Here is a 57,671-nt window from a genome sequence, read left to right as displayed (position 1 = left end):
GAAGCTCCGCCCGCACCTGCCTTTGGAATCGCCAGCCGCGCTGCCTGCTCAATATAATCGCCGCAGTGTTCATCCAGTGCTGCCAGAGCCCGGTAACTATAATAAGAACGCATCATTGCCGCCGAATTTGGATTGATGATCGCTGCGGTCAGACCGCTCTGCATCGCCATCGTAAAGAAATTGGAGTTGACAATCTCACGCTGCGGTAATCCGAAGGAAATATTGGAAACGCCGAGAATCGTATTGCAGCCAAGTTCCTGGCGGACACGGCGCACCGTCTCCAGCGTCACCAGCGCGCCGGTCGGCTCGGAGCTGATCGTCATACAGAGCGCATCGATCACGATGTCTTTTTTCTGGATGCCATACTTTTCCGCCTCCGCACAGATTTTCCGCGCGATCGCCATACGTCCGTCCGCCGTCGCCGGAATGCCTTCCTCGTCGATCGTCAGCGCAACCACCGTGCCGCCGTAATGTTTTACCAGCGGAAATACAGCGTCCATGACCTCCTGTTTGCCATTGACAGAGTTAATCAGTGCCTTTCCATTATAAATACGCAGCGCCTGTTCCATCGCCTCTGTGTCAGTCGTATCAATCTGCAGCGGAAGCTCGGTCACCGCCTGCAATTCCTGTACGACCTCGCGCATCATCGCCACTTCATCGATCTCCGGCAGTCCCACGTTGACGTCAAGCACCGCAGCGCCATTTTCCTGCTGGGTGATCGCCTCGCGCAGGATATATTCCAGGTTGTGATCGCGCAGCGCCTGTTTGAATTTTGATTTTCCGGTCGGATTGATGCGCTCGCCAATAATGACCGGATCGGTTCCCATCTCAACTACCGACGCGTAGGAAGTGATGAGAGTGTCGTTTTTCGGCTCGATCGGCTTTCTCGTTCTGCCCTTACACATCTCTGCCAGCAGACGGATATGCTCCGGGGTCGTACCACAGCAGCCCCCGACTGCCGAAACGCCCATCTCCAGCATTCCTTTCATTTCCTCGACAAATTCTGGCGGATCAATATCATATACGGTCTTTCCTCCCTCGCTTCGCGGAAGTCCCGCATTTGGATTGACAACCACCGGGATCGACGCATACCGAAGCAGTTCTTCCACAATCGGCTTCATCTGAACCGGACCTAATCCACAATTGATTCCGAGCGCATCCACGCCCAGACCTTCCAAAAGTGCCACAACGGACTTCGGTGTTCCGCCGGTTAAAAGTTTGCCTTTTCCATCGAAAATTGTGGTTGCAAAGATTGGAAGATCGGAATTTTCCTTTGCCGCCAGAACCGCTGCCTTGAGTTCATACGTGTCGCTCATCGTCTCGATCAGAATCAGATCCGCGCCGCCTCGCACGCCTGCCTTTACCACCTCGGTATAGATGGAGACCGCCTCCTCAAAGTCCAGATCACCCATTGGCTTTAAAAGGCGTCCGGTCGGTCCCAGATCCAGCGCTACATAACCACGGCCGCAGTGTTCTACCGCTGTCCGGGCATTTTTCATCGCCGCATCCACGATCTCATCCAGATTAAACTCGGCTGCCTCATTGTATTTCAGGCGGTTCGCGCCGAATGTATTCGATAAAATAATATTCGCGCCCGCGTTCAGATAATCCTCATGGATCTTTACCAGAACCTCCGGATGCTTGATATTCCAGGTTTCCGGCAGTTCGCCCGGTTTCAGCCCGGCTCCCTGCAGAAGACTTCCCATTCCTCCGTCAAATACCAGTATTTTATCGTTCCAATCTTCCTGTATACCCATGTCAGCTTCCTCTCTGTTTTTTGTTTCTTACTTATTTATCTCTCCGGTACAGGCAGTTTTTGTTTGAACAGACCTCACAGCCCTCTTTCACACAGCCCGCCGCTATCTTCGATACTCCGATGACCGCCGTCACCGACTTGGACGGCATCATCAAAAAACTTTCCGTCAATGTAATCCCCACCGTCTTTTCCGCTTCCAGTACCTGGCAGAAATCCGGCTGGCACGAAAGCGGCAGATCTCCATAACCTGGCGAAAAGCGGGGACGCAGATAGAGTCCTTCTTCTGCTGCCTCCGCTTTTAATTTGTCATTGATTTCATTGCAGTAACTCTCAATCCGTGCCGCCGCGCACGCCTGCAGGACAACCGCCCGGCTCATCGAAAGACGGCTGTATCGGCGCAGAAGCAGATCCACACCAGCACCCAGCGTCGCCGCAAAAAGGATGACCTCCTGGCAGTCCTTTAAATTGCGGCTGAGCGCCCGGCTTTTTACTTTAAAACACGTAAAATCAAGTTCTGAATCTGGCAGCAGCGTCAGCGGATAGCGTCTGTAAAAGCTCCGGCAGTTGACGGACCGCTCTAATTCTCCCAGACAGTCCTCCACCAGATCTTTCGTCTGCGGATCCGGCTCCTGCTGCCCTTTAATTCCTAAATACCGATATATTTCTCTCCGATTGACTTCCGCCATTACAGAATCTCCGACAGGTTGTTCTTAATCTGCGCCGCTACATCCGGTTTATTCATTGAATATACATGGATTCCATTTACATGGTTTGCAATCAGATCGATGATCTGCTCAGTTGCATAGGCGATACCTGCCTGCTTCATCGCTGCCGGGTTATCACCAAAACGATCTACGATCGCCTTGAAGCGTGCCGGAAGGTAGGTGCCGGACATGCTGCAGATGCGCTTAATCTGACTTATGTTTGTCACCGGCATGATGCCTGCGACAACCGGAACCGTGATTCCTTTTTCTCGGATACGGTACAGGTAATTATAAAGGATATTATTATCAAAGAACATCTGGGTCGTCACAAAATCACAGCCCGCTTCCACTTTTTCTTTCAGATGCCCGATATCCACCGTCTTGTTGACCGATTCCACATGTCCCTCCGGATAGCAGGCTGCGCCGATGCACAGATCCGGGCAGGTCTCACGGATCTCGCGGATCAGCTGGGATGCATACTGATAATCTTTTTCTACCTTGCCGTCTTTCGGAATATCGCCGCGAAGTGCCAGGACATTCTCAATTCCGTGTGCCTGAATCTCGCGCAGGACACTGTGCACCTTCTCACGGGTCGAGGAGACGCAGGTCAGATGTGACAGCGCCGGCACCTGGCAGGTGCTCTGGATATCCGATGCGATCTGGACCGTATACTGGCTTGTGCCGCCGCCTGCTCCGTAGGTCACGCTCATAAATGATGGATTTAACTTTGCAATCTCAAGCGCCGCTTTCTCAACGGAAGCGAAGTTGCTCTCCTCCTTCGGCGGGAACACTTCAAACGAAAGCGTCGGCTGTCCTTTGGCTAAAATATCCTTAATCTTCATCGTATTTATCTCCTGTTCTCATCATTTCGTCCGGTTCTGCCCCGGACCTCTATTGCCTATGTATTCTATATGATTTTTGCTCAGTATACCATACTTCCCCAATGAACGCCAGACTTCCGACAGCTATCTTCTGGATTGATTTTCTATATCTTGCCATAGGCAAAATCTATAGGAACCAAATAAAATACATAAACATACGATACAGATAATTAATTCCAGACAAAGCAAACAAAATCAGCAAAATCACCAGCACAAGGCTCATTTTCCCCTTCTTTTTCTGATTTTTTCCTTGCTGCACCGCGCTTCGTCTCTGCGTTGTCTGATACGACATACTGTTCTGGTTCTGTGTCCGGACGGATGCCTGTCTGCCTGCGCCTGCTGCTTTCTGCGTCTGGGAATATGCCTTCGCCCGGTCCGCAAGCGTGCGGATGGCATCTGTTCCTGCCCTTGCACTCGTTTCCCACGAGGCAGATCCCGCATTGTGATACTCACAGTCCGTCTCATGCGCCGGGTGACGCTCATTCAGATAATAAGTTGCATTGACATAGTTAGGATTCCGGATCCACTGTTTACAAAAAGAACAATAATGACCATACTTGATCGGATGGTCGCAAATCGGACAAATTCGTCTCTGCATGAAATACCTCCCCTCGAATCGAACATACTTTTTCGAAAACACCTCGTCAATTATTTTTTATTGTATCATAACTTTTTTACTTTTTTCTATATTTTCTCTTGTATTTTCTCCATTTCGTGTTAAAATACAAACGTCCATTACACCTGTCAAGACAGGTGTAAGCCATTTATTTGACCGGAATGGCTGAAACGATTCATTCCGTTCACAATTATTTTACTCTGGGAGGTTCTATCAATATGGAACGTGTGAAAGCTTTTCTGAAACGGAAGCAGGTTGTCATCTCCGTTCAGACGTATCTCATCGATGCGCTGGGCGCGATGGCATTTGGTCTGTTTGCTTCTCTTCTGATCGGTACCATCTTCGGCACACTGGGGGAGAAAACAGGCGTTGTAATTTTTACCACGATCGCAGGCTACGCCAAGAGCGCGACCGGTGCAGCGCTCGGCGTCTCGATTGCCTACGCCTTAAAGGCACCGACGCTCGTCCTTTTCTCCGCCGCTACCGTCGGCATCGCAGGCAATGAACTTGGCGGTCCGGTCGGCGCGCTCGTTGCCACCATCATCGCAGCCGAGCTTGGAAAAATCGTCTCCAAAGAGACACCGGTTGATATTCTCGTCACCCCGGGTGTCACCATCATCTCCGGCATCCTGGCCGCACAGTTTGTCGGTCCGGGTGTCTCCGCATTCATGACCGCCTTCGGAAATCTGGTGAAGACAGCGACCGTCATGCAGCCGCTTTTCATGGGTATTCTGGTTTCTGCCCTGATCGGCATCGCCCTGACGCTTCCGATCAGCAGTGCGGCAATCTGCATCATGTTAAGCCTCGACGGTCTGGCAGGCGGTGCCGCCACCGCAGGCTGCTGTGCGCAGATGGTCGGATTTGCCGTTTTAAGCTTCTGTGAAAATAAATGGGGTGGTCTTCTGGCACAGGGACTCGGAACCTCGATGCTCCAGATGGGAAATATCGTCCGGAACCCGAAAATCTGGATTCCACCGACACTCGCCTCGATGGTCACCGGTCCGCTCTCCACGATGGTCTTCCATCTGGAAAATATTCCAGCCGGTTCCGGCATGGGAACCTGCGGTCTCGTCGGACCGATCGGCATCTACACCGCCATGCAGGGAAGTGGAAATTCGATGATGTGGCCGGGCATCCTGCTCATCTGCTTCGTGCTTCCGGCTGTTTTGACCCTGTTCTTCGGCGCACTTTGCCGGAAAGCTGGATGGATCAAGGAAGGCGATTTGAAACTGGATCTATAATTATAGCTCCATAAAACAGGCATTGAAATGCTCTTCATCCACCACTGTGTGGATAGCAAGCATTCCAATGCCTGTTTTTTGATCCAGTTATCTTTTCCCTATTCCTTATCGTTCTTCTTTCCCCAGCAGCTCCCGCATACTTGCGAGCAGCTTCGCCTCTTTGTCTTCCTTATATTCTCCGAGCAGGACCTCTTCAAACTCCTTCTCCACCTTCATCCGGCGGAAATACGAGCTCATTTCATCCGCCATACCGGAGAGCCGGTTTAACAGGCGGGAGAAATCGCGCAGCATCACGTCGTCCTTGTGGTACGGATAAACAATGTCGTGGTCAACCTCACTCCATCCCTCCTCGAACAGCGTTCTCGCCTGAATCTCGACGTAGTAACCGCGGTATTTGATGATGTAGTGAAGGGAACGGTAGATACCGCCTGACTTGATTTCGATCACATTTTCATCGTAGATCCGGCTGTCCCCGTTTCGGCGGTATACCTTCGGACGCTCTGCAATGTAGCAGTGTGTCTCATCGTTGTCAAAATCGCGCTCACGGTCTTTTACATACTGCTCCGGGGCATTTTCAAACGCCGATGTGATGTATTCATGGAAATGACGCCAATCCTCACGGTACAGGAAGAATACACGGATACCGATAAGGTCCGTCACGTATTTCCAGTAATTATCAACTCCCAGCTGGGCAAATTTCTCCGGCTGCTCTTTTTTCTTGCGGATGATCTTCTCCAGCAGATGCCCCGGTGCCTTGGTACGGTAACGGTAGGAATGGATCCCCGCTTTTTCAATATCATACAGATACTTATCTACAAAATCCTTGCCAATCTCCCGCAGCTTTCCCTCGATCGTCGCATAATGATCCGCGATCGCAGTCAATTCCTCCCAGGAAACGCCCGCCGCGTCAAAGTCTTCCTGTTCGATCCGATATTTTCTTAAAAATAAATCTCTCTCCATTATCTCCTCTTTATCGGAAGCCCACTGAGCGCAGGAACCGGGCAAATGCCTCCCTGCCTTCCGGCGTACACTTATATACGCCCGCGTCTTCCAGTACCTGCTCAAAGACAAGACCTACCTCTTTTTGCAGGATTTCGTTTATATTTTCACTTGTTATATGCTCATACTTCGGCAGGAACTCATCCACCCAGTCCGCATGCTTTTCAAGCTCTGGATTGGAACGGATATCGCCTCCGGAAAGGATCACCTCCGCCAGATCGGCAAGCTCCTGTTTCAATCTGGACGGGAGCACCGCCAGACCCATGACCTCGATCAGACCGATATTTTCTTTCTTGATGTGATGCAGCTTCGCGTGCGGATGGTAAACACCAAGCGGATACTCATCCGTCGTGATGTTATTGCGGAGCACCAGATCCAGCTCGTAGAAATCGCCATTCTTTCTGGCAATCGGCGTGATCGTGTTGTGCGGTTCTCCGTCCGTCTCAGCATAAATAAAAGCATCCTCATCCGTATAGCTGCGCCATGCACGCAGCACTTTTTCACCAAGATCAATCAGGCGGTCCGGATTCTTGGAACGGGTCCGCAGAACTGACATCGGCCATTTAACGATTCCGGCTTCCACATCCTCGAAGCCTTCCATCTCAAATTTCTGTTCAATCGGCGCTTTTGCCATCGCAAACGTGTAATGTCCGCCCTGGAAATGGTCGTGACTTAAAATCGAACCGCCGACGATCGGCAGATCCGCATTGGACCCCAGGAAATAGTGCGGGAACAATTTCACAAAATCAAACAATTTGACAAACGTTGCCCGTTCGATCTTCATCGGCGTGTGCACACCGTTGAACACGATGCAGTGCTCATTGTAATACACATACGGCGAATACTGAAAGCCCCACTGGCTGTCATTGACCGTGATCGGAATAATGCGGTGGTTATTGCGCGCCGGATGGTTGACACGTCCGGCATAGCCTTCATTTTCCTTGCATAAGAGGCATTTCGGATAACCGCTCTGCTTTGCCAGTTTGGCTGCCGCGATTGCCTTCGGATCTTTCTCCGGCTTGGATAAATTAACCGTGATGTCCAGCTCCCCGTATTTTGTATCCGTTTTCCATTTCATATCCTTGGAAACACGGTAACGGCGGATGTAATTGGAATCCTGGCTCAATTTGTAATAATAATTGGTTGCCGCCTCCGGCGATTCCTCATACAATTTCCAGAAATGTCCAATCACCTCGCTCGGGCGCGGCATCAGGCAGTTCATCAGCTTCGTGTCAAACAGATCGCGGTACACCACGCCGTCCTCCTTCAAAACGCCCGTCTCATGTGCATAATCAAGCAGGGCATCCAACGTCTCTTCCAGTGAAATCTCCCTGCATGCGCCCTGCGGTTCTTCATATTCATCCAGTCTCAGAACCTCGAGAATCTGGTTCGTCGCGTAAATGCGATCCGACTCCTGAAGAAGCCCCGTATTGACTCCGTACTGTACTAAATTTCTGATTGCTTCATATACTGCCATACCCTATCCTCCTGACTGAAAAACAACCTTGCTGTTTCATTCTTATCCTTTTTATAACTTTAGCTGCCCGTATACCATTGCGCCACCTTATCTCATGGCATTTTCGGTTCCAAAAATGCCTGCATATGAACAGTCACTGTACATCCTCTTACTCTTGTGGCTTCCATTTACATAAATTTTGTCAAATCCAGACATTTTAAGCGGTTTACCAGGATTCCTCCGAGAAGCCCAATCAGCGCCCCCGCTGCCGTTCCGGCTGCCAGAAGCACCGGAAGATAGTAGAACAGACTCGCATTTTCCACCACCAGCGCCGCCACGATAAGCTGCCCGATGTTGTGTCCCGCACCACCCAGGATGCTGACACCGGTCACGCCGAACCAGTCCAACCGGCGGAACACCACCATCAGAAGAAGGCTGACCGCAGCACCTGCCAGACTATACAGCATCATCGACAGGTTTCCAAACGTAAATCCTACCAGCACGATACGCACCAATGCAATCGCCGCTGCCGCACCGGCTCCCAGCAGATACAGGCTCACGATCGACGCCAGATTCGCCAATCCCAGCTTGACCCCCGGAACGCCCAGATTGATCGGTATCAGGGTCTCGACATAGCTCAGCAGAAATGCCAGCGCTGTCATCATTCCATATAAAGCGATTTTTCCGGCTCTGGATGTGCCTGCTCGTCCTTTTTTCTGCATTTCTTCCTCCTCTGTATACCTCTATGAATATATTAGTAAAAATTTTTAGTTTTGTAAAGCGCGTAACTGTTCACAGATAGGAATTTTCTGAACTAAAAATTCCGTACGATACAGTTCTGGCGTTACTGTTCACGCATACGTGCCCAGTAACGTTCTGGCTACCGATGCGTTTAGTTTCTGGGCCGTAATCTTGACTTTCCTATCAACCTTTGTTAGAGTAGTTGCAGACATTTTTGCAAACATAGTTTCAAACCGAATTTTCGATATTTTTAAGAATGGAGCTCTTTATGAAAAAAAAGGATTTATCCGCGCTTCTGACACTTCTTGCCGTCGTATTTTTGGGCTGCGGCGCGGCGCTTCTTTTCAGCAAATCCCGCCGGGAGCCGATCAGCCGTTCCGCGTTTCTGCTGAATACATTTGTCAACATCACACTCTATGATTCGCAGGATGAAGCGATCCTTGACCACTGTGTGGACATGTGCCAGGAGTACGAAAACCGTTTCAGCAAGACGATCGAGGGCAGCGAGCTTTACAAGTTAAACCACCGCAGCGCCGACGAGACGACTTTTACCGTCTCCGACGATATGGCGGCGATGATTTCTGAAGGACTGCATTACAGTGAGGTTTCCCATGGTGCCTACGACCTGACGATCGAACCGCTCAGTTCTCTCTGGAATTTTACCAGCGACGAGCACGTGATCCCGGCGGAGGATGACATAACAGCGGCGGCAGAACGCGTCAACTGGAAAAATGTGAAACTTGACGGAAATACTTTAACCTTCCTCTCCCCGGACACGACGATTGACCTCGGCTCCATCGCCAAGGGCTACATTGCCGACCGCATGAAAGACTATCTGACCGAATCCGGCGTCGAAAGCGCCATCATCAACCTGGGCGGCAACGTACTCTGTGTCGGTGAGCGCACAAACCACCAGCCGTTCCGCATCGGGCTGCAGAAACCGTTTGCCGACTATGCAACGGTCTTTGCCGATCTGAATATTGATGACATGTCCGTTGTCTCCTCCGGCGTCTATGAGCGCCATTTTGAAAAAAACGGTGTCAATTACCATCACCTGTTAAACCCGAAAACAGGCTATCCGTACCAGAACGGACTGGTTTCCGTGACGATCGTCTCCCCGCGTTCGGTGGACGGCGATGTACTCAGCACGACCTGTTTCTCGATGGGACTGGATAAGGGTCTGGAACTCATCAATTCGATGGATGGCATTTATGCTTATTTTATCACGGATGATTATGAACTGATTTACTCGGATGGAGCGGAGGCATTTATTGATGAAATCAAAGAAAAATAGAAATGATTTTGTTTTGATTCTGGTTCTTCTAGCCGTCATACTCATCGGTTTTCTGGTTGTGCGCTTGCAGCGCCAGAAGGATGCTTTTACCGTTGATGTCAGTGTCAATGGAACAACCGTCGCCACCTACCGGCTGGATGAGGAGATAGACACCTGGATCGACGGGTATCAGGGGGGACAAAATCATCTGGTGATTCAAGATGGATGTGCCCGGATCGAAGAGGCAGACTGCCCGGACAAGCTCTGTGTGAAGCAGGGAACCGTTTCAGAGAGTGGGGAATCGCTGGTTTGCCTGCCGAATAGGGTGGTTGTGGCGGTTAAATAGATATGGTTTGCCAACACGGACGGAAACGCCCAGCGGGTACGCATAATTGCGCCGCTGGGCGTTTTCTGTTTATTTTATTCCACAAATTTGATCGATTTTAAGCAGCTCTTCCTCGCTCAACGGTGCCCCATCCAACATTTTCAGATTATCTAATATCTGCTCCGGTTTGGACGCACCAATGAGAACGCTGGTTACCACAGGATCCTTCATGACCCATTTGAGCGCCATCTGGGAGAGTTTTTCGCCTCTCTGTCCGGCCATCTCGTTGAGGGCGCGGATCTGGCTGATTTTTTCTTCGGTGAGCTGGTCTTTTTTGAGAAATCTGCCGTCGGTCATGACGCGGCTGTCGGCTGGGATGCCGTACAGATAACGGTCGGTTAAGGTTCCCTGTGCAAGTGGGCTGAATGCAATCAGACCTTTCTTTTCTTTGACAGCGGCTTCTTTTAAGCCGTTGTTTTCGATCGTGCGGTCAAAGATGCTGTAGCGGTTCTGATTGATGACGAACAGGCATTTCAGATCGCGCAGGATCGCAGCGGCTTCCTGCATTTTTTGTCCATTGTAGTTGGAAAGTCCTGCATAGAGAGCTTTCCCGCTCTTAACTGCCTGATCGAGTGCTCCCATCGTCTCCTCAAGCGGCGTCTCCGGGTCCATCCGGTGATGATAGAAAATGTCTACATACGGAAGTCCCAGGCGTGTAAGGCTCTGATCGAGGCTTGCGAGCAGGTATTTGCGGCTGCCCCAGTTTCCATAAGGGCCGTTCCACATCTCGTATCCGGCTTTCGTGCTGATGATCAGCTCGTCTCGATATGGCATGAAATTTTCCTTTACAATCCGTCCCAGATTTTCCTCAGCACTTCCCGGCTCCGGTCCATAATTGTTGGCAAGGTCAAAGTGCGTGACGCCATTGTCAAAAGCGGTAAAACACAGCTTCCGCATTGTCTCATAGACGCCGGTGCTGCCAAAATTATGCCAGAATCCCAGCGAAACTGCCGGAAGCCTGAGTCCGCTGATGCCGCAGCGGTTGTAGGTCATTCCATCATATCTTGCGTCTGCTGCCTGATACATATACTCTTTCCTTTCCTACTCCCGTCCAGCCTCTGCCTGAACCTCGCGGATAGCTGCGTCGATCTGTGCCTCTACGGATACCGGCTTCTGGACCGGTGCTTCCGGCTGCTTCTTTACTTTCTGTACGGTCAGCGGCATATTAACGCCTAGCGGATTGAGAACGATGCCCTTTGCCTCCTCCGGGAGTACCTGAGCCAGCTTGAGCGCATCTACGACAACCGGGCGGAATTTCTTCTCACGGTTGAAACGCTGGAACTCGATCACATCCGTAAAGATCGGCTGGAAAATATCTCCGCTCTTTAATTTAACCAGCGGAATGCCATTTCCTTCCTCTGGAAGCGGCACGATATAGCGGCCCTTCGTGAAGTGCGCGCCGATCTCCTCCTGTAAATCGTTTAATTCCGGCGTAATCTCCTGATTTGGCTGACGGCGCAGATCCTGCATATAGTAAAGCATCGTCAGGTGAAGCTCCGGGTTCTCCACCCAGACTTTTCCATTCTTGCTCTCCTCCGGGTCTTTGCGTCTTACAAACTCGGTCAGCTGAATCATCTTCTGCTCCTCGCCCACGTGTACCTGGATAGCATTGACACCCATCGTGTAAAGGCTGGTATAGAAAAGCAGAAGGCTCTTTCTGTCCACCTTCGCGATTCCTACCGGAATCTGCTGCTCTGCCAGCTTCTGTGCGCCTGCCTTTGCGCCCTCTTCGTCCGTAAACAGCAGGATGGCATCATCCATTGTTTCCGGATCACAGTATACATACGGCTCTTTCGTACATCCAGAAAGAATGGCATATAAGGAATCTGCCTCTCTTAACTTCTGTGCGAAGATATCCGGCTCCTGTTCATTCGTATTTGTCTGCTTTGTCTCGTTTTCCATCCGTCTAATCTCCTTTTTATTGAATCGTCATCAATGCCTCAAAATCAGCCCGTGCAAATCGGTGGTAAATCGTGTGCCCCATCTCCTCACGGATACAGTAATCATATGCATCAATGCTGCTGTCTGTAAAATAAATGACATAATCAAAATCCATGCCATCCGGCATCTGCCGGCACTCATACGCGCCGAATTTTTCAAACACAGCGGTAATCTCTTCCTTTGTGCAGGCGTGCTTTTCCCGAAACAACTGGATCAGCTCTTTTAAAAACGGCGGTTCCGGAACCTGCTCATGGACATACTCCACAAAATCCGGCGGGATCGTAAAGACGATCCGATCGGCGTGGATCCGAATCTGGGTATCTCCCATTTTCTCCTTCTTCGCCTCCAGCTCATGCCGTATCTTCTTCGCCAGCTCCCGGATATCCGTCTCCTGCATCTCCAGCATCGCATTCAGGGAAGAAAGCGGATAATAAAGGCGCATCGTCTCCCTGGCATAACCAAGTTTTAGCTGCGCCTCTTTGATCTGATCCGTCATATTTTGAATTAAAGCTTCCAGTTTCATGTCATACTCCTGCCTCGGAAACGAAACCTACGTCCCCGGCATCTTTATTGGGTCGATTGAATCATTGATAAGTACCTTTTTCACAATCTCTCTCATTATAACAATTTACCGAAAATGCGTCAATATGCGGATATTTGCTTTTTCGGTTTCTGTTCACGCATAGTTACTGGGCACGTATACGTGAACAGTGACACGCATATGTGCCCAGTAACAGACCTCTACAAATAGCAGGTCGTAAAATGCGCCTCGCCCTCGTCATCCAGATCCATGAGCATGTAGCTCGGGCGTCTGCCCTCCTGGCGCGGAAACGAAAGACTGCCCGGATTCAACACAGTCAGATCCCCGCGCCGCTCCAGATACGGCTTGTGGGTATGTCCAAACATCGCAATCTGCACGCCGCGATCCTGTGCCTCATCGATCAGGCGCTCCGTCCCAACCGATACGCTATAAAAATGACCGTGGGTCAGAAATGCGCGGTATTTTCCAATCGAAATCTCCTTCTCGCGGTCCAGATGGGAGAAAAAATCATTATTTCCCAGCACCATATAGACCTCGCAGTCCGGGTTCTGCTCCTTACACCACGACGTAATCATGTCCTCACTTCCCTCGGCGTCACCCAGATGAATGAACATGTCAAACGGTGCTTCATTCTGGATGACTTCCAGCAGATTACCATCCCGGCGGTGGGTGTCGCTTGTAATTAATATTTTTTTCATCACTCGCCAAGCGCCTCCTTCAGCGCATCCTTCATCCGCTCCAGCGCCTTGCCCCGGTGGCTGATACGGTTTTTCTCCTCCATCGTGAGCTCTGCTGACGTTTTGCCGTACTCCGGCAGCCAGAGAATCGGATCATATCCAAATCCGCCGTTTCCAGCCGCTTCCTTTGCAATCTCGCCCTCCATCGCCGCTTCTGTGTGAAGCACTCTGCCATCCGGCAGCACTGCCGCGATATTGCACATAAAACGGGCGCTCCGCTCTTTTCCTTTTGCATCCTTCATGCGCTCAATCAGAATCCGGTTCTTTTCCTCATACGGTGTGTCCCCTAAATACCGCGCTGAATAAACGCCCGGCTCGCCGTTTAAATAATCTATCACCAGTCCAGAATCATCTGCCAGCACAATGCCGCCCGTCTTCTCCCAGACTGCCTTCGCCTTGATCTCTGCATTCTCGCGGAAGGTGGTTCCATTTTCCTCGATCTCGCCTTCAAATCCAGCCTCGCGCATCGTAACAATCTCACGGTTTAAATCCTTTAAAATCTCACGGATCTCTTTCAGCTTTCCCGCATTTCCCGTCGCAAATATAATTTTCTCGCTCACTTTTCCTCGCTCCTTTATCCTCAAACAGCATGGCTTTTCATATCCCGACATTCCGAATCACCGTTCTTCAAAAACAGCTTCCGCCATACCTTCACATCCGTACCAGCAATCAATTCCAGGAATCCACATTCCTCGTATACGCTTTCAAACACACATTGCAGTTTTGCTCCGTCTCCACGCGCTCCCAGGAGGAACCGCGGTAACTGATATAGCCTTCACCGTCGCTTAAATCGACCGTCAGTCCCTTATCCGGCGAACTGTACTCGATCGCCACCGGATGAATCGCTCCCGGCGTCGTGATCTCGACAATCACGGCAAACCGTTCGCCTGCCTCCAGCGTCACCGTCTTATCCAGCAAAACCGTATAATATCCGGCGTTCGCAACCTCCCCGGAAGCCACCTTTCTGCGCCGCCCGAACTGGGAGCTGCCCTCGGCGTCCGTCACGGTATATACCTGATACGATGTATTTTCCCCGGTTGCATAGAAGCCGACTGCCTCCAGCTCTTCTTTCTCCTCTGCCGTATAAATATTGGCAAAAAATGCCGATTCTTTTCCGTAACCGAGCTGCCCGACCCAGCCGCACAGATCTGTCTGGTAAATGTGGTCGTAATTATCTGCCGACTCGATTCCGGAATAGAGAATGTTGTGGATCCCAATATTTGTATCATAGTAGGACACGTAAAAATACCCATCGTCCCCAAATTCGCCGCCCCAGCTGTTGGCGCAGATAAACGCGCCATCCCCCTCCGGCGGCTGGTTAAAATTGTCTCTCGAATAGTGGTCATCCCAGCCGATGATCACAACATCATGATTTGGCTTCTCATCGCCATTATACCAGTACGCCCCTGTCTCTTTCCGGTAATAATGCGTGTCGTCGCGGTCACTGACCATCGCCGTATACAGGGAGCTCTGAACGCCTCCGTACAGATAAACCGCCCGTTTAACCGCCTCATAATCCTTCTCCGGCAACACCCGTATCTCCTGCACATGACAAGCAGGGCTTAAACCGTCAGGCGAATAGCCGTCGCCATATGGATCCTCTTCTTCCAGCACCGGCCCCTGCCACGCCAGCAGATACGCCATCGACATCGTATACTCGCCCCCGGCATTCTGTGAAAAATGGAAGCTGTTCCGGAGGGACATATGATCCTCCGAAAAGCTGACATTCCACTCCGGCCGGACACGACTTTCCAGCGCCATCACCGATGCAAACGCCCAGCACGTTCCGAGACTCCCCTGGTTTTTAACCGCCGGTGCCCGGCCTGCCTTCCGGTAATCATAGGATTCCGGCAAAAACGTGGCTGGATCCTCTGACCCGGTCAGTTCCATTTTCCGGTTCTCTGCATCCCAATTTTCTTCATAGGAAAATACCTCCGTCACCGCCTCAAGCGGCACATACAGGATTCCATTTTCCCACTCTGGGGGTGCTGCAATCATCTGGCTCTCCTCCCCAAGCAAAAGTTCCGGGCTTCCGACCGTCATCTCCGCATGAGTATTGCCGCGCTCCATCACAAGCCGGTTTCCATCGTAGAGAAGCGCCGCACAGGAAAGCGCGTCCGGCAGCATCCCATACGGTATCATAAACTGCCCGTCCTGCGACATTCTCAAGCTTCCAAGCTGCGGATCGACCATTGTTCCATCGACTTCCAGCGTGATCGGGCTGTCATTAATCTCCTCGGCCATCTGCTCATACCACTCCGGCTGCCACTCGGCGCTCTCCTCCGTCTTTTCCACCTGCTTCGGAATATGAATCAGACGGTTCTCGCGTACCAGAAATCCCAGCAGAAGCACCAGAAGCGCCCCATAGAAAACATTACGCTTCAACCTGATCCCCCGTTTTTCTTCTCGGCGGCTTCGGACCCATAAACTGATAATAATACGTCTTCATCATACCATTGTAGATTTTCCGGTTCTTGTCCGCTTTCCTGCCAATATAGCGCTCTGCGTCCTCATACGCGGTAATCAGGTACATCGACCAGGAATCCAGCGCCTTAAACCGTTCACCGATCGTCTTATAGAGCGCTGGAAGGTTCTTTTTCTCCTCGATACGCTCGCCGTAAGGCGGGTTTGTGATAATAAAGCCATATTTCTTCGGATGGCTCAGCTGCGCCACCGGGCGCTCCTGGAAATGAATCATGTGATCCACTCCGGCTCTCTCCGCATTTTCCCGTGCCGCCTTGATTACCTCGCCGTCAATATCGTAGCCCTGAATGTCTACCTTTACGGTATCATCCACCATCTCGGTCGCTTCATCGATCGCGTCGTACCAGCATTTCTTCGGAATCAGGTTTGTCCAGCTCTCCGACAGGAAGGAACGGTTCATGCCCGGTGCCATATTTGCCGCGATCATCGCCGCCTCGATTGGGAAAGTACCGCTTCCGCAGAACGGATCGACCAGAATCCGGTCCGCTTTCCACGGAGTCAGAAGAATCAGAGCCGCTGCCAGTGTTTCCGTGATCGGCGCCTTACTCGCCATCTGACGGTAACCGCGCTTGTGCAGCGACTCGCCGCTCGTATCGATACCGACTGTCACCTGATCCTTATAGAAAAAGACGCGCAGCGGATATTCATTGCCCGTCTCCGGCATCCGGTCCAGATCGTAATATTCCTGCATATGACGGGCAATCGCCTTTTTCATAATTCTCTGGATATCTGACGGGCTGAACAGCTTACTCGAAATAGACGACGCCTTTTTAACCCAGCATTTACCGTCCTTCGGAAGATATTTCTCCCACGGAATCGCACGGGTCGCCTCAAACAGCTCGTCAAAGGTCACTGCCTTGAAGCTTCCCACTTTTAAAAGGACGCGCTCCGCCGTCCGCAGAAAAATATTCGCACGGCAGATCGCCTCCGCATCGCCGATAAAGGTTACGCGGCCATTTTCCACCTCGGTAACCTCATAGCCCAGATCCACTACCTCTTTTTTTAACACTGCTTCCAGTCCAAAATGACAGGGAGCAATCAATTCATATCGTTCCAATCTTTTTTCCTCTTATCTCTCTGTGGATTCATTGCCAAATCATTTCATGCAAAGAACCCTTTTATTTTCATTACAGTCTTCACCATTTTTATTCTAGTTGACTGGTCTGCATCTGTCAATGAAAAGCCGCGGCAAAAGTGCCTATCTCAGGCTGCACTGATACTTTCCCTGATAAAAGCGGTAACCGCCGCCCAGATTATAAACCTCATATCCCATCCGGTCATACCAGCCGCACACCAGAAGGCTTTCACTCCCCCGCGCACAGTAAAACAGAAGCGGACGTTCACCTGTAAGTGTCTGCCGGTTATCCTGAAGCCATAAAAATGGAATATTTTCCGCCTCGCAGAGGTGAGACTCATTATATTCTTCCGGCGTCCGAAGGTCAATCAGCCGTCCCGTGTACCCTTGCTCCAGCCACGCGTCCAGATACCGCACCGGTATGGTCTGATACATCCGTCATCCCTCCTCATTTTATACAAAAACGGTTTCTGACAGAACCCGATTTCTTTTTTAACTCTATGTAATATTAATATATGCTTTGTCCGGCGGACAGGTGTCGGAGGAGATGCGGCAGCCTCTTCCATTGGCTAGAAAACGAACAAATGCCGGGAAACGGTGGATATTCCGCATTCCCGGCATTCACTATTTTTTCTCTTATCTGCCTGTCTCATCAGTCACAATCGCTGTAATCATCCTCTGTCTTGTCCTGATACTGGTTTTTAGAGCTATTCCTGGAACGGTTCTGGCTCTGGTTCTGCATGCGGTTCTGGCTCTGGTTGGAACCATAATTAGAGCTGTTCTTGGATGCATTTTTGGTGCTGTTTTTCTCAGCACTGTTATCATAGTTGCTGTAACTGTTTTTGCTTGACATAAGTCATTCCTCCTAAATTCCTGCCCTGTCAGGTTTTCTACGTGTCGGTTCCGGCTTCCTGTGAACAGCCGCTTAACCGTCACTTTCTTGTTACAGGTCTTAGTATGGAATTTTACTGCGAAAGTATGCAGGGTAATTCTTACTTTTTATGCCAGTAATATTTTTTTGTTTCATCGGACGCAATTTCCTATGAAATCAAAAAACATCTACATCCAACCCTTTTTTCATGAAAAGGTTCAATGCAGATGTTTCGTAAATTCATTCTTAACCCAGCACGTTCACAATCTTAACCGGTGTGCGGTAGTTCCATGGGGAAGTCTTGATGCCGGTTCTTTCAGTTGAAGCATGTACCACTTTGCCGTCGCCGATATACATCGCTACATGGTTGATACCTCTTCCGCTTCCGTAGAAAATCAGGTCGCCCGGCTGCATCTGGTCAGCGCTGATTGCTGTACCCTGCTTGGACTGGGAAGTTGAAGAACGGTTCAGGCTCACACCGGCACCGTGCTGCATCACATATTTCGTAAAACCAGAACAGTCAACCCCTGTGTGCGGGTCGCTGCCGCCAAATTTATAACGTCCACCTACAAACTGCAGTGCATAATTGACTAACTGCTCTCTGGTCGAGAGATTGCTCTGCTCTGCGACAAATGCATCTGCGACTGCAGCTGCTTCCTCTGCCTTGCTGAGCATAACGCTACTCTGAACCTTCAAATAGCCTTCCATCTCACCGGCCGCTACCTTGATCCAGCTGTCATCTGCCTTTCCAACTACGTCATAGGACTCGCCCTTTTCAGCCATCGCTACTACTTCTGAGTTTTCATCCTCATCCGCATAGATCGAAAGGTCTGCTGCCACGGTTGCCACCATGTCGCTCTCATAACCTGTAGACGGCCCCGCAAAAGCTGCCTGCGCGCTGCCAATGGTCAGCATTGAGCACACGCATACCATACTGAAAAGTTTCTTTGTTCTATTTAAATTCATGCTTCAAAACTCCTTAATTAGATTTTGTGATTCCCGCAGATATTGCTGAAACAAAAGAATCGAGTCCCAATCGCTGTGGTGTTATCTATCGGTCGAAATGTTACATAATTATTAAATCTTGTTACGTTGTTATTATATTTTCTTTTCTTTTCGTTGTCAAGGAAATGACGGATCTTTTATATTTATTTAAGATTTTAATTTCGGACAAAAAAACGCAAAAATACAGGGAATTTCAACCATATTGGGACAAAATATTTTTGCCCCAGGCTGCCGAAATTCCCTGTATTTTCAAGTGTTTTTTATATCATCTCATATATAATGCAAATCACGATTCTGAAACATATTTCATAATTCTAAGATTCTGTCTCTGGCAAAATTTTATTTTCATTTTTCACCAGCCGTGTCCAGCGTAAACCAGAACTCCACACCGTTCTCATGGTTCTTCACACCGCACGCCTTATGGTGCATCTCCATGATCGCCTTGACGATCGAAAGCCCGATGCCGCTGCCGCCATATTCCCGCGTTCTCGCTTTATCTACCTTGTAAAACTTCGTCCAAAGGTTCGAAAGTGCTTCGTCCGGGATCGGATTTCCCGTGTTAAACACTTCCACGCAGACCTCTTTTCCATCGCGCCGGTGGTCAATCCGGATCTGAATCTTCTTCTCCCCGCCGCCCACATGATGAATCGCGTTCGTCAGATAATTGGTGATGACTTCCTCTATTTTAAATTCATCGCCCATGACGTAGACCGGTTCCTTCCCGTCAAAATCCACAGTCAGCTCATTCTGCTTAAGCAGCACACCGGAAGAAGAAATCACACTGGCAATCAGCTCCGTCAGGTCAAACCGCTCCACAGACAGCCGCTCTCCCCCAAATTCCAGCGCCGTCAAGGTCAGAAGCTGGCGCACCATCCGATTCATTTTCCCAGCCTCGTCCATGATAACGCCGCAGTAATAATCGCGGTTCTCCTTGTCCTCCGCCATGCCCTCGACGAGTCCTTCCGCATAGCCCTGAATCAGCGCGATCGGCGTCTTTAACTCATGCGACACATTCGCAATGAACTCCTTCCGCATCTCATCGATCTGCACTTTCTCGTCAATATCCTTTTTAAGCTGTGCATTCGCCTCTTTCAGTTCCCCGATCGTTGTCTTGAGGCGCTCCGAAAGCACATTCATGCTGTTTCCAAGCGTATCAATTTCCTCCGTCGAGCGGCGGCTTGTCTCATAGCGGGCATCAAAATCCAGGTTCGACATCTTTTCCGACAGCTCCGACAGCCGTTTGATCGGCATCGTAATGTGCCGGGTAATAAAATAAATCAGAATACTTCCCGCCAGAATTACCACGATTCCAACAAACATCAGAAACCGGTTTGAGATAGCCGCGCTCTCATGGATGCTCTCCATCGGCATCGTCATGATGAAAATGGTCGCATTATCCGAGAAAAATCCCCAGCTTTCCAGATAAAACGTCTTGCTGAGCGGGTCAAACGTCTTCTGAATCATGTAGTTGTCATATTCCCGCAATACATCCCGCTTCGCCCCCGCATGACCGACGATATAGCGCCGCACCCGGTCACGCATGACTTCCACATCCCGCGCCGAGGAGACGAGTGTCTGGTCACTCTCGCTGTCATATAAAAGCAGGGAAATATTCGACCGGTCACGCAGCTCGCGGATCACATTTGCCAGCCGGACACCGCCGCTCGAAGCTTCCTCCCCATCCAGTGCATCCGCCGATGCATCCTCCGAGTCATCCTCCAGCACCACCGTGTCACCTTCCGCATATTCACCCAACGCATCCTGTGTCTCATCGCCAGCCCTATCACCGGTTCCATTTTTACCAGACTGAGCCGAACCGCCATCCGCACTGTCCATATCAGAACTTCCATCTTTCGACTTCTGGTACTCTTTCCAACCCGAATTCAGCTCCGCCTGTGCGTCCTCCAGCGAACTCTCGCCATTCCGGACCTCATCCTGGATAATCGCGTCAATCGCCCGATATCCCTTTTCCAGCGTATGAATCTTATAATTCTGGTAATATCCGGACAGAAACCAGTTATTGATACACCAGATAAGCGCGATTGCAACCGTCATCAACCCGGCAAATATGATTGTAAATTTCCATCGGACCGAACGTTTCATTCGCTTACCTCAAATTTGTAGCCCATGCCCCAGATCGTCTTGATGTACTCGCCTTTCTCGCCCAGCTTACTCCGAAGCTTCTTCACATGCGTATCGATCGTCCGCGCATCGCCGAAATAATCATAATTCCATACATTATTCAGAATTTTTTCTCTCGAAAGCGCAATTCCCTGATTCTCTGCAAAATACGTCATCAGCTCAAATTCCTTGTAGCTTAAATCCACCGGTTTTCCATCCACGCTGACCTGATGTGCCGTCTTATCAATGTGGATGCCGCCCACATCGATCACATCCTGGCTGCCGCCGTTGCTGCGGCGCAGGATCGCCTCCACACGTGCGACCAGGATCTTCGGACTGAACGGTTTGGAAATATACTCATCCACGCCCAGATTAAAGCCCTGCAGCTCGTCGCTCTCCTCTCCTCTCGCCGTCAGCATGATGATCGGCACCTGCGAATACTTGCGGATCGTCTTCACAACCTCCCAGCCATCCATCTTCGGCATCATCACATCCAGAAGAATCAGTGCGATGTCCTTCTGCTGGAAAAACAGATCCACCGCCTCCTCGCCGTCCCCGGCTTCCAGCACCTGATACCCTTTAATCGAAAGGAAGTCCTTCACCAGCTTCCGCATCCTCGCCTCATCGTCCACGACCAGTATTTTAATCTTATCCATAAAATCTTCACCTCATTTATTTTACTCTGCCGTGTATGACAGAACCTCTTTCCACGCTGTCATATCCTGATTACATTCTCAATCTGTCTGTATTTTAGCAGATCCGGGTGGGAGATTCCATAGGTTCACAAAAGATTCATAGTTTCTACCACATATAGAAAAGAGAGTCCTTTTCCATCCTCCTGGGCTCCCCAATGCAAGCAATTTATATATTCAGTTGCCAAGGACAAATGGAACTTTTTCATCTCACACGCAAAACAGGACTGTCCGACAAAATCCAGTATTTCCCTGCATTTCTCATCCAGCCCTGTTTGCTTTCTATTTCACAGTCTTCCCAGGCTGTTCCATATCTTATATTTTATTCTTCGGTCTTCTCCGCTTCATCGCTCTCGACCACACCAATGGAAAGATCTTCAAGCTGTTTCGGATCAACCTGAGACGGCGCTTCCATCATCAGGCAGGAAGCATCTTTTACCTTCGGGAATGCGATGACGTCGCGGATGCTGTCTGCGCCGACCATCAGCATAACCATACGGTCCATACCGTAAGCCAGACCAGCGTGCGGCGGTACTCCGTATTTGAATGCGTCTAACAGGAAGCCGAACTGCTCCTGTGCTTTCTCCTTCGTGAATCCAAGAACCTCAAACATCTTCTCCTGGATGTCTGCCTGATGGATACGGACAGAACCGCCGCCCATCTCGGTACCGTTCAGGACGATATCGTATGCTTTTGCACGTACCTTGCCCGGATCGGTATCGATCAGCGGAAGATCCTCTTCCATCGGCATGGTAAATGGATGGTGCATAGCTACGTAGCGATCCTCTTCTTCTGAATATTCAAGCAGCGGGAACTCGGTTACCCACAGGAACTTGAAATCATCCTTCTTTAAGAGGTCAAGCTGTCTAGCGATCTCCAGACGTAAGTTTCCAAGTACATCAAATACAACTTTATCCTTGTCAGCTGCGAACAGAAGCAGATCGCCCGGCTTACCGCCCATAGCAGCCACCAGTGCATCCAGCTCTTCCGGCTTCATGAACTTGGAGAAGGAGCACTTGTAGGTACCGTCCTCATGGATTGCCAGATATGCAAGACCTTTTGCACCAAAGCCTTTTGCGTACTCAACCAGCGCATCGATCTTCTTTCTCGGCATAGCGCCCTGTCCTTCTGCGTTGATACCGCGGACAGAGCCGCCATTTTCCAGTGCGCTCTTAAATACAACAAACTCGCAGTCTTTTACTACATCCGATACATTTTTCAGCTCCATGCCGAAACGCAGATCCGGCTTATCGGAACCGAAACGATCCATTGCCTCGCGCCAGGTCATACGCTGGATCGGAAGCTGCAGATCGTAATTGCAGATCTCCTTGAAGAGCTTCTTTAACAGACGCTCATTGACATCCAGAACGTCCTCAACGTCAACGAAAGAAAGCTCCATATCGATCTGGGTAAACTCAGGCTGACGATCGGCTCTTAAGTCCTCGTCACGATAGCAGCGTGCCAGCTGGAAGTAGCGGTCATATCCAGAACACATCAGAAGCTGTTTTAACAGCTGCGGAGACTGCGGCAGTGCATAGAAGCTGCCCGGATGTACACGGCTCGGTACCAGGTAGTCTCTCGCGCCCTCCGGAGTACTTTTAATCAGAGTCGGAGTCTCAATCTCAAGGAAGCCTTCCTCTGCTAAGAATGCACGGGTCAGGATAGCCACGCGGCTTCTTGTCATCAGGTTTCTCTGGATATCCGGACGTCTCAGATCCAGGTAACGGTATTTCAGGCGAAGATCCTCTTTGGTTTTGGAGTTCTCCTCGATCGGGAACGGCGGTGTCTCAGACTCTGCCAAAATGCGGAGGTAATCCGCGCGGATCTCAATCGCACCTGTCTTTAAGTTTTCATTTACTGCACCGGAACGTGCCTCTACGCGTCCGGTTACAGCGATAACGAACTCGCTTCTCAGCTTTTCTGCCTTTGCAAAGCTCTCAGCGCCGCAGTCAGCTTCCTCGAAGATCAGCTGCAGGATACCGGAACGATCCCGCAGATCCACGAAAATAATGCCGCCTTTATTTCTGCTCTTCTGAACCCAGCCCATAACGGTTACTTTCTCACCGATATTGGCAGTTCCCAGCTCGGTACAGCGATGGGAACGTTTCAGTCCTGCCATAGATTCTGCCATGATAGTATTTCCTCCGTTTATTATAGTTTTATCTGAAAAATTCAAAAACTGAATCACTTCAAACTGTCTTTGTAAAATTCCACGATCTCCTCGTAGCCGTCCTTCGCCAGCTGCTCCTTCTGGAATTTCTTGTTCTTGTTCATCTGTGCGACTGCCACGCGGGTGCCGTTAGCGCGCTCTTCCTGTGCTTTCTTTAAGACGGCACGGAACTGCTCGCCGCTTAAACCTTTCTCATACAGGAATGCTTTCTTGCCGGCTGCCTCCGGTACTTTGAAACCGGAATCCATCAGGATCGTGATGATACGCTCAAAACCGATGGAAAATCCGCACGCCGGTGTATCGACGCCGGTAAATTTGCCGATCAGCTTGTCGTAACGTCCGCCGCCTGCAACGGAGCCGCCGAAGCCTTCCATGGAAACCTCAAAAATCGTTCCGGTATAGTAGCCCATGCCGCGCACCAGCGTCGGGTCAAATTCAAGACCGAATTCGATGTCTGCAACCGCTTTAACAGTCTCCATGATCGTTGCCAGATTCTCTGCCTTTGCCGGATCCATCACGCCGGAGAGCTTCTCGCCCAGCGCGCGGACGCCTGCCGCATCGTTCTGAATCTCTGCCAGAAGTCCGGTGTATTTCTCAACCGCCTCTGGCGCATAACCTTCTGCAAGCAGCTCTTCGCGGACACCGTCCAGACCGATCTTATCCATCTTATCGAGAATGATAAATACCTTATCGGTCTCATTTTCCGGAAATCCGCTGTAATCTGCCATGCCCTTTAAGATCGCACGGTCATTGACGCGGACAGTGTATGCCTTGTCCGGGCAGATGCGCTTCAGCGCCTTGGTAAGCGCCAGAATCTCCTCGATCTCAGCCAGGTTTGTCGCATCACCTAAAATATCGATATCACACTGTACAAACTGACGGAAACGCCCCTTCTGCGGACGATCGGCACGCCATACGCTTCCGACCTGCAGCGCCTTGAACGGCGCTGATAAATTAGCAGAATTGTTTGCATAATAACGGCTGAGCGGCAGAGTTAAGTCATAGCGGAGACCACCGTCTACGACATCTGCCTCTGTCTGTGCTGCCTCGACGTTCAGCTTCTCGCCTCTCTTTAAAATCTTGAAGATCAGCTTCTCATTGTCGCCGCCCTGCTTGCTGGTCAGGTTCTCAATGTGCTCCACGCACGGAGTCTCGATCGCTGAGAAGCCGTATCCGCGGTAGGTATCTTTGATGATATTCAGCACATAATCCCGGATCTCCATCTCGCCCGGAAGAATGTCCTTCATGCCTGTAACTGGTTTTTTCTTTAAAGCCATGTGTCAAACTCCTTCTATGTCTTTCTGCGACCATATTTCCCGCGCAAAGAAAACTTCACTTTTCCATGCTGGAAACTGGATTTTTATGTTTCTCTGTTACAAAGTGTTTTTCTGCATCTGACACCCTGTATCTGTGAATTTTTCGTTTTTACTCTCTTCGTCCAAGCAGCTTCTCTTTCCGCCCGATCATCTCATCGATCCGGTCGATATACTGCTCAACTTCCTTGACGTTCTCCGCCCTCTCAATCCGGTTTTCTGCCGGGAAATAAACCTTGGTAGTCGTTCCCGCACCGCAGGCGGCGATCGTCTGTTTTTCTTCCATAATCAATATATTATAGAGACATTCCTTGCCCGGAACCGCATAACCGACATTTTCAAAATTGCCCGCCATATTTTTCTGGCGGTAGAGATAGTACGGTTTCAGTCCCATCTCCTCGGCATACTGCGCGGTCAGGTCAATCATCTCCTGTGTATTGACAATCTTCAGATTTCCGTAGCGCTCCTTATAGATATTCAGGCGCGCCGCGCGCTTGATCGCCAGCGAATGCACCGTCACGCTGTCCGGTCTGAGTGCCTTGATCTCCTCCATTGTCTGGCGGACATCGTCGATCGTCTCCTCCGGCAGACCCACGATCAGGTCCATATTGATATTGTCAAATCCCAACTCCCGCGCCAGCAGGAATTTTTCCTTCACATCCTCCACCGTATGACGGCGTCCGATGAGGTCAAGCGTCGCCTGCTTCATCGTCTGCGGATTGATGGAAATACGGGAAATGCCGTGATTCCGGAGCACCTGCAGCTTTTCGCGCGTGATGCTGTCCGGACGTCCCGACTCAACGGTAAATTCAACTGCCTGTTCCACCGGGAATAATTCTTCCACCTTTGTCAGGATCTCATCCAGATCCTGCGGATTTAACGAGGTCGGTGTGCCGCCTCCAAAATAGATGGTCGAAAGCGGGCGATCCTTCATCTGCTCCGCCACATATTCCATTTCCTTAAAAAGCGCCTCTTTGTAGAGGTCCATCCGTTTTTCCCATTTCACAATCGGAAACGACGTAAACGAACAGTACAGGCAGGTCGTCGGACAGAACGGGATTCCCACATACAGGCTGTACCCATTCTCATAATCGATCGTGGACAGCAGGCGTCTCTCGCGCTCTGCCACGTCGATGCTCAGATCGATCTTTTCCTTGCTGGTGAAATACGTCTCGCGCATATAGGTCTCGATCTGCTCGTCCGTCCAGCCATCATACAGCTTCGTGAGCGCAATCTTCGTCGGACGGATGCCGGTAAGCGTCCCCCACGGAAGCTCTCTGCCGGTCTGGACACTCAAAAGACGGTATAACGTCTGTTTGATCTCATTTTTCGTCTCAAAACGGTTGGAAAAATCCGGATAAATCAAAGCAAAGTGAACAGCTTCTTTCTTCACCGGCGTCACATCCAGTGAAAACGAGTTTCCGTCCCGGACTCCCCGTACAATCAGCTCCGCCTCCCCGGCTTCCTCTTCCTTGTGCGTAAATGTCTCGCCCGGATAAAATGCCATCAGGAGCTCACGGATATCCTGTTCAAAGGACGCGTCATTTAACAAAATCGCTATCATGCTTCGCGCCCCCTGTATCCTGCCAGCGGATTGTACTGTTTTTCGTCGGCGATCGTCGTATATCCCATGTGTCCCGGATATACATTCGTATCATCCGGCAGGTTCAGAAGGATATCTGCCACCGAATGAATCATCTGACGTCCGCTTCCAGTCGGGAAATCGATGCGTCCGTAAGAACCTTCAAATAAGGTATCTCCCGAAAACAGCACCTTCTCTGATTTTACATAATAACAACAGGAACCTTCCGTATGTCCCGGTGTATGAAGCATCTGGAACGTGTAGCCCGCTGCCTCGAACGTCTCTCCATCCTTCAAAAGCATATCCGCTTTCAGATGCAGACCGCCGCCCTGAAACTGGACGGACAGGTTCTTATCCGGATCCGCCAAGACCGCCTGCTCCTGCTCACAGGCATAGACCGGCACGCCCAGATCCCGTCTCAGCTCTTCCATCGCCGTCACATGGTCAAAATGTCCATGAGTCAGCAGAATCGCCTTTGCCTTCGCTCCGGTCTGCGCCAGTGCATCCTCGATCCGCGCCGCCTCATCGCCCGGATCGACAATCACAGCTTCTTTCGTCTCCGGATGCACCGCAATATAACAGTTCGTCTGGACCATTCCCACGATCAGCCGTTTTATCTCCATCTTTTCCTCCTAATAATATGTGAAACTTTCACAGGGTGTAAGTACCTGTGAAATATAGAGAGAACCGCTTATCCGGCAGTTCTCTCTATATCTAATACTCCTTCAATCTGTCTGAGTTTATCAGATAATTTATTTAATTCCTCAATTCCGTGAATATCGAACGTCATGACGATCGTCGCCTTGCCCTGCTTGCTTGTCCGCACATTCATCGAGGTAATATCGATCTGGCGCTCGGTAAATACCTTGGAAATATCCACAAACATACCGATGCGGTTGTTCGCATAGATCTTGATTTCGGTGGAATATTTTTCCGTGCCCGTCTGTGCTTCCGGCTGCTGCCACTCGGCTTCAATCAGGCGCTCACGCTCTTCCTGCGGCAGATTCATCACATTGATGCAGTCCGTCCGGTGGATCGAGATACCGCGTCCCCTTGTGACAAATCCGACGATCTCATCGCCCGGAACCGGGCTGCAACACTTCGAAAAACGAACCGCCAGATCGTGGATTCCCTTGACAACGATACCGCTCTTCGACTTCCCGGCTGCGATCACCGGAACCTTGTTTCCATCCGACGCCATGTTATCGAGGATCGTCGTGTCGGTTACTTCCTTCTTTAACTTCTTGTTGCGCTCATCCAGCATCTTGTTGATGACCTGTCCCTCTTTGAGGGCGCCATGTCCGATCGATGCCAGAACGGAATCCCAGTCACGGTACGCATAGCGCTTCATGACCTTTTCCATATATTCCGGTTTATTTAACTCTGAATAATTGATGTCCTTCGCCTTACAATATTTATCCAGAAGCGCACGGCCGCGCAGGATATTGTCCTCTTTCAGCTCGCTCTTGAACCACTGGTTGATCTTATTCTTCGCCTGTGTACTCTTAACCAGTTTCAGCCAGTCGCGGCTCGGTCCCTTGGAATTCTGGGAGGTAATAATCTCGACACGGTCACCATTTTTAATGACATAATCGATGTTGACCAGTTTTCCGTTGACACGGGCACCAACCATCTTGTTGCCGACCGCACTGTGGATCGAATACGCAAAATCGATCGGGGTGGAACCGCTCGGCAGGTTCTTGACATCACCCGTCGGGGTAAAGCAGTATACATCATCCGTAAAGAGATCCAGATCACTCTTTAAGAGACTTAAGAACTCTTTATTATCGGACATATCCCGCTGCCATTCCAGGATCTCACGCAGCCAGGAAAGCTTTGCCTCGGCGCTGTCGATCGCCGCCTTGCTGCTGCCGCTCTCCTTATATTTCCAGTGTGCCGCGATACCATACTCAGCGGTACGGTGCATCTCATAGGTGCGGATCTGAATCTCAAACGGCTGTCCACTGCTGCCAATCAGAGTCGTATGCAGCGACTGGTACATATTCGGTTTCGGCATGGCAATATAATCTTTAAAACGTCCCGGAATCGGTTTGTACATCTCATGGATGACACCGAGCGCCGCATAACAGTCTTTCACGCTCTCCACGATAATCCGGACCGCAAAAATATCATAGATTTGATCCAGCGTCTTGTCCTGGTTTACCATCTTTTTATAGATGCTGAAGAAATGTTTCACACGGCCGTCTACCTTGGCTTCGATGCCCGCATCGTCCATATGTTTCTTGACTTCATCCATAATCTTATGGATAAACGCCTCCCTGGTGTCCTTACGGAGCGCCAGTTTTTCGGACAATTCTTTGTAAACCTCCGGCTGGAGATATTTGAGAGACAAATCATCCAGCTCGGTCTTGATCTTGGAAATACCGAGACGATCAGCAATAGGCGCGTAGATATCCATCGTTTCACGCGCCTTTTCTTTCTGTTTTTCCGGCTTCATATATTGAAGCGTCCGCATATTGTGCAGACGGTCTGCCAGCTTAATCAGGATAACCCGGATGTCCTTCGCCATCGCTAAGAACATCTTACGCAGGTTTTCCGCCTGAATCTCTACTTTATCGATCGTCCACGAGATCTGGGTCAGCTTGGTAACGCCGTCTACTAAAAGTGCTACCTCCTCGCCAAAGATCGCCGTGATCTCCTCCTCTGTCATGACCGTATCTTCCACGACATCGTGCAGGATACCTGCCACCAGAGTCTCTTTATCCAGCTCCAGATCCGCCAGAATGATCGCCACACAGAGCGGATGAATGATATACGGTTCACCTGATTTACGCCTCTGGTCCTTATGTGCGTCATACGCGATCTGGTACGCTTTCTCAATCATGCTGATGTCATCCGACGGATGGTACTTGCGAATGGCGGCAATCAACTCATTATACAGTACCTCCGGACTCGTAAAATCCGCCGGCGCTTCAATTTCCTGATCCAGCTTTTTTATTTTATCCAAATTTCCCATATATGCCTCCTGACCCTTCCGTAGATAACTGAAACGCCTGCCGTTCGGAATCCGGAAAGCGGTTCACGCAAATGAAATAAAATATTATATAGAATACCCCTATTATACGAATATTTGACAAAAAATGCAACGGCAAACTATTTTGTTACTGTTCACGCATACATGCCCAGTAACGGAATTTGCCGTGGCTTCGCATTTAAATACGGCAAATTCCTGCTGTCGCCACGTTTTCTTACGGCACTTTCGGTTCCAAAAGTGCCTACCCGTGAACCGTTATCTATTTCCCCTCATAGGTAATTAGGGCATCCACCGCATATCCGTTCAGTTTTTCGCGTCCCTTTAAGCCTGCCAGCTCCATCACGCAGCAGATTTTTACAACCTCGCCGCCCATCTTCTCGATGAGCTTGACAATCGCCTCGGTCGTTCCGCCGGTTGCGATCAGGTCGTCAACGATAACTACCTTCTGTCCCGGTTTAATGGCATCCTCATGCATCTCCAGAACCGCGCTGCCATACTCCAGATCGTAGCTTACAGATACCGTCTTGCACGGCAGTTTGCCTTTCTTGCGGATCGGCACGAATCCCTTGTGCATCGCATATGCAACCGGCACGCCGAAAATAAACCCGCGGGACTCCGGACCAACCACGATATCATAATCCACACCCTCTAAGGATTTCTGGATTCCGTCGATCGCAAGCTGCAGTCCGTCTGCATCCTGTAAAATCGTAGTAATATCGCGGAAAATGATACCCGGCTCCGGGAAGTCCGGAATGCTTCTTACATATTCTTCCAGCTTTTTCATGATTTTAACCTCTTTTCTATAAATTTTGTATCTCAATTTCTCAGTTTCAAATCGCCATCCGGCTCTTTTTCCACCGTTCTTCTCATTTTTGCAGAAGTTTTCCCCTGCTTCTTCTTCCTTATATACATAGAAGCCACAATCACCGCCAGCACAAACAGCGCACCTCCGCTGATCAGCAGTCCCTCATGCAGTCCCTGCGGATAATACCTGAGTTCCACCGTATGGGTTCCCGCCGTCAGTTCCACGCCGGTAAATGCCTTCCAGACCGGACGCGTGATAGCTTCTTTTCCATCCACCGTGACCGTCCAGCCCTCGTCATACGGGATCGTGAGGAACAGCGTTCCGCCCTCGCCCGCGTCGATCGTGCCCTTCATCGCCTCCTCGCCCAATGTTTCCAGTTCAAATGGATGCTGGTTGAGGCGCTCATAGAGCGCACGCAGCCCGGCTTCGTCAAAGCGGTACGCGCTCGCGTCCATGCTTCCGACACTGTCATTGCTCTCCAGCAGAATCAATGTGCCTGCCTTCACATATCCAGTTTCCACCAGATACCCGCGTTTCAGCGTATCAATACTGCGGCTCTCCCCGCCGACATCCAGTTTAACCGAATCAATCTGACGGTTTGCGACACTTATATAATACTCCCCATCTTCCGGTGCTGTAAAGGAAAAACGATTCCCCTGCTCCTCCCCGTCCGTGAAAATCAGGCACTCCGGCACGCCCAGCACATCCGATAAATCGTTCTGGACATCCGCTGGCGAAGAAAGATCGCGTTTCCAGCCCGTTTCTACTATGTCCGGCAGGATAAAGCCGAGCGGCAGCGTCCACGGATTCTCATAGAGGTACGTGTCACCTGAAAATGCATAGAGCGACAGGCGCGGATTGTCCTGCTTGCCCTCATAGAGTGCATATTTGATTGAAAATAACGAATCCACCAGCGGCGTACTTCCCACGATGCTGTATGCGTTCGTCGAACCTTCGCAGCCCATCTGTTTGAAGAAATCCGTCATCCCGGCATTTGCCACCGATGAAAACAGAGATACGGATGGAAAATGCATCCACGCGCCATCATTTTTCGTGCGCGCATTCGTTTTATCAATCCGGTAAAATTCCGTCTTTTTGAGCGGCTCTGTCACCGCTGCAACATCCTGATTGTCTGCCACATAATCAGTCCGGCTCGTCGTCGGAATACTCGTTGCCGCCATATTGGCAAGCGCCTCCACACTTACCAGCGCCATCGCCAGAAGCGCCGCCGTGAACGCGAAATGTTCTTTATTTTGATAGAAATAAAAGACGCCCAGATACAGCAGCAGAAGCACCACTGCCACATACCAGACAACCGGCTCAAACGCATCGTCCGTCACCAGCTTTTCTGCCAGAATCACGTAGCCAATCGCGGCGGATGTCACCCCGGCAAACTGCCGTTTGGATATTTCATCCAGATATAGATACGCCCGGAAACACATCGTCAGCACCAGCGCGATATAGATAAACGACTGGCGGCACGGCAGGCTGTTCGGATAATGGAAGCCATGCCAGATAAAATTCAGCACGTTGAATGAAAAGCTGGCATAGAAAAAGAGCAGCAGTACACCGTACACCACCTTTTCCCGGATCGCAATCCGGCGGTTTAAGAAATACAGTCCCATAAAAATATACACTGCCACGCCGCAGTAGAGGTTCGGCCAATGGTCGAGTCCCGTCTCCACCTGTACATTTCCGATGTGCCGTGCGATCATGTCAAAGATCGGGAAGTAGATTTCCAGCGTAGTCGGAAAATTAAAATCCCCCGATGCCGTACTCTGAAGCGCCGCAATCTCCGGCAGAAGCACCCCCGCCGCCAGCGCGCCCGCCAAAAGTGAATACATGCCAAACAGGAAAAAGCTGTGCAGACAATCTTTCCACCCTGACCGTTTCTCCAGAAACAGGAGCGCCACATAGTAAATCATCATGAAAAGGCATATCATAATTGATATATAGTAATTGGACAAGATTGAAAGTCCCAGCATCAGGCAGTAAAAAAGCCCTTTTTTTTCGCGCACCAGCCGCTCCAGGCCGTGCAGGATCAGCGGCAGCAGCACGATGCAGTCCAGCCACATGATATTCCAGCTATACGCCGCCATATAGCCGGACAGCGCATAGAATACGCCGAAATAGCACGCTCCAAACTTCTGCGAACCCGTGTGCTTTTTCAGATACCACGCCATCAAAAGACCCGCCAGACCGCTCTTGAACACGATCATGTAGGTCATAAATTCGATAATCAGGGACGACGGGCATAACAGCAGCAGCCAGTTGAACGGGCTCGCCAGATAGTACGCATAGAGCGCGGCAAAGTTTACGCCCATGCCGACATCCCAGCTGTAAAGCAGGCTCTCGCCACTTAAAAGCTTATGCCGGAATTCCGAGAAAAATGGCGCATACTGGTGGTACATATCCGTCCGCAGGAAGCTTTCCTGCCCAAAAGGGAAAATACCGCGGTATGCAAAAATCAGTATCAAAATCACCACCGGCAGGAAAAATGCCGCCAGGAGATCATCCGACGGACGGAAAACCGCAGCCAGGCGGCCCATTCCGCGGGGTGATTTCGCTGGTTCATCCCACTCATCTAATTCATCTAATTCTTCCTGCTCCCAGTCATCATCATTCAACTCATTAACGACATCTGCTCTGGACTCTGAAAGTTTAGATTTTCTGGCATCTTCTTCCTGTCTCCAGGCCGGCATTCGTTCAGCGCGTCTCATATCTGTACAGGCGGTCTCCGAATCCACGTCCGCACCTTCCCGCTCGTTCTCATACTCCTCTATTTTCCCCGTTGTTTCCGCTCCCGTAAGCTCCCTGAGTGCTTCTTCCAGTTTACTGGAACTTTCGTCTCGTTCTCTTTGCTCCATCTTCCCTCCATCCAGAATCCTGTTCAGGCGGCGTTTTCTCTACTCTTTCCGGCTTTTCCGGTCTGTCTTCAGCATCCATTTCCGCTGTCATTTCCCCACACAGCCCTATTTCGAGGATTCTTTCTTTTTGAAAATAAATAATTTACTGCAAATATAATTCAGCACCAGCGAGATCGCTGATACCACAATCTTACAGATCATATCCTGTTTGATTCCCATGCCGTCTACCATCACGATCATCGCCACATACGTGAACACCGATGTGAGAATACGGCAGGAGAAAAACGAAGCCATTTCCTTAAGAAGATATAACGGGCGGAAATTGTAGCTTCGGAATACCCAGATCTTGTTTGTCACATATGCAAACAGGATCGCCGCCGCCTGACAGCAGATCGTCGCCATACGGTAGTTCATGCCGTTGTGGCGGAAAACCGCATAGGAAATCCAGTCCACCAGCGTCGTCAGGACACCAAATATCAGATACGATATCGTCTCCCTGTTTACAAACTTTCCCCAGAGCAGGGATAATTTTTCCTTTATCATCACTTTTTCTCCGAAAAAAGAATTGTATGGGCAGCGGTCCTTCGACATCCCCATACAATTCCTGTACTTTCTGTAACACACCGGACTCTGATCCGGCAGTTTTATGATTGAAACGTAACTGTCTTCTGCATTTACAGTTACTCCTGCTATTACATTTCCTCTAACAGCTTGTTTACGCTGACCAGCTTCACGCAGAGAGTGAAGAGCTCAGTTGCAATGATCAGATCCTGCAGCGGCGGATAGGACGGAGCAATACGGATGTTGCGGTCTTCCGGATCCTTGCCATATGGATAAGTTGCACCGGCTCCGGTCATAACAACGCCTGCTTTCTTGCACTTCGCAACGATCTCCTTCGCACAGCCGTTCAGGGAATCAAAGGAAATGAAGTAGCCGCCGTGCGGTTTTGTCCAGGTACCAATCTCCAGTCCGCCTAACTCGCGGTCGAGAATGTTCTCAACAGCCTCGAATTTCGGACGCAGGATGTTGGCGTGCTTTCTCATGTGCTCTACCATGCCGTGGATATCCTTGAAGAAACGCACGTGGCGGAGCTGATTCACCTTATCATGACCGATAGTCTGGATCTTTAACTGCTTCTTGATATCGTCCAGGTTGTTGTGGGAAGTTGCGATTGCCGCAATACCAGAACCCGGGAAGGTAATCTTGGAAGTTGAAGAGAATTTGTAAACCATATCCGGGTTACCGGCTTTCTTACATTCTGCCAGAATCTCCAGCACATGATCCTGCTCATCGTCATATAAATGATGGATACCGTATGCATTGTCCCAGTAGATACGGAAATCCGGAGCAGCCGGATGCATGCGTGCCAGACGGCGTACCGTCTGATCGGAGTAGGAATTGCCGGTCGGGTTAGAGTACTTCGGAACGCACCAGATTCCCTTTACGGTCGGGTCGGTTGTCACATACTGCTCTACCAGATCCATATCCGGACCATCTGCGGTCATCGGAATGTTGATCATCTCGATGCCAAAATATTCAGTAATGGAGAAATGTCTGTCATATCCCGGTACCGGACACAGGAATTTAACCTTGTCAAGCTTGCACCACGGGGTATTTCCCATAACGCCATGAGTCACAGAACGGGAGATGGTGTCGTACATTACGTTCAGGCTGGAGTTTCCATAGATAATGATATTGTCAGCCGGAACCTCGATCATATCCGCTAACAGCTCCTTCGCCTCGCTGATACCGTCCAGACCGCCGTAATTGCGGCAGTCTGTCCCATCTTCGCAGGTCAGATCACTGTCGCTGCTCAGTACGTCCATCATTCCCATCGATAAATCAAGCTGCTCTGCACTTGGCTTACCGCGTGACATATCCAGCGTCAGATTCTTGCCCTGAAACTCCCGGTACTGATCGCTCAGATCACGCTTAAGTTCCAGAAGTTCTTCTTTCGTCATCTCGCTATAAGGCTTCATCCTTCAACATCCTCCTTGTTTCTCTTATTTATTTCATCATAATTTCATGGTCTGCTTTTCATCCAGCTCCCCTTGTTCAAGGGTTCGGAGCATCTCATCTAAGCATCGTTATAATAATAACATAGGTACAAAGGGCATGACAAGCATTAATTTGTTATGTCAGCACATAAAATTTGTTATATGGTACCGCTTGGTTTTTCCGATTCGGTGCATTTCACGGACAGCAAATTATAATAAAAACATGATGTTCCCCCTTCTTTCATATATTTATGAAAATATATCTTTCAGGTCACATCATGTTCATTCATTTTCCCATGCATTTTGTTCCATCACGTTTCCGGCACATCATTTCCCCGCTGCTGGTTCCCGCCCTGTTTGCCATCGCTTTCTTCGCCGGGCAGACTGCCGCACATTTCCTGCGCCGTCCATCCGGGCACACGGTTTCAGCGCCTGTTATCGCCTGTGGCTCGCTCCCGCCTGCCTTTGATTCCGGTTCGATTCCGGTTTCCGCAGATGGAAACTGGGGACTTGGATTTCCCAGTCCAGGGCAGACACCGGTCGGCAATGCCTCCGCCGACACTTTAAAAAATTTTGATGCTTTCTATGTAGGCGATACCTCCAAGCCCGTCATCTATCTGACCTTCGACGCCGGATATGAAAACGGCTGCACACCTGCCATTCTGGAAGCACTGAAAAAACACCATGTCCCGGCAACCTTTTTCGTCGTCGGCAACTATCTCGAAACCAGTCCTGAACTGGTAAAACAAATGATCGCAGAGGGTCACACCGTCGCCAACCACACGTATCACCATCCCGATATGTCCCGCATTTCCGACAAAGCAGCATTTGAAAAGGAGCTGACTGCCCTGGAAACACTCTACCAGTCCGTCACCGGGCAGACAATGAAAAAATATTACCGTCCGCCGCAGGGCAAATACAGTGAATCGAACCTGCAGATGGCAAAGGAGCTCGGCTACAAGACCTTTTTCTGGAGTCTCGCCTATGTGGACTGGATGCAGGATCAGCAGCCATCCAAAGAAGAAGCATTTTCCAAGCTTCTGACGCGCATCCACCCCGGCGCGATCGTCCTTCTGCACAGCACTTCGCAGACCAACGCTCAGATTCTCGATGAACTTCTGGCAAAATGGGAGGAAATGGGGTATCAGTTCGGGCAATTAGATGAATTATAAAATTATACCAGCAGCATTTTCCGGATAAACGAAAGGATCGCGCCTCCGATGCTGCAGAACAGCAGAAATCCGTGGTTCGCATTGATCGCCTCCAGCGCCGCATAGCCGCCGTCCACAATCGGCTGTAAGCTGCCCGCATTCTTCGGCATCAGGTACGCTGCCGGACCGGCTACTAATACCAGAACAAGGATGATTATAAACGGGATAAATCCGCGCCCCGTATCGTATTTTTGCAGCCGTACTTTACCACCCGCGTGCTTGCCTGACAGAATCCACAGGCACCAGATCGCGCCCATCAGTACCAGAAATACGCCAATCCCTACATAGAGTCCCAGACCATAATTTTCCTCGGTAATCATAGTTCCGATATAACCCAGATCGTCGCCGCCATACCGAAATGCCTTCGCATTCGCCCAGGTGATTCCCGCCATCAGAAGAAAACTGGCTGCCTGCATCACGCGCGCCATCAGCACAACCACGCCAGTTACTCCGGCTGCCGTCACATCCAGCACGGACGGACCGTCATTTGAGTCACTCTGCGTATGCGCCTCACTGCGCTCCGCCGCCCGTCTGGTGCGCTCTGCCTCCCGGGACTGGCGTTCCAGTTCCCGCTGGTGGCTGCGCTCCATCCGGTTTTTCTGACGCTCTGAGCGCTCCCGCTCCGACTCCAGAGCATGAAGGCGTTTTTCCATCTGCTTCTGCTGTTTTGCATCCCGCTTATCCTCTTTCGCGCTGGAAGAAGAACGTCTCGCGTCCTGTCGTCTGCGCGATGCCGCTTCACGGTCACGGCGGGCATCCTCCTGTGCCTGGGATTGGCAGCGTTCATTGTCGCGGCGCTCTTCCTCACGCTTCTGTGCGTCCTGACTCTGGCTGCTCCGCTTTTCCTGACTGTTTCGTTTCGATCCAGAGCCTGATTCCGCCTTTTTCTCATCCGATTCCATCCGAGCTGGATTCCGCTGTTCTGAATTACCGTCGTCATAGCTATTTTCCGGCTTTCTTCCCACCGTTTCCTGTTCTCGGCGTACTGTATCATTTACAAGCGGAGTTCCGCAGTTACTGCAAAAATTCCCAACTGCTTCCTGTCCGCATTTTGGACACTTCATTCTATTTTCTCCTTCCTCCAAACGATTCTTTCCATCCATTTCCGCACTCATTTCTGGCATTTGAAACGCATTTAACCAATGTACATTTTTTTTACACAGCCAGAACTTTATTTCCTATTTCCCATGCCCAGCTGCCAGAACGCCACTGCACTCGCTGCTGCCACGTTGAGCGAATCCACACCGTGTGACATCGGGATTTTCACGGTGTAATCGCACGCCGCGATCGTCGATGCCGCCAACCCGTCACCCTCGGTTCCGAGAATGATTGCTAATTTTTCTTCCTGCGAAAGCGCCGGATCCGCGATACTCACGGAACGGTCACTGAGCGCCATCGCCGCCGTGAGAAATCCCAGCTTCTTAAGCGTTTCCATACTGTTCTCCGCCCAGTCGCCCTTCGGAATGTACGTCCACGGCACCTGAAACACTGTTCCCATACTGACACGGCTTGCGCGGCGGTACAGCGGGTCACTGCATCCCGGTGTCAGAAGCACCGCATCCATAAAGAGCGCCGCCGCTGACCGGAAAATCGCCCCCACATTCGTAGGATTTTCTACATTCTCAAGAATCGCGATCCGTCTGGCATCTGCACAGATTTCCTCGCTCCCCGGCATTTTCTTCCGTTTCACCGCACACAGCATCCCGCGCGTCAGTTTAAAGCCGGTCAGGCGCGTCAACACATCAAATGGTGCCGTAAACACAGGCACTCCCGCACACTCCGGGCGTTCCAGAATCTCCCGCCCTTCTGTCTCAATATGGCGTTCTTCCATCAGAAAAGAAACCGGCTCATATCCCGCGTCGAGCGCCCGCCCGATGACCTTCGGGCTTTCCGCAATGAAAAGACCTTCCTTTGGTTCATTATAATGAAATAACTGCCCCTCGCTCAGCCGGGCGTAGATATCCAGCTCCGGCGCTTCCAGGGTTGTAATTGAAATATGATTCATTCTGCTTTTCACCTTTTTAATATGGTTTTCATGTTCTATCGAGTATACCACATTTCTTACAAAAAGGAAGTGCTGATTATGGACGCTGACATGAAATCATTCCTCTATTCTGCCGCATTCTATCATCCTCTTTCCGATTTCGTTCCTATTTCCATATAAATCTATCTTCGGCAAAAGATTGCGATTTGTCACATTAAAAATGGCAGCAAATAAAACGGTTTCAACAATAAATTTTCCTCTTTCCCCACATCTTTCTGTGACAGCAAATATAGGTTATGCACATTCCTTGAATATTTTCTGTAAGACTCTCGGATTGACTCATGTTTTCCCATTCCGGAAGACTTTATTTCAAAAGCATTTATTTTGCAACACACTTTTTAATGGCATTTTTATGAAATTTCATAAAAAATGCACCTTGGCACATTCTTTATGAAATAATAAAAAAAGAGCAGCAAAAGCTGGATTTACACTCGTTTGCTACTCGTTTCGGTATTATTATATTTCCTGTTTTAAAAAAAGTCAAACCAAAAAATCACCTGTCGGAAACAGGAATTCTGGTTATTGGTTCACGGGTAGACACTTTGGGAACCGGCACTCCCACTCTCCGCTTCAACGCCTCAATATACAGTCCCGCAAACCGTCCCGGTGTCACGCGATTGTGGGTAATGTAACCGATCTCCATATAATCGTCCACATCAAGCGGAATCGCTACAATATTCGGTCCGTTCAGTTCCTCATTGATGACACCGCTGCAGATCGTATACCCATTCAGCCCGATCAGAAGATTAAACAGGGTCGCGCGGTCGGACACCAGAATGTCCTTGCGGCTGTCCAGCGTGCTGAGGATCTCCTCGGAGAAATAAAAGGAATTGTGCTCGCCCTGCTCATAGGACAGACGCGGATAAGGTTCCAAATCCGACAGGGTGATAGAACTGCGGCTTGCAAGCGGATTGGCCGCACCGATAAATACATGCGGTTTTGCCATAAAAAGCCGCGTAAATTTGAGGTCGTGTTCCCGCAGCGTCTTGCGGATCACCGTCTCGTTAAAACGGTTCAGATACAGCACGCCAACCTCGCTCCTAAGCTTCGCCACATCCTCAATCAGCTCATACGTCTGCGTCTCGCGGATACGGAAATCGTACTCTTCTCCGCCGTACTCGCGGATCAGATCGACAAACGCCTCAACGGCAAAGGAATAGTGCTGGGTGGAGACACAGAACTGACGTTTCTGCGGCACAGCGCCAAAATAGCGCTCCTCGATCAGGTTTGCCTGCTCGATCACCTGTCTCGCATACCCCAGAAATTCTTCCCCGTCCGGGGAAATCACCACACCCTTGTTCGTGCGAGTAAACAGGGAAAATCCAATCTCATGCTCCAGTTCCTTGATCGCCGCCGTGAGGCTCGGCTGTGCAATATAAAGTTTTTTTGCTGCCCCGCTGATGGTTCCGGCTGCCGCCACCTCCACCACGTATTTTAACTGAAGTAATGTCATGCCCTGTTCTCCATTCTTACTGATTTTCTGTCATTTCTTTCTGAACCGCATCTGCCACAAAATTACATCAGGCTCAAATCCGCCTCTAACGCACTTAGTCCACAAATTTTTCCGTCTCTTTCAGACGAACCAGCGCTCTCGCCATCGCCGCGCGGGTGCTGTAATACTCGGAAATGCTCTGTTTCTGGCGCAGCCGCTCTTTCGCACGCTCTAATGCCTCCTGCGCCCGGAGCCGGTCGATCTCCTCCGGTTTCTCGATCGTATCTGCCAGCAGCATAACACGGTTGTTGGCGATCTCGCAAAAGCCCTGTCCGACGACTGCTGCCTCCCACGGACCGTCCTCTGTCGTCTGGAAACGCATTTCTCCCGCTTTGACTGCCACAATCTCACTCTCATGGTGCGCCATGACAGCCATCTCACCGTCCACCGCCGGAAGGATCAGACAGTGGCAGACTCCCTCATAGAATGTCCGGTTGCTGGATATGATTTTTACATGAAAATCTGCCATCCGTTCCTACGCCTCCTGTTTCTCTAAATTCTTCGCCTTTGCCACTACATCTTCGATCGTTCCGACATTGAAGAATGCTGCCTCCGGGTACGCATCCATCTCACCATCCAGAATTGCCTTAAAGCCCTTGACGGTATCCTTTAACGGCACATACTTGCCCGGTACGCCGGTAAAGTTTTCCGCCACATGGAACGGCTGGGATAAGAAGCGCTGTATCTTTCTTGCGCGGCCGACGGTCAGCTTATCTTCCTCAGACAACTCGTCCATACCCAGAATTGCAATGATATCCTGCAATTCCTTGTATTTCTGCAAAATCTCCTGCACCCGTCTGGCCGTCTCATAGTGTTCTTCTCCGACCACATCCGGTTCCAGAATACGGGACGAGGATTCCAGCGGATCGACCGCCGGGTAGATACCCTGTTCTACGATCTTTCTGGAAAGAACCGTAGTCGCATCCAGATGGGTAAAGGTAGTCGCCGGTGCCGGATCGGTTAAATCATCCGCCGGTACATAGACTGCCTGGATTGAAGTGACCGAACCATCTTTCGTCGAGGCAATCCGCTCCTGCAGCTCGCCCATCTCATTCGCTAACGTTGGCTGATAACCAACCGCCGACGGCATACGCCCAAGCAGCGCTGAAACCTCCGAACCTGCCTGTACATAACGGAAAATATTATCGATAAATAGTAACACATTCCGGTGCATTTTGTCACGGAAATATTCTGCCATCGTAAGCCCGGTCTCTGCAACTCTCATACGAGCTCCCGGCGGCTCGTTCATCTGTCCAAACACGAGCGCTGTCTTTTCCAGAACACCGGATGCCTTCATCTCACTCCAGAGGTCATTGCCCTCACGGGAACGCTCACCGACACCCGTAAAGATAGAATAACCGCCCTGCTCCATCGCAATATTCCGGATCAGCTCCTGAATCAGGACTGTTTTTCCGACGCCCGCGCCGCCAAACAGACCGACTTTTCCGCCCTTGGAATACGGCGCCAGAAGATCAATAACCTTGATGCCCGTCTCCAGAATCTCCGCGACCGGGCTCTGATCCTCAAATGGCGGCGGATCCCGGTGAATACACCAGTGCTCCTCACCATCCAGCTTTTGTCCTCCATCTACCGTCTCACCTAAAACATTAAACAAACGTCCAAGCGTCTTTTCGCCAACCGGAACGGAAATGCCTTCTCCCGTCGGTGTTACCTTCATGTCACGGCTCAAGCCCTCGCTTGCCGACAGCATGATGCAGCGGACGATATTATTTCCCATGTGCTTGGCAGCTTCCATCACACACGTCTTTCCCTGATTTTCTACTGTGAGCGCGTCCCGGATCTCCGGAAGGGGACCGCTCTCAAATTTCACATCGACAACCGGACCGGAAACCTGGACAATCTTGCCTTCCGGCAGGCTGGTTTCGGTCTTTTTTGTCTTTGCCGCCTGTTCTCCCATCACACTCTCATCTCCTCTTCTCGTTCTCGTCTCTGTGCAGCCGCGCCGCCGCATACTTCGGTGATCTCCTGTGTGATCGCCGCCTGCCGCGCCCGGTTGTACATCGTATTCAAATCTTTTAAAAGTGCATCCGCATTATCCGTCGCCGCATCCATCGCCATCATACGGGCATTCTGCTCGCTGCAGAACGACTCAACCAGCGCGCCGTAGATAAATCCGGCTACATAGTTCGGAACGATCGCATTCATCGCTTCCTCCGGCGTTGGCCGGAGGGAAAACTCCTCCAGCCGCACATCGACCGGAATCGCCATTCCATGCATATCCGGCTTGGTAATCGGAAGCACTCTTTTATCCTTCGCCACACTCTGCATCACATTTTCCATTCTTGTATACAGGACATGGATCTCATCCAAATCACCCGACAAATATCGTTCCAGAAGCATTCCAGCAATCCACCTTGCCCGGTTAAACGTCGGATCCTGCGCCGTATACTGGAAATTTTCTTCAATCGGGATGTGCTGGGAGGCAAAAAACTGCCGCCCCGTCTCACCGATGACAAACAGATGTACCTCGCGGGAAGGATCCTTTAAAAATGTATCCGCCATCTTCATGATGTTATGGTTATAAGCACCCGCCAGCCCTTTATCGCCGGAAATAACCAGCAGCCCCGTTTTCTTCGACTGGTGCCCTTCTTTTTCAAAATAGGGACTTTCCATGTTCGGCAGATGCCTCTGGATACGCCGGATGACATTTTGCAATGCATAGAAATACGGCTCCGTCTCTGCCAGTTCTTTTCTGGCTTTCTTTAATTTTGTCGAAGATATCAGGTACATCGCATTCGTGATCTTGCGCGTATCCTGAATACTCCGGATCCGGTTCTGGATCTCTCTGAGTCCTGCCATCTTCCATCACCGCCTTACTGCTTATCCGGTTTTGCATCCGCTGCTGCCTCCGGCGCATTTCCCTGTGCTTTCAGGAATTTTGCCTTGTACTCGCCCACCGCCTTCGCAATCTCTCGCTGGATATCATCGCTGAGTGTCTTCGTCGTGCGGAGTGCATCGCCCACCTGCGGGTAGAAACTTCTCATATATTCGTAGAGCCCGCCCTGGAATGCTTTCAGCTTTTCCTTCGGAATATCTACCAGCAGATGGCTCGTTGCCGCATACAGAATCACAACCTGCTCTTCCATCGAGAGCGGATGCTCAAGCGGCTGTTTTAACAGCTCCATCAGACCGCTGCCGTAGGCAAGCTGTGCCTTGGTTGCCGGATCCAGATCGGAACTGAACTGTGTAAATACTTCCATCTCGCGGTACTGTGCCAGGTCGATACGTACGCTTCCGGCTGCCTTCTTCATCGCCTTGGTCTGCGCTGCGCCGCCGACACGCGATACCGAAAGCCCTACATTGACCGCCGGGCGCATGCCCTCGAAGAACAGCGAACTTTCCAGGAAAATCTGTCCATCTGTGATGGAAATAACGTTGGTCGGGATATACGCCGACACATCGCCCGCCTGTGTCTCGACAATCGGCAGCGCTGTGATTGAACCACCGCCCAGCTCATCCGAAAGCCGCGCCGAGCGCTCCAGCAGACGGGAATGCAGATAGAATACATCGCCCGGATATGCCTCACGTCCCGGAGAACGTTCCATCAGAAGAGACAGTGCACGGTACGCAACCGCGTGTTTCGATAAATCGTCATAGACAATCAGAACATCTTTTCCCTGATGCATGAAATATTCTGCCAGCGCCGTTCCTGCATACGGCGCGATATACTGTAAGGACGCCGGATCACTCGCCGTCGCTGCCAGCACGATGCTGTACTCCATCGCCCCGTGTTTTTCCAGTGTATGAACCAGTCTCGATACCGTTGAAGCCTTCTGACCGATCGCCACATAGATGCAGATCACGTCTTTTCCCTTTTGGTTCAGCATCGTATCTACCGCGATCGAGGTCTTACCGGTCTGGCGGTCACCAATGATCAGCTCACGCTGTCCGCGTCCGATCGGGAACATCGAATCGATCGAGAGGATACCGGTCTCCATCGGGGTATCAACTGACTGACGCTCGATAATACCCGGCGCCGGTGATTCCACCGGACGGTATCCGGCTGCCTCAATCTCCCCTTTATTGTCGATCGGATTGCCCAGCGCATCTACAACACGCCCTAAAAATCCCTCGCCAACCGGTATACCTGCCATCTTGCCGGTCCGCATCGCGCGGCTTCCTTCTCCGATGGTGTTCGCATGTCCAAAGAGGATGCAGCCGATCTCCTTCGACCGGATATCCTGTACCATGCCTCTCACATCGCCGTCAAACGCCACAATCTCACCGTACATCGCATGGTCGATTCCATCCACATAGGCGATGCCGTCGCCCACCCGGCTGACCGTACCGATCTCACGGGCTGAAATGTCGATTCCATCCAGATTTCCTTTCAGAATCCCGATGATTCCCTTCTGGGTAAGGAAATCACCCGAATCCGGCTCTTTTACCAGATTCTTTAATTTATCTGCCAGTGCCCGTTTTCTTCCCTCCGTGCTCCAGTCATATTCCTCACTTCCGACCCGGAGGATAAAACCACTTCCAAGCTCCGGCTTTTCTTCCTTCACAATCCGGAGTTCCCGTCCCGGATATTTCTCCGAGAGAAATTTCCGGATTCCGGCTGCCTGTTTTTCATCCGGCTCTTTGACATATTCCAGCACACAGCGCAGATATTTATCCGGCTTTTCAAACGTCTCCGCTTCCTTAATCAGATCCGGCATCATTTTCATTGTCTGATCCTGTGCCAGCACCTCGATGATTCCCCGGACTGCCAGCGGAAACAGGCTACGAACCAGATCTTCCCGCTTCTCACGGGTCAAATCCGGATTTTCAAGCTCTGCCGGAAGCTGCGGTGTCGCAGCCAGTATCTCAGCCGCATGCTGCAGATCATCGACAGAAATCTTCTGCCTCTTTATTTCTTGTAAATAGACATCAAGTTTCTTCATTCTCCGTCGTACCCGCTTTCTTCAAAAACTCATCATAAAGAGCGCTGTCATCCGACTTCTTGTTCATCGAACCAGCCGCCGCGTCCAGAACCAGCGACAAAATTTCATGCTTCGCCTGTTCGAGCATCTTATCCTTCTCCCGGCGTGCATCCTCGCCCGCCTTACGGATGACTTTATCTGCCTCTTTCTGGGCGTTTTCAATCAGCTGGCGTCCTTCCTCACGTGCACTCGCACGCGCCGCATCCAGCACCTTGTTTTTCTCTACTTCTATTTCATCCTGGCAGGCTGCGTATTTCTCTTTCTCCGCCTGCGCTTCTTCCTGCATCTTTTTCGCCTCATCATACTTTTCCTGAATGGCTGCATTCCGTTTATCGATCACTTTGTTGATCGGCTTAAAGAGGAAAATACGGATAATTGCATACCAGATTAAAAGGTTGATGATCGTAAAAACCAGGTTGATGTCCAACCGTAACATAGCCTTGCCCCACCTTTCGTTTTCTATCGTATCAGCTTAAAAGAATAATAATCAAAAGGGCAATAACGAAACCATAAATAGCAGTTGCCTCGGCAAGTGCCGCACCTAACAATAGAATCTTTGTGATTTTTCCCTCTGCCTCCGGCTGTCTTGCGACTGCCTCAGTCGCCTTAGATGTGGCGATTCCGATACCAATTCCGGCTCCTGCGCCTGCAAGAACTGCCAGACCTGCTCCGATTGCAATGATTGTACCCATAATAAAGTCTCCTTTTTGTAATTTTCTATTTCTCTTCTATTACTCGATTGATTCCTTGATAAAAAGCCCTGTCAGAAAGACAAATACATACGCCTGAATCAGACCGTCAAAGATATCAAAGTAAGCGCTGAACAATACCGGAAGCCCTACCGGAAGGATGTATTCAATCAATTTCATGATGACGAACGCGCCCAGCACGTTTCCGAACAGTCGCATACACAGCGACAACGGTTTGATAAATACCTCCATGATATTGATCGGTGTCACGATGGCGATCGGCTCTGTAAAGCTCTTTAACCATCCTTTTAAACCTTTGACCCGAATCCCTGCTGTCTCAATCAGCACAATACTCATCAGCGCCAGTGCTGCCGTGACGTTCAAATCCTTGGTTGGCGGCTTGAATCCCAGTATACCAAGCAGGTTCGCCACGCCCAGATACATCAGCACGGATGTCAGATACGGCGCATAGCCTTTTCCTTCCTCTCCGAGGATTCCCTCGCCGATGCCCTGCAACCACGTAACAGCGTTCTCCAGAAGGAGCTGTCCGCGTCCGGGATGTTCAACTTTCAGACCGTGCGTCACAATCAGTGAAACCACGAGCACCACTGCCATCATGATCCATGTAACCACAACGGATTCTGATATGCCGATCCCGCCAATTGTAAAGGCTGTCTCACAGTTCAATTCCTTGATCAGGGTCGCACCCAGATCTCCCATACTGTCACTTCCTCTCTCCGGGTTGTTCTCCCGCGGCTGCCCCGGTTATTTTTCTTTCATTTCCCGATGCCGCCACGTGTTCTAGTTACTGTTCACGCATACGTGCCCAGTAACGTTTTCGCCTGTGTCTCCACATTCTTCCCGTCTGTTCCCGATCTTACTCCCGGAAATACAAATGGTAAAATTATATTTTTTTCCTATATCCATAGATAAAATGAATGGTGATAATTATTGGTAATCGTTATTGTGGCTGGACATTTCTGGAAAAATACGATAAAGTGTGACTATATTTGGTAAATACACGTACAGATATAAAATCAGATAAACACTGTTTCAATCAGGCAGAAACAGTCCGACATACAGAAAGGATTTCAACTACATACATGGACATCAGTTTCGACTACTACAAGGTTTTCTATGAGGTGGCTCGATGCCAGAATATTACCCAGGCGGCTTTGAATCTCTGCCTCACGCAGCCAACCGTAACAAAATACATTCATAATTTAGAAGATATGCTTCAGTGCAAACTTTTCAACCGCTCCCAAAAAGGCGTGACCCTGACCGATGAAGGGCGGATCCTGTTCCGCCAGATCAACCGTCCCTGCCAGCAGATGGGACGAGCAGAAGAGCTTTTAAAAGAATACACGAACAGTCAGAGCGGCAAGGTTTCGATCGGTGCGAGCGAGCTGACAATGCGCTTCTTTCTGCTTCCTTATATTGAACAATTCCAGCAGCGTTTTCCGAATGTGACCGTGCAGATTCATTCCAACTCTGCGCCGATCACTGCTTCTTCCTTAAAGGCCGGGGAAAATGACTTTGCCGTCATCATTTCTCCGATCCACGAGATCATGAAGGAGCTGGATCTGGTTCACGTGATGCCGGTTTCCGAGTTCCAGGACATCGTCATCGCCGGAAACCGTTTTTCCGAGCTGCAGAACCGCACACTCTCCCTTGAAGAGCTCTGTATGCACCCACTTGTCAGCATGGAGTCCGGCACGACGACGCGGCTTTTTTGGGACAATCTCTTTGAGGAACAGGGGCTGGATCTGCACCCGAGCATCGAAGTTTCTTCCAACGACCTGATCGCCCCGACCGTCTCCCACAATCTGGGAATCGGCTTTGTTCCCTCGGAATTTGCCCGGAACTACCTGCTCAACTACCGCGTGTTCCAGCTTCACCTAAATATTACTATCCCGAAGCGCCAGATCCTCGTCCTGCAAAACCCGATGCGCCCGCTGACGCCGGCGGCACAGGCATTTCTGGATATGCTGAAACAGCCGGTGCAGGAAAGTATAGGGAATGGACAGCCGGTCTTGTTACACCCATAGGGATTTTCACTAAAAATACCCTGTCGGTCGGATTTTAATGCTCCTGACAGGGTATTTTTGTTTGTAATCTACAAGCTTCTAACCTCTTCATATAAATGAAAGTGATTTTTTCTAAATTCCAGAAGCCCTTCCCGCTGCATTTTCCCCAGCTCTGCCGACAGCGCCGACCGGTCCACGCCCAGATAGTCGGCGAGCTGCTGGCGATTGAATGGGATATCAAATCTCTCGCTCTCATTTTTTACCGCCTGATCGGAGAGGTATGACAAAAGCCGTCCCCGGATGGATTTCGACGATGTATTGAAGATTCGGCGGGACAGCTGCAAGTTTTTCTGCGCCGAGATTGCAAGCAGGTTGCGGATAAGCTGCGTGTGATGTCCGCAAGAATTGGGACACTGCGACAGCATTTTTCCAACATTTAAAAACAGCACTTCCGTCACCTCCGCTGCAAACACATCGACCAGCAGCTTTTCCCCCGGCACGCACGCATATGTCTCCGCAAAAATCTGTCCCGGTTCTACCCGGTCTAGAATGCTGCGGTTGCCCCACAGATCATCGTTGACAATCATCACACTTCCGTGCATCACCACACCCAGAGATGTGACCGTATTCCCCGCGCGATAAATCATTTCTTCTTTTTCATAACTGCGTTCCTCCGCCCCCAGACAGGACAGCATCTCCCCGATTCCGGATTCGCCCGCGCCTCGAAACAGGGGGCTGCGGCTTAGAAGCTGCATTTCGAAAGGAGTTAAATTCAGGCTGGCGCCCGTTTTATAGTTTGATGCCATATAGATGTTGACCTTTCTGTTTTAACTAAGTGTTCTTATTATATCAAATATTTTTATATTTTTCTGCAATCTGATTTCCCGTTCTTGCACATCCATGCAACTTCTGCGATAATAGAAACATTCCTATATCAAATGAAGCTTTAAACCAGAAGATTTATCGGACAAGATATTTACATAAAGAGGAGACTTTCAAATGATCGAGCCAAACCAGCTTCTTCAGACATATATCCGCCAGTATCAGGCGGCAAGCAAGAAAAAAAGAAAGACCAGTTCCCGCCCCCGCGATCTGAGCGAGCGGACCAACCGGCTGTTTAAAACACTGAAACGCACCAAACCGACACAGGTCACCAGCCTCTCGCTGGAGGAATGGCACCGCCAGATCAAAAATCTGTCTTATTTTGCGTACCGTTCGCACAACGATGCTGTCACAAAGCTCATTGAAACCAGCCTGCTGCCACAACTCATCCGCCTGGATGAGGCAATGTTTCTGCCCGCCCAGCGCGATGATATTTCCGTGGATTTTCTGAATTATCTGGAAACAGAATTGGATGGTCAGCTCTGCACGCAGACACTTCTGGAGCTTTACCAGATCTATAAGCGCTACGTCATCCAGTATAAAATCATGGATCTCGTCCCATCCCGCCCAGAGCTGGAATTTCCGGAGACTATGGCGATGAACCGCCGTTTCATTCTCCACATCGGACCGACCAACAGCGGCAAAACATTTCACGCGCTGGAACGCTTAAAAACAGCGAAAAAGGGCACTTACCTCGGTCCGCTGCGCCTTCTGGCGCTTGAGGTATATGAAAAAATGCACGACTGCGGCGTTCCCAGCACCATGCTGACCGGTCAGGAGTGTATCGCCGACGATGACAGCCGGATCACAGCTTCGACGATCGAGATGGCAGATTTCTCGGAGGAATACGATATTGCCGTGATTGATGAGGCACAGCTGACCGCCGATCCAGACCGCGGGCATTGCTGGACAAAGGCGATTCTGGGGCTGAAAGCTCACGAAATCCATGTCTGCATGAGTCCCGCCGCTGAATCTGCTGTCACACACCTGATCCATCTGTGCGGCGACAGCCTTGCCATCTGCCGGTATCAGCGCAAAACTGCGCTCATCTGTGAGGACACGCCATTTTCCTTCCCGGAAAGTGTTCTTCCCGGCGATGCACTCGTCGTATTTTCCAAAAAATCTGTGCTGGATGTGGCGGGCCGTCTGGAAGAAGAAGGTATCAAGGCAAGTGTTATATACGGAAGCCTGCCGCCGGAGATCCGCCGCCGCCAGATGCAGCTTTTTACCAGCGGCAAAACCAAGGTGGTCGTCGCCACCGACGCGATCGGCATGGGACTCAACCTGCCTGTCCGGCGTATCGTATTCGTCCAGACCCAGAAATTTGACGGTACCACCCGGCGCGGTCTGACTGTACCGGAGGTCAAGCAGATCGCCGGGCGCGCCGGACGCTTCGGACTCTTTGACACCGGCTACGTCAACGCGATGGGGCAGGAATCCCTTGATTATATCCGGGAACAGCTTACTCAGGAGGAAGAACCAATCGAAAAAGTCAGCCTCGGTTTCCCACAGATTCTCCTCGATCTGGACGAGCCGCTGGACGTTATCATCAAAGTCTGGAAATCCGTTGAGCCGACGCCTCCGTTTGAAAAGGTCAGCGTCGATGAGATTTTAAGCCTTTATGCGCAGGCAGAACGCTACAGAGACGATATCTACGGATTCGATGACAAACGGATTCTCTACCGCATGATCAGCTGTCCGATCGATATCAAGGATCATCAGGTTGTCCTGCAATGGCTGCGCTACTGCAAGGATTACCCGGCGGACAAGCGCCTGAAACACCCGGACAAAGGCGCCGGCTCCAAGCTGGGGCTGCAGAAATACGAAACATATTACCGCAAGCTCGACCTCTACTACCAGTTCTCCCACCGTTTTGACAAGATCATCGACGAGGACTGGCTCGAACAAGAACGCAGCCGCACTGAAGGCACGATCATGCAGTATTTGTCCAAGGGCAAAAAAAGCTACATCGCCCGCTGCCAGCGCTGCGGACGGATGCTGCCGGTTGGATATCCGTTTAAGATTTGTGATCCGTGTTTTCGTCACAGTTCCATTATCGCTTAGCCCCTGATTTTACCGTTTTACGTTCCGGCTGTTCAACACCACCAATGCCGTAAAAATCAAAAGAATGCCCAGCACATTTTCAACCCGCAGCATTTCTCCAAATACCACAATCCCAGCCACAGCTGCCACCATCGGCTCAGCAAACGCCAGAACCGAGGCTTTTCCTGCCTCCATCTGGCGGAGTCCCAGTGTGTAGCTTACAAACGGAAAAAAGGTAGATACAAGTCCCAGCGCCAGCCCTTTGCCAAGAAGCGCCGGAGAGGTCATCAGGCTCGAAAACACCTCCGGTAATTTTACAAAGGGAATCAGGCTGATGGTTACAGCCATAAAAAAAGCTTTATTCTGAGGTGATGATATGATAACGGAAGATGCCATGACGACATGGGGGATACTGTTTCGGGGCAGCGCATGACGCGCTGCCTATTTTTTCGAATTTATGCTATAATACAGAAAGAGGGAATCAAATTTTAGGAAAACAAGGAGAATTTCAATATGTATGATGTGTTAATTATCGGCGCCGGTCCCGGCGGTATCTTTTCTGCCTATGAGCTGATGGAACGTAAACCGGATTTAAAGATCGCTGTTTTTGAGGCAGGACATCCGCTGGAGCACCGTAAATGTCCCATTGATGGTGATAAAATCAAGTCCTGTATTCACTGCAAATGCTGCTCCATCATGAGTGGATTCGGCGGAGCCGGTGCATTTTCTGATGGAAAATACAACATTACCAATGATTTCGGCGGCACTCTCTATGAGTATATCGGAAAAAAGACAGCCATTGAACTGATGGAATATGTGGATGGAATCAATCTCCGTTTTGGCGGGGAGGGCACGAAGCTGTATTCCACTGCGGGAACAAAATTCAAGAAAACCTGTATGCAGCACGGTCTGCATCTTCTGGATGCTTCGGTCCGCCATCTGGGTACGGATATTAATTATATTGTTCTGGAGCACCTCTATGATCATCTGAAGAATAAGGTGGATTTCTATTTTGACTGTGCCATCGAAACCGTGGAGAAAACGGAGAAGGGTTACAAGGTTTACAGCGATGATACAACCTTTGAGGGTACGAAATGTATCATTTCCGCCGGCCGAAGCGGCAGTAAGTGGATGCAGAAGGTATGCAAGGACCTGGATATCCATACGAATTCCAACCGTGTGGATCTGGGTGTCCGGGTTGAACTGCCGGCTGAGATCTTTTCGGATCTTACAGATGAACTCTATGAGAGCAAGATCGTGTATCGTACGGAAAAATACGAGGATTACGTGCGCACCTTCTGTATGAATCCCAAGGGAGCTGTGGTAAATGAGAATACCAACGGCATCGTAACGGTAAATGGTCACAGCTACGAGGATCCTGCAAAGCAGACCCATAACACGAACTTTGCCCTTCTGGTAGCGAAACATTTTTCAGAGCCCTTCAAGAATTCCAATGAATATGGAGAGAGTATTGCAAAACTCAGCAACATGCTGGGCGGTGGCGTAATTGTGCAGCGTTTTGGAGACCTGATCCGCGGAAAAAGAAGCACGCAGCAGCGAATCAATGAATCTTTTACGGTTCCAACCCTCAATGCGGCTGCCGGTGATCTGAGCCTGGTTCTCCCAAAACGGATTCTGGACGGTATTATCGAGATGATTTATGCCCTGGATAAGGTGGCACCGGGTACGGCGAATGATGACACTCTTCTCTATGGAGTGGAGGTAAAATTCTACAACATGGAGGTGGAAGTGGATCACAACCTGATGACCTGTCATGATGGACTCTACGTCATCGGTGACGGCAGCGGTATTACCCATTCCCTTTCCCATGCATCTGCCAGCGGTGTCTATGTGGCACGGCAAATCGCGGAGGCAATTTAATAATAAACGGTCAGAAATGTCTATTAAAAATGGATAAGATGCAGCCCCTATCGTCTGCCATCTTATCCATCTCATTTCACTTCTTTCGCTTACCAACATCTCATTCAGATGCATTTTCCTTGATTCCCACTCAGATCCCCAACTTCCGAAACAACGCATACAATTCTTCTGCCTCGTCCATCGAAGGTTTCCATCCATATTGTTTCAAATCGACGCGGTCGCCGTCCTCGGTGGAGTCCACCCGTATTCCATCCTGTTCCAGCAGTTTTTTCTGCTGTCCCGGATAGTCGAATGCCGCCGCGCCGCTTAGAAAGCCCTTGGAATTAATCACCCTGAATGCCGGGACATCGCCCAGGCGGTTGGTGCGGAGTGCATATCCCACCTGGCGGGAATGGCGCGGCGCACCGCACAGGAGCGCGACCTGACCGTAAGTCGTCACGCAGCCGTCCGGAATGCGCCTAAATACTTCTTCCATTCTCCGATAGATGTCCATAATTATTTCCCCAGCACCTCGTCCGCATGATCAAGTGCTGCCTCGATATTCGGGCAGAAATGAGCGCGTCCGATCATATCCACAAATCCTGCCTTCTCCATCACGTGCATCGGCTGCTCGTTGACATGGGACAAAATCAATGTAACGCCGTTCTTCTGGCAGCGCTCATAGAGGGCAACCATCGAATTCATCGCTGTACTGTCAACCGCCGGAACGGCACGCATACGAAGAACCAGGCATTTCGTCTCCTCGCGGGTTTCAATCTGGTTGATGCGGTCTGCTGCACCGAAGAACAGCGGTCCCGTAATCTCATAAACAGCCAGTTCTCTCGGAATCTCCCGCAAACGTGCCTGTTCTTTCATGGCTGCTTCTTCATCTTCTGCAGCTGCCGCTAAGAGCTGTGCCTCTTCCACTGAAAGCTCTTTTCCGGCTTTTTTCGCTTTTCTTACTTCCTGCTCTTTGCGCTTCTGCTCCTCTACTTCTTCGACATAAAGCCAGCTTCTGACGCCCGTCTCATCGCTCATCCGCTTCATAAACAGCAGGCAGGATAACAGCATACCGATCTCGATCGCTACAACCAGATCGAAGATAACGGTTAAGAAGAAGGTCATCACCAGAACCGCAATATCACTCTTCGGAGCCGTCTTGGTCAGACGGACGAAGGTTCTCCACTGACACATATTGTAGGCAACCATAAACAAGATTGCCGCGATGGTCGGCATCGGGATCCAGCTTGCACACGGCATCAGAACTACCAGAATCAGAAGCAGGACAACCGCATGAACCATGCCTGCAACCGGGGTACGGCCGCCATTTTTGACATTGGCTGCGGTACGCGCGATCGCGCCCGTCGCCGGAATACCGCCAAACAGGGCGGAAATAATATTACCCGCGCCCTGTGCCACCAGCTCCGTGTTGGAACGGTGTTTTCCGCCGATCATGCCGTCCGCTACCACGCAGGAAAGCAGAGACTCAATCGCCGCCAGAACTGCAATCGTAAACGCATCCGACAGGGAACCCTGAATCTCATCGTAGCTAAACACCGGCAGACGGAACGCCGGAAGCTTGTTGCTGACCGTGTAAAGGTCGCCGATCGTATTCACATGCAGCGGCAGGAATTTTACCATTAAAATACCTGCGATAACCGCTACCAGCGATCCCGGAATTTTCTCCGTGATCATCGGCATCACGATCAGAATCGCCAGACACACCACGCCGACGATGATCGCGTGCAGGTTGACACTTCCGAATCCGGCTGCGAACGCTTTCAGCTTCTGCATCGTCTCGATCGTCTCCATGCCTGCCGGATAGGTTACGCCAAAGAAATCCTTCAACTGACCGATGACGATCGTCACCGCGATACCAGAGGTAAAGCCGGTCGTGATTGTAAACGGAATAAACTTAATCAGTGAACCAAAATGGCAGAATCCCATGATAACTAGGATAATACCTGCCATGATCGTCGCAACTGCCAGTCCTTCCACGCCGCTCTTCGCCACGATACCTGCCACGATCGTTGCAAATGCCGCCGTTGGACCTGCAATCTGTACCTGGCTGCCGCCTAAAAATGAGATCACAAATCCGGCTGCAATCGCCGTGTAGATACCCTGTTCCGGACCTACTCCCGAAGCCAGCGCCAGAGCGATCGAAAGCGGCAGCGCGATGATCGCTACGATGATACCCGCTACCACATCTGACATCAGCTGTGCGCCGGAATACTTCTTCAATGTTGTAAACAACATTGGACGTATTTTTTCCATACCTCAAACTCTCCCTTTTTCTTCCCAATTTAAATAAAAAGTAATTGCTAGCCCTAAAAAGAACCGACAATTACCTATTATACCGCAAAATAAGGGGGTGTCCAGTTTTTTCGAAATTTTAACACAGATTTCTTAGTTGTGATTTTTTTGTCAAAATGACGGATTTGTAAAATTTCTGTCACAAACTTCCGGCTATTTTTTCGATTGACTTTCCTTTAAAAAAGTCTATAATTCGTACTTGTAAAAAGCATTGAGCAGGACACGATTTCCAATTCTCCACGTTTTCAGAGAGCTGCCGGGCGATGAAAGACAGTAACGCCGATGGAAATTATCCCCTGTGAGCTGATCAGACAAACGCATGCAGGATACCAGTAGTCCGGTCCGGATTCCTACCGTTAAAGAGGAACATATTCAGAATGATGGATATGGCTGAGAGATCGGCTTTACAGCCGGTAAAAGAAGTGGTACCGCGGATGCTTATGCCTCCGTCTTCTTGAACTTTTAAAAGTTTCAGGAGGACGGAGGCTTTTTTGTTTCCCCGCTCCCGAAACTCCGGCAAACTGCCGGGACACTAAAAACCATTTGACCTATGGGAATGGAGGTATCTTTATGAACACATTAGTTATCGTAGTTATCGCATCCTGTTGTCTGGCGGCTGGTTATCTGCTCTACGGCAGATGGCTCGCCCATAAATGGGGCATTGATCCAAACGCCAAAACACCGGCCGTCACAAAAGAAGATGGTCAGGACTATGTTCCGACCGATGGCTGGGTTGTATTTGCCCACCAGTTTTCATCCATCGCCGGTGCCGGTCCTGTCACCGGTGCTATTCAGGCGGCTGTCTTTGGATGGGTTCCGGTCTTTCTCTGGATCATCCTCGGCGGCATCTTCTTCGGCGCTGTTACCGATTTTGGTGCCCTGTACGCCAGCGTTAAAAATGAAGGCAAATCGATGGGACTTCTGATTGAACAGTACATCGGCAAAACCGGTAAAAAGCTGTTCCTTCTGTTCTGCTGGCTCTTTACTTTAATTGTAACCGCCGCTTTTGCCGACATGGTTGCTGGTACATTCAATGCATATGAGACGATAGACGGCGTGACCAGCTTATCCGCCGCCGCAACTGTCAACGGCGCAGCCGGAAGCATTTCCCTTCTGTTCATTGCCTTTGCCGTTGTATTTGGACTGATTCAGAAAAAGGCTCAGTTCCATGGCTGGAAACAGACCTTGCTCGGACTTGTCTGCACGGTAGCTGCTTTCGTCATCGGCATGAACTGCCCGCTCATTACCACCAAGGCGAACTGGTCCTACATGGTATTCGCTTACATTTTCCTCGCAGCCGTTCTTCCTATGTGGCTTTTGATGGAACCGCGTGACCTGATGACAACCTTTATGTTTGCCGGTATGATTATCGGTGCCGTCGTTGGACTGCTTGTCGCACATCCGGCAATGAACCTGGCGCCTTACACTGGTTTCCACAATGAGAAATCCGGTGACCTGTTCCCGATTTTGTTTGTAACCGTTGCCTGCGGCGCCGTATCCGGTTTCCACAGCCTGGTTTCCTCGGGTACTTCCTCCAAGGCAATCACCAATGAAAAGGATATGCCGAAAGTTGGCTTCGGCGCTATGCTTTTGGAAAGTTTACTGGCTGTCCTGGCTCTGTGCGTTGCCGGTGCTGCCGCTTCCGCTGATGGCACGCCTGCAACCGGTACTCCGTTTGCTATCTTCTCCTCCGGTGTTGCCGGATTCCTGGAGATGTTCGGCATCCCGGTTTACGCTGCCCAGTGCTTTATGACGATGTGCGTCTCCGCACTTGCCCTGACAAGCCTGGATTCCGTTGCACGTATCGGACGTATGTCCTTCCAGGAGCTGTTCAGTGTCGATGACATGGAACACGCCGAAGGATGGAGAAAGCTTCTCTGCAACAAATATTTTGCAACGGTTATCACCTTGGTATGCGGCTACATTTTAACCCAGATTGGCTATTCCAACATCTGGCCGCTGTTTGGCAGCGCCAACCAGCTGTTAAGCGCCCTGGTTCTCATCACCCTGTGCGTCTTCTTACGCGTCACCGGCCGTGAAAACCGCACGCTGCTGGTTCCACTGGTTGTTATGCTGTGCGTTACCTTCACCGCACTCGTTGAGCGCTGCATCGCACTGGTAAAGGCTTACAATGCCGGAACCGCTGTCTTTATGGTAGAAGGACTGCAGCTTATCATCGCGGTTCTGCTGATGGTTCTGGGTGTCATTATTGTGGTTCATTCCGGTAAAGTACTGTTTTCGAAATCGACTGCTTCGAAGACAGAAAACGATAAAAGATCTGAAATGAATAAACCGGCGCATTGCTAATGATTTCATCAAAATCAATTATAACCCGACTATAGGTGCCAAAAAGGGAGTCTCTCGCTCACGAAAAGAGACTCCCTTTTTTGGTATTTTTTAATTCTATTGATAACCACTCTGCTACTATATGATGCCAACTCTTCACTTCTGAATCTTTTTCACTGCGAATAATTGGCACTTTTGTTACTGTTCACGCATACGTGCCCAGTAACGGAATTTGCCGTGGCTTCGCATTTAAATACGGCAAATTCCTGCTGCCACCACGTTTTCTTACGGCACTTTCGGTTCCAAAAGTGCCTACCCGTGTACAATAACGCACTTTTTTCTATTCTTTCATCTTTTCTCAAATTTCTCTGGTATTTCCCCTGCATTTCGTCTATAATAGGAAGCAAATTTTTCAACCGAGCACAGCGCTGACAGGCGTTGTATCAGACAGGAGGAAACATGGATATTGTATGTTTAGATCTAGAAGGTGTATTAGTACCGGAAATCTGGATCGCATTTGCTGAAGAAACCGGAATCCCGGAGTTAAAACGCACCACCCGCGATGAGCCGGATTATAACAAACTGATGAATTACCGTTTAAACATCCTGCGCGAGCACGGACTGGGACTCAAG

51 protein-coding genes and 1 other annotated feature (2 of these 52 running past the window's edge) are annotated in these 57,671 nt (G+C 50.3%); of the genes, 9 read left to right on the top strand and 42 right to left on the bottom strand.

Annotation, left to right across the window (positions count from 1 at the left end):
- From DXB70_RS08520 to DXB70_RS08505, 4 genes are all read right to left on the bottom strand, one after another.
- Positions 1–1,757, bottom strand: the 5' portion of a protein-coding gene (locus tag DXB70_RS08520; protein ID WP_118673137.1) for a homocysteine S-methyltransferase family protein. Its footprint begins 721 nt before the window's first position; 1,757 of the gene's 2,478 nt are visible here — the first part of the coding sequence; the start codon lies at positions 1,755–1,757; its stop codon lies beyond the left edge, outside the window.
- A gap of 31 nt (positions 1,758–1,788) precedes the next feature.
- Entirely contained in the window at positions 1,789–2,442 is a 654-nt protein-coding gene (locus tag DXB70_RS08515) for a vitamin B12 dependent-methionine synthase activation domain-containing protein (RefSeq protein ID WP_118673136.1), read from the bottom strand.
- Positions 2,442–3,302, bottom strand: coding sequence for a methylenetetrahydrofolate reductase [NAD(P)H] (gene metF / locus DXB70_RS08510; RefSeq protein WP_022359348.1), 861 nt, complete (start codon positions 3,300–3,302; stop codon positions 2,442–2,444). The genes DXB70_RS08515 and metF overlap by 1 nt, the downstream gene beginning before the upstream one ends.
- 166 nt (positions 3,303–3,468) lie before the next feature.
- Positions 3,469–3,939 carry a hypothetical protein gene (locus DXB70_RS08505; RefSeq protein WP_118293476.1) on the bottom strand — a complete coding sequence of 157 codons (471 nt, stop codon included), beginning with the start codon at positions 3,937–3,939 and terminating at the stop codon, positions 3,469–3,471.
- 236 nt (positions 3,940–4,175) lie between these two features.
- Here DXB70_RS08505 and DXB70_RS08500 point away from each other — a divergent pair, with 236 nt between their 5' ends.
- Positions 4,176–5,198: a PTS sugar transporter subunit IIC gene (locus DXB70_RS08500; protein WP_022359346.1), complete on the top strand. Its 1,023-nt coding sequence runs from the start codon at positions 4,176–4,178 to the stop codon at positions 5,196–5,198.
- A gap of 105 nt (positions 5,199–5,303) precedes the next feature.
- Here DXB70_RS08500 and DXB70_RS08495 read toward each other — a convergent pair whose 3' ends face one another.
- From DXB70_RS08495 to DXB70_RS08485, 3 genes are all read right to left on the bottom strand, one after another.
- Positions 5,304–6,158 carry a RelA/SpoT domain-containing protein gene (locus DXB70_RS08495; protein ID WP_265104151.1) on the bottom strand — a complete coding sequence of 285 codons (855 nt, stop codon included), beginning with the start codon at positions 6,156–6,158 and terminating at the stop codon, positions 5,304–5,306.
- Between the two features lie 10 nt (positions 6,159–6,168).
- On the bottom strand, positions 6,169–7,674 hold the full coding sequence (gene galT, locus DXB70_RS08490) for a UDP-glucose--hexose-1-phosphate uridylyltransferase (protein ID WP_117796167.1): 1,506 nt from the start codon (positions 7,672–7,674) through the stop codon (positions 6,169–6,171).
- Positions 7,675–7,841: 167 nt separating this feature from the next.
- Positions 7,842–8,375 carry a Gx transporter family protein gene (locus DXB70_RS08485; protein WP_022359343.1) on the bottom strand — a complete coding sequence of 178 codons (534 nt, stop codon included), beginning with the start codon at positions 8,373–8,375 and terminating at the stop codon, positions 7,842–7,844.
- A gap of 287 nt (positions 8,376–8,662) precedes the next feature.
- Between DXB70_RS08485 and DXB70_RS08480 the strand changes: the two genes are divergently transcribed.
- Both DXB70_RS08480 and DXB70_RS08475 read left to right on the top strand, forming a co-directional pair.
- On the top strand, positions 8,663–9,688 hold the full coding sequence (locus tag DXB70_RS08480) for an FAD:protein FMN transferase (protein ID WP_118673135.1): 1,026 nt from the start codon (positions 8,663–8,665) through the stop codon (positions 9,686–9,688).
- Positions 9,669–10,013, top strand: a complete 345-nt coding sequence (locus DXB70_RS08475) for a NusG domain II-containing protein (RefSeq protein ID WP_181357182.1) — start codon at positions 9,669–9,671, stop codon at positions 10,011–10,013. The genes DXB70_RS08480 and DXB70_RS08475 overlap by 20 nt, the downstream gene beginning before the upstream one ends.
- Before the next feature lie 69 nt (positions 10,014–10,082).
- On the opposite strand, the gene DXB70_RS08470 is transcribed toward DXB70_RS08475, so the two are convergent.
- The 21 genes from DXB70_RS08470 to DXB70_RS08370 all read right to left on the bottom strand — a co-directional run bounded on the left by DXB70_RS08470 (position 10,083) and on the right by DXB70_RS08370 (position 35,230).
- Positions 10,083–11,078 (bottom strand): aldo/keto reductase, encoded by a 996-nt coding sequence (locus tag DXB70_RS08470; protein ID WP_118673134.1) that lies wholly within the window; start codon positions 11,076–11,078, stop codon positions 10,083–10,085.
- Between the two features lie 15 nt (positions 11,079–11,093).
- The gene (locus tag DXB70_RS08465; protein ID WP_022359338.1) at positions 11,094–11,954 is read right to left on the bottom strand and encodes an SseB family protein; all 861 of its coding nucleotides are present in this window, start codon (positions 11,952–11,954) and stop codon (positions 11,094–11,096) included.
- Between the two features lie 16 nt (positions 11,955–11,970).
- Positions 11,971–12,516, bottom strand: coding sequence for a DUF3877 family protein (locus DXB70_RS08460; protein WP_022359337.1), 546 nt, complete (start codon positions 12,514–12,516; stop codon positions 11,971–11,973).
- 218 nt (positions 12,517–12,734) lie between these two features.
- The gene (locus DXB70_RS08455; protein ID WP_107000502.1) at positions 12,735–13,232 is read right to left on the bottom strand and encodes a metallophosphoesterase; all 498 of its coding nucleotides are present in this window, start codon (positions 13,230–13,232) and stop codon (positions 12,735–12,737) included.
- The gene (gene rdgB / locus DXB70_RS08450; RefSeq protein WP_118570178.1) at positions 13,232–13,831 is read right to left on the bottom strand and encodes an RdgB/HAM1 family non-canonical purine NTP pyrophosphatase; all 600 of its coding nucleotides are present in this window, start codon (positions 13,829–13,831) and stop codon (positions 13,232–13,234) included. Before rdgB ends, DXB70_RS08455 begins: the two co-directional genes overlap by 1 nt.
- Before the next feature lie 109 nt (positions 13,832–13,940).
- Positions 13,941–15,656 (bottom strand): lectin like domain-containing protein, encoded by a 1,716-nt coding sequence (locus DXB70_RS08445; protein ID WP_118673133.1) that lies wholly within the window; start codon positions 15,654–15,656, stop codon positions 13,941–13,943.
- Positions 15,646–16,812: a class I SAM-dependent RNA methyltransferase gene (locus DXB70_RS08440; protein ID WP_118673132.1), complete on the bottom strand. Its 1,167-nt coding sequence runs from the start codon at positions 16,810–16,812 to the stop codon at positions 15,646–15,648. The genes DXB70_RS08445 and DXB70_RS08440 overlap by 11 nt, the downstream gene beginning before the upstream one ends.
- Before the next feature lie 141 nt (positions 16,813–16,953).
- Positions 16,954–17,265, bottom strand: coding sequence for a rhodanese-like domain-containing protein (locus DXB70_RS08435; RefSeq protein WP_118628921.1), 312 nt, complete (start codon positions 17,263–17,265; stop codon positions 16,954–16,956).
- A 217-nt stretch (positions 17,266–17,482) separates the two neighbouring features.
- Positions 17,483–17,683 carry a hypothetical protein gene (locus DXB70_RS08430; protein ID WP_107000506.1) on the bottom strand — a complete coding sequence of 67 codons (201 nt, stop codon included), beginning with the start codon at positions 17,681–17,683 and terminating at the stop codon, positions 17,483–17,485.
- Positions 17,684–17,947: 264 nt separating this feature from the next.
- Entirely contained in the window at positions 17,948–18,667 is a 720-nt protein-coding gene (locus tag DXB70_RS08425) for a C40 family peptidase (RefSeq protein ID WP_022359330.1), read from the bottom strand.
- A gap of 384 nt (positions 18,668–19,051) precedes the next feature.
- Positions 19,052–20,809, bottom strand: a complete 1,758-nt coding sequence (locus DXB70_RS08420) for a HAMP domain-containing sensor histidine kinase (RefSeq protein ID WP_118628923.1) — start codon at positions 20,807–20,809, stop codon at positions 19,052–19,054.
- The gene (locus tag DXB70_RS08415; protein WP_022359328.1) at positions 20,806–21,483 is read right to left on the bottom strand and encodes a response regulator transcription factor; all 678 of its coding nucleotides are present in this window, start codon (positions 21,481–21,483) and stop codon (positions 20,806–20,808) included. Before DXB70_RS08415 ends, DXB70_RS08420 begins: the two co-directional genes overlap by 4 nt.
- Before the next feature lie 358 nt (positions 21,484–21,841).
- Entirely contained in the window at positions 21,842–23,650 is a 1,809-nt protein-coding gene (gene aspS / locus DXB70_RS08410; RefSeq protein WP_107000508.1) for an aspartate--tRNA ligase, read from the bottom strand.
- 53 nt (positions 23,651–23,703) lie between these two features.
- A complete protein-coding gene (hisS, locus tag DXB70_RS08405; RefSeq protein ID WP_107000509.1) occupies positions 23,704–24,966 on the bottom strand; it encodes a histidine--tRNA ligase in 1,263 nt (420 codons plus the stop codon).
- Positions 24,967–25,114: 148 nt separating this feature from the next.
- Positions 25,115–26,566, bottom strand: coding sequence for a coproporphyrinogen dehydrogenase HemZ (hemZ, locus tag DXB70_RS08400; protein ID WP_118673131.1), 1,452 nt, complete (start codon positions 26,564–26,566; stop codon positions 25,115–25,117).
- Complete coding sequence (locus DXB70_RS08395; RefSeq protein ID WP_022359324.1) at positions 26,563–27,207, bottom strand: MBL fold metallo-hydrolase; 645 nt, start codon at positions 27,205–27,207, stop codon at positions 26,563–26,565. Before DXB70_RS08395 ends, hemZ begins: the two co-directional genes overlap by 4 nt.
- A 68-nt stretch (positions 27,208–27,275) precedes the next feature.
- On the bottom strand, positions 27,276–29,561 hold the full coding sequence (locus DXB70_RS08390; protein ID WP_022359323.1) for a bifunctional (p)ppGpp synthetase/guanosine-3',5'-bis(diphosphate) 3'-pyrophosphohydrolase: 2,286 nt from the start codon (positions 29,559–29,561) through the stop codon (positions 27,276–27,278).
- A gap of 277 nt (positions 29,562–29,838) precedes the next feature.
- Positions 29,839–30,363 carry an adenine phosphoribosyltransferase gene (locus DXB70_RS08385; RefSeq protein WP_022359322.1) on the bottom strand — a complete coding sequence of 175 codons (525 nt, stop codon included), beginning with the start codon at positions 30,361–30,363 and terminating at the stop codon, positions 29,839–29,841.
- Positions 30,364–30,395: 32 nt separating this feature from the next.
- Positions 30,396–33,251, bottom strand: a complete 2,856-nt coding sequence (locus tag DXB70_RS08380; protein WP_118673130.1) for a YfhO family protein — start codon at positions 33,249–33,251, stop codon at positions 30,396–30,398.
- Between the two features lie 105 nt (positions 33,252–33,356).
- A complete protein-coding gene (locus tag DXB70_RS08375) occupies positions 33,357–33,794 on the bottom strand; it encodes a GtrA family protein (protein ID WP_118673154.1) in 438 nt (145 codons plus the stop codon).
- Between the two features lie 149 nt (positions 33,795–33,943).
- Positions 33,944–35,230: an aminotransferase class I/II-fold pyridoxal phosphate-dependent enzyme gene (locus DXB70_RS08370; RefSeq protein ID WP_117796177.1), complete on the bottom strand. Its 1,287-nt coding sequence runs from the start codon at positions 35,228–35,230 to the stop codon at positions 33,944–33,946.
- Positions 35,231–35,526: 296 nt separating this feature from the next.
- Here DXB70_RS08370 and DXB70_RS08365 point away from each other — a divergent pair, with 296 nt between their 5' ends.
- On the top strand, positions 35,527–36,420 hold the full coding sequence (locus DXB70_RS08365) for a polysaccharide deacetylase family protein (RefSeq protein WP_233430199.1): 894 nt from the start codon (positions 35,527–35,529) through the stop codon (positions 36,418–36,420).
- Between the two features lie 2 nt (positions 36,421–36,422).
- Here DXB70_RS08365 and DXB70_RS08360 read toward each other — a convergent pair whose 3' ends face one another.
- The 10 genes from DXB70_RS08360 to DXB70_RS08315 form a co-directional block, all read right to left on the bottom strand.
- Positions 36,423–37,523, bottom strand: a complete 1,101-nt coding sequence (locus tag DXB70_RS08360; RefSeq protein WP_118673129.1) for a zinc ribbon domain-containing protein — start codon at positions 37,521–37,523, stop codon at positions 36,423–36,425.
- Positions 37,524–37,630: 107 nt separating this feature from the next.
- Positions 37,631–38,464 (bottom strand): RNA methyltransferase, encoded by an 834-nt coding sequence (locus DXB70_RS08355; RefSeq protein WP_118673128.1) that lies wholly within the window; start codon positions 38,462–38,464, stop codon positions 37,631–37,633.
- 532 nt (positions 38,465–38,996) lie between these two features.
- Positions 38,997–39,956 (bottom strand): LysR family transcriptional regulator, encoded by a 960-nt coding sequence (locus tag DXB70_RS08350; protein ID WP_107000515.1) that lies wholly within the window; start codon positions 39,954–39,956, stop codon positions 38,997–38,999.
- A 94-nt stretch (positions 39,957–40,050) separates the two neighbouring features.
- Positions 40,051–40,464, bottom strand: coding sequence for an ATP synthase F1 subunit epsilon (gene atpC / locus DXB70_RS08345; RefSeq protein WP_118673127.1), 414 nt, complete (start codon positions 40,462–40,464; stop codon positions 40,051–40,053).
- Between the two features lie 6 nt (positions 40,465–40,470).
- Positions 40,471–41,871 carry a F0F1 ATP synthase subunit beta gene (gene atpD / locus DXB70_RS08340; RefSeq protein ID WP_118673153.1) on the bottom strand — a complete coding sequence of 467 codons (1,401 nt, stop codon included), beginning with the start codon at positions 41,869–41,871 and terminating at the stop codon, positions 40,471–40,473.
- A gap of 41 nt (positions 41,872–41,912) precedes the next feature.
- Positions 41,913–42,815: an ATP synthase F1 subunit gamma gene (atpG, locus tag DXB70_RS08335; RefSeq protein WP_107000517.1), complete on the bottom strand. Its 903-nt coding sequence runs from the start codon at positions 42,813–42,815 to the stop codon at positions 41,913–41,915.
- A gap of 14 nt (positions 42,816–42,829) precedes the next feature.
- Positions 42,830–44,899 carry a F0F1 ATP synthase subunit alpha gene (atpA, locus tag DXB70_RS08330; protein ID WP_118673126.1) on the bottom strand — a complete coding sequence of 690 codons (2,070 nt, stop codon included), beginning with the start codon at positions 44,897–44,899 and terminating at the stop codon, positions 42,830–42,832.
- Positions 44,886–45,374: an ATP synthase F0 subunit B gene (locus DXB70_RS08325; RefSeq protein WP_118491621.1), complete on the bottom strand. Its 489-nt coding sequence runs from the start codon at positions 45,372–45,374 to the stop codon at positions 44,886–44,888. The genes atpA and DXB70_RS08325 overlap by 14 nt, the downstream gene beginning before the upstream one ends.
- Before the next feature lie 31 nt (positions 45,375–45,405).
- Positions 45,406–45,630, bottom strand: coding sequence for an ATP synthase F0 subunit C (gene atpE, locus DXB70_RS08320; protein ID WP_022359062.1), 225 nt, complete (start codon positions 45,628–45,630; stop codon positions 45,406–45,408).
- Between the two features lie 39 nt (positions 45,631–45,669).
- Positions 45,670–46,347: a F0F1 ATP synthase subunit A gene (locus tag DXB70_RS08315; protein WP_107000520.1), complete on the bottom strand. Its 678-nt coding sequence runs from the start codon at positions 46,345–46,347 to the stop codon at positions 45,670–45,672.
- Positions 46,348–46,730: 383 nt separating this feature from the next.
- On the opposite strand from DXB70_RS08315, the gene DXB70_RS08310 reads away from it, so the two are divergent.
- Positions 46,731–47,675, top strand: a complete 945-nt coding sequence (locus tag DXB70_RS08310) for a LysR family transcriptional regulator (RefSeq protein WP_118673125.1) — start codon at positions 46,731–46,733, stop codon at positions 47,673–47,675.
- Positions 47,676–47,743: 68 nt separating this feature from the next.
- Here DXB70_RS08310 and DXB70_RS08305 read toward each other — a convergent pair whose 3' ends face one another.
- Entirely contained in the window at positions 47,744–48,409 is a 666-nt protein-coding gene (locus DXB70_RS08305; RefSeq protein WP_181357208.1) for a Crp/Fnr family transcriptional regulator, read from the bottom strand.
- Positions 48,410–48,653: 244 nt separating this feature from the next.
- On the opposite strand from DXB70_RS08305, the gene DXB70_RS08300 reads away from it, so the two are divergent.
- Positions 48,654–50,600: a DEAD/DEAH box helicase gene (locus tag DXB70_RS08300; protein ID WP_118673124.1), complete on the top strand. Its 1,947-nt coding sequence runs from the start codon at positions 48,654–48,656 to the stop codon at positions 50,598–50,600.
- Positions 50,601–50,609: 9 nt separating this feature from the next.
- Here the strand turns inward: DXB70_RS08300 and DXB70_RS08295 are convergent, their stop codons facing one another.
- Positions 50,610–50,927, bottom strand: coding sequence for an EamA family transporter (locus DXB70_RS08295; protein ID WP_182434524.1), 318 nt, complete (start codon positions 50,925–50,927; stop codon positions 50,610–50,612).
- A gap of 165 nt (positions 50,928–51,092) precedes the next feature.
- On the opposite strand from DXB70_RS08295, the gene DXB70_RS08290 reads away from it, so the two are divergent.
- A complete protein-coding gene (locus DXB70_RS08290; protein ID WP_118673123.1) occupies positions 51,093–52,460 on the top strand; it encodes an NAD(P)/FAD-dependent oxidoreductase in 1,368 nt (455 codons plus the stop codon).
- 130 nt (positions 52,461–52,590) lie between these two features.
- Here the strand turns inward: DXB70_RS08290 and DXB70_RS08285 are convergent, their stop codons facing one another.
- A complete protein-coding gene (locus tag DXB70_RS08285; protein WP_022359068.1) occupies positions 52,591–52,953 on the bottom strand; it encodes an MGMT family protein in 363 nt (120 codons plus the stop codon).
- Positions 52,954–52,955: 2 nt separating this feature from the next.
- Entirely contained in the window at positions 52,956–54,713 is a 1,758-nt protein-coding gene (locus DXB70_RS08280) for a SulP family inorganic anion transporter (RefSeq protein WP_118673122.1), read from the bottom strand.
- A gap of 241 nt (positions 54,714–54,954) precedes the next feature.
- Positions 54,955–55,209, top strand: a binding site (T-box leader).
- A 113-nt stretch (positions 55,210–55,322) separates the two neighbouring features.
- Here DXB70_RS08280 and DXB70_RS08275 point away from each other — a divergent pair.
- Together DXB70_RS08275 and thrH are read left to right on the top strand one after the other, a co-directional pair.
- Positions 55,323–57,059 carry a carbon starvation CstA family protein gene (locus DXB70_RS08275; RefSeq protein WP_118673121.1) on the top strand — a complete coding sequence of 579 codons (1,737 nt, stop codon included), beginning with the start codon at positions 55,323–55,325 and terminating at the stop codon, positions 57,057–57,059.
- A 438-nt stretch (positions 57,060–57,497) separates the two neighbouring features.
- Positions 57,498–57,671 carry the beginning of a bifunctional phosphoserine phosphatase/homoserine phosphotransferase ThrH gene (thrH, locus tag DXB70_RS08270; protein WP_022359071.1) on the top strand. It continues 429 nt past the right edge of the window, so the window shows 174 of its 603 coding nt (coding positions 1–174); it begins with the start codon at positions 57,498–57,500; its stop codon lies beyond the right edge, outside the window.

Source organism: Clostridium sp. OM05-5BH (assembly GCF_003481505.1).
GTDB classification, from domain to species: Bacteria; Bacillota; Clostridia; order Lachnospirales; family Lachnospiraceae; genus Otoolea; species Otoolea fessa.
This window is presented reverse-complemented; position numbering and strand designations above follow the sequence as displayed.

What these genes read in the sequence shown, in the direction of transcription:
- DXB70_RS08290 (WP_118673123.1), top strand. Translation starts at nt 51,093, where the DNA reads ATGTATGATGTGTTAATTATCGGCGCCGGTCCCGGCGGTATCTTTTCT.
- DXB70_RS08395 (WP_022359324.1), bottom strand. Translation starts at nt 27,207, where the DNA reads ATGGAGATAAAACGGCTGATCGTGGGAATGGTCCAGACGAACTGTTAT.
- hisS (WP_107000509.1), bottom strand. Translation starts at nt 24,966, where the DNA reads ATGGCTTTAAAGAAAAAACCAGTTACAGGCATGAAGGACATTCTTCCG.
- DXB70_RS08475 (WP_181357182.1), top strand. Translation starts at nt 9,669, where the DNA reads ATGAAATCAAAGAAAAATAGAAATGATTTTGTTTTGATTCTGGTTCTT.
- DXB70_RS08480 (WP_118673135.1), top strand. Translation starts at nt 8,663, where the DNA reads ATGAAAAAAAAGGATTTATCCGCGCTTCTGACACTTCTTGCCGTCGTA.
- atpA (WP_118673126.1), bottom strand. Translation starts at nt 44,899, where the DNA reads ATGAAGAAACTTGATGTCTATTTACAAGAAATAAAGAGGCAGAAGATT.
- DXB70_RS08495 (WP_265104151.1), bottom strand. Translation starts at nt 6,158, where the DNA reads ATGGAGAGAGATTTATTTTTAAGAAAATATCGGATCGAACAGGAAGAC.
- DXB70_RS08275 (WP_118673121.1), top strand. Translation starts at nt 55,323, where the DNA reads ATGAACACATTAGTTATCGTAGTTATCGCATCCTGTTGTCTGGCGGCT.
- DXB70_RS08305 (WP_181357208.1), bottom strand. Translation starts at nt 48,409, where the DNA reads ATGCAGCTTCTAAGCCGCAGCCCCCTGTTTCGAGGCGCGGGCGAATCC.
- DXB70_RS08280 (WP_118673122.1), bottom strand. Translation starts at nt 54,713, where the DNA reads ATGGAAAAAATACGTCCAATGTTGTTTACAACATTGAAGAAGTATTCC.
- DXB70_RS08385 (WP_022359322.1), bottom strand. Translation starts at nt 30,363, where the DNA reads ATGAAAAAGCTGGAAGAATATGTAAGAAGCATTCCGGACTTCCCGGAG.
- DXB70_RS08435 (WP_118628921.1), bottom strand. Translation starts at nt 17,265, where the DNA reads ATGTATCAGACCATACCGGTGCGGTATCTGGACGCGTGGCTGGAGCAA.
- DXB70_RS08355 (WP_118673128.1), bottom strand. Translation starts at nt 38,464, where the DNA reads ATGAATCATATTTCAATTACAACCCTGGAAGCGCCGGAGCTGGATATC.
- atpE (WP_022359062.1), bottom strand. Translation starts at nt 45,630, where the DNA reads ATGGGTACAATCATTGCAATCGGAGCAGGTCTGGCAGTTCTTGCAGGC.
- DXB70_RS08470 (WP_118673134.1), bottom strand. Translation starts at nt 11,078, where the DNA reads ATGTATCAGGCAGCAGACGCAAGATATGATGGAATGACCTACAACCGC.
- metF (WP_022359348.1), bottom strand. Translation starts at nt 3,302, where the DNA reads ATGAAGATTAAGGATATTTTAGCCAAAGGACAGCCGACGCTTTCGTTT.
- DXB70_RS08375 (WP_118673154.1), bottom strand. Translation starts at nt 33,794, where the DNA reads ATGATAAAGGAAAAATTATCCCTGCTCTGGGGAAAGTTTGTAAACAGG.
- DXB70_RS08425 (WP_022359330.1), bottom strand. Translation starts at nt 18,667, where the DNA reads ATGAATTTAAATAGAACAAAGAAACTTTTCAGTATGGTATGCGTGTGC.
- atpC (WP_118673127.1), bottom strand. Translation starts at nt 40,464, where the DNA reads ATGGCAGATTTTCATGTAAAAATCATATCCAGCAACCGGACATTCTAT.
- galT (WP_117796167.1), bottom strand. Translation starts at nt 7,674, where the DNA reads ATGGCAGTATATGAAGCAATCAGAAATTTAGTACAGTACGGAGTCAAT.
- DXB70_RS08365 (WP_233430199.1), top strand. Translation starts at nt 35,527, where the DNA reads ATGTTCATTCATTTTCCCATGCATTTTGTTCCATCACGTTTCCGGCAC.
- DXB70_RS08390 (WP_022359323.1), bottom strand. Translation starts at nt 29,561, where the DNA reads ATGGGAAATTTGGATAAAATAAAAAAGCTGGATCAGGAAATTGAAGCG.
- DXB70_RS08370 (WP_117796177.1), bottom strand. Translation starts at nt 35,230, where the DNA reads ATGAAGCCTTATAGCGAGATGACGAAAGAAGAACTTCTGGAACTTAAG.
- DXB70_RS08315 (WP_107000520.1), bottom strand. Translation starts at nt 46,347, where the DNA reads ATGGGAGATCTGGGTGCGACCCTGATCAAGGAATTGAACTGTGAGACA.
- aspS (WP_107000508.1), bottom strand. Translation starts at nt 23,650, where the DNA reads ATGGCAGAATCTATGGCAGGACTGAAACGTTCCCATCGCTGTACCGAG.
- hemZ (WP_118673131.1), bottom strand. Translation starts at nt 26,566, where the DNA reads ATGATAGCGATTTTGTTAAATGACGCGTCCTTTGAACAGGATATCCGT.
- DXB70_RS08380 (WP_118673130.1), bottom strand. Translation starts at nt 33,251, where the DNA reads ATGGAGCAAAGAGAACGAGACGAAAGTTCCAGTAAACTGGAAGAAGCA.
- DXB70_RS08465 (WP_022359338.1), bottom strand. Translation starts at nt 11,954, where the DNA reads ATGGAAAACGAGACAAAGCAGACAAATACGAATGAACAGGAGCCGGAT.
- DXB70_RS08460 (WP_022359337.1), bottom strand. Translation starts at nt 12,516, where the DNA reads ATGAAACTGGAAGCTTTAATTCAAAATATGACGGATCAGATCAAAGAG.
- DXB70_RS08350 (WP_107000515.1), bottom strand. Translation starts at nt 39,956, where the DNA reads ATGACATTACTTCAGTTAAAATACGTGGTGGAGGTGGCGGCAGCCGGA.
- DXB70_RS08430 (WP_107000506.1), bottom strand. Translation starts at nt 17,683, where the DNA reads ATGTCAAGCAAAAACAGTTACAGCAACTATGATAACAGTGCTGAGAAA.
- DXB70_RS08325 (WP_118491621.1), bottom strand. Translation starts at nt 45,374, where the DNA reads ATGTTACGGTTGGACATCAACCTGGTTTTTACGATCATCAACCTTTTA.
- DXB70_RS08295 (WP_182434524.1), bottom strand. Translation starts at nt 50,927, where the DNA reads ATGGCTGTAACCATCAGCCTGATTCCCTTTGTAAAATTACCGGAGGTG.
- DXB70_RS08300 (WP_118673124.1), top strand. Translation starts at nt 48,654, where the DNA reads ATGATCGAGCCAAACCAGCTTCTTCAGACATATATCCGCCAGTATCAG.
- DXB70_RS08455 (WP_107000502.1), bottom strand. Translation starts at nt 13,232, where the DNA reads ATGAAAAAAATATTAATTACAAGCGACACCCACCGCCGGGATGGTAAT.
- DXB70_RS08285 (WP_022359068.1), bottom strand. Translation starts at nt 52,953, where the DNA reads ATGGACATCTATCGGAGAATGGAAGAAGTATTTAGGCGCATTCCGGAC.
- DXB70_RS08310 (WP_118673125.1), top strand. Translation starts at nt 46,731, where the DNA reads ATGGACATCAGTTTCGACTACTACAAGGTTTTCTATGAGGTGGCTCGA.
- atpG (WP_107000517.1), bottom strand. Translation starts at nt 42,815, where the DNA reads ATGGCAGGACTCAGAGAGATCCAGAACCGGATCCGGAGTATTCAGGAT.
- DXB70_RS08505 (WP_118293476.1), bottom strand. Translation starts at nt 3,939, where the DNA reads ATGCAGAGACGAATTTGTCCGATTTGCGACCATCCGATCAAGTATGGT.
- DXB70_RS08500 (WP_022359346.1), top strand. Translation starts at nt 4,176, where the DNA reads ATGGAACGTGTGAAAGCTTTTCTGAAACGGAAGCAGGTTGTCATCTCC.
- DXB70_RS08485 (WP_022359343.1), bottom strand. Translation starts at nt 8,375, where the DNA reads ATGCAGAAAAAAGGACGAGCAGGCACATCCAGAGCCGGAAAAATCGCT.
- DXB70_RS08420 (WP_118628923.1), bottom strand. Translation starts at nt 20,809, where the DNA reads ATGAAACGTTCGGTCCGATGGAAATTTACAATCATATTTGCCGGGTTG.
- DXB70_RS08515 (WP_118673136.1), bottom strand. Translation starts at nt 2,442, where the DNA reads ATGGCGGAAGTCAATCGGAGAGAAATATATCGGTATTTAGGAATTAAA.
- DXB70_RS08415 (WP_022359328.1), bottom strand. Translation starts at nt 21,483, where the DNA reads ATGGATAAGATTAAAATACTGGTCGTGGACGATGAGGCGAGGATGCGG.
- DXB70_RS08360 (WP_118673129.1), bottom strand. Translation starts at nt 37,523, where the DNA reads ATGAAGTGTCCAAAATGCGGACAGGAAGCAGTTGGGAATTTTTGCAGT.